Origin of the sequence: Roseibium sp. (assembly GCF_048261595.1) — a bacterium.
Taxonomy (GTDB): Bacteria; Pseudomonadota; Alphaproteobacteria; order Rhizobiales; family Stappiaceae; genus Roseibium.
Genome location: NZ_JBLXFW010000002.1, coordinates 648320 through 705990 on the forward strand (window position 1 = coordinate 648320; position 57671 = coordinate 705990).

A 57671-nucleotide genomic window follows, 5' to 3' on the forward strand; every position below is an offset into this window, starting at 1 on the left:
GATCTTGGCGAGGAAGGAATCGACCTCGGCAAACTGTACGACTATGACATCATTATGCTGGATCTGAACCTGCCGGATATGTCCGGTTACGAGGTTCTCCGCACTCTGCGCGTCTCGAAGGTAAAGACGCCGATCCTGATCCTGTCCGGCAATGCCGGTATCGAGGACAAGGTTCGCGGCCTCGGCTTCGGCGCAGACGACTACATGACCAAGCCCTTCCACAAGGATGAGCTGGTCGCCCGCATCCACGCCATCGTTCGACGCTCCAAGGGCCATGCCCAGTCCGTCATCGTCACCGGCGACCTCAAGGTCAATCTGGACACCAAGACCGTCGAAGTTGGCGGCCAGCGCGTCCATCTGACCGGCAAGGAATACCAGATGCTCGAGCTGCTCTCCCTGCGCAAGGGAACGACGCTCACCAAGGAGATGTTCCTCAACCACCTCTATGGTGGCATGGACGAACCTGAGCTCAAGATCATCGACGTCTTCATCTGCAAGCTGCGCAAGAAGCTCGCAGCAGCGACGTCCGGAAAGAACTACATCGAAACTGTCTGGGGCCGCGGCTATGTGCTTCGCGAGCCGGAGGTGGAACAGGCTGCGTAAGCCTGATCCTGACAGCGTTCCAGTTCAAAAACCTCGCAAGATCGCTCTTGCGAGGTTTTTTGTCGAGCAGCGCGATGCATGCATGAAAACGGCCGGAACCCAAGGTTCCGGCCGTAGAAGACTTCGAACGGGTTGCGTGAAGCGTCAGAGATCGAGCTGATAACTCTCCGGGACGTACCGGAACCCGTTGTCATTCGCCTCGACATAGCCCACCGACGGGAATGGCATGTGGTAGCCGGCGAACGGGATCTTGTCGCTGGCGAGCATGCCCAGGATCTTGCGCCGAGCAGCGGCTGCAGCTTCCTTGTCCATGTCAAAGCGAACTTCCCAGTCGGGATAGGCAAGAGACCAGACGTAGTGGTTCGCCGTGTCAGCGGCAAGGAGCATCTGGGCGCCATTGCTTTCCAGCATATAGGTCATGTGGCCCGGAGTGTGGCCATGTGCCGATACCGCGGTGATGCCCGATACGACAGAACCACCGTCATCGAGGAAGGTCATCTTCTCGGCCAGCGGCTTGACGTTCTTGGCCATCAGCTTGGTCACGCCGTTGGCTTCCGGATCCATCTTCGACCAGAAGTCATATTCCGTCGTACCCGTAACGTAGCGCGCGTTGGCAAAGGCCGGCGCATCGCCTTCCATCAGGCCACCTATGTGATCGGGATGCATGTGCGTCAAAACCACGACGTCCACCTGCTCGGGCGTATAGCCCGCGCTCTCGATTGCCGCACGCATGTTGCCGCGGGCAGGCCGTCCACCCTCGCCGACCCCCGTATCGAAGAGAACCAGCTCGTTGCCGGTGTTCACCAGCGTCGGAGTAAAGAACATGCGGACCTTGTCGGCCGGAATGAAATTCTGGCTCGAAGCCTCACCGAACTCTTCGGCGCCCACATTCATGCCGAATGTCTTCTGCGGCTCTTCCATCGTCACCGCGCCATCGAGCAGCGTGTTGACCTCGAAGCCGCCCAGTGTGTAGCGGGCAACAGGGTTTGACAGCGCACCCTGCTTTTCGGCACCTGCGATAGCCGGCGTGATGGTTGATACGGCAGCCCCTGCCAACGCGCCGCCAGTTCCCAAAAGGGCCGCACGTCGCGAGATCTTCAAACCCAAATCGCTCATGTCACTCTCCAAGTCGATTACCCACTCCGCTGCGAGCCCAGGCCGGCCAAACCGTCACTCTTCCAATAGCGTACCAGAGAGGATCTTTCGGCCTCTGTATGCTCGCGCGGGATCATGCGGACGTCTGACCGCACTGCATAGAGAGTGGTGCAGAACGCTCTTTAGGAAAGTGACAAAGTGAATTTCTTCATGAGCGGAAACAGTGAGATCGTCTCGAATTCGGTATCTCCCGTGAAAACAAATAGTTATTTGCCTGGCGCCATTCATGCGTCTTTAATGGCAGAAGGAATGGAATGGGAGGAACATCGCGTGAGCAGCTTGCCATTGAAGCCGATGGTCCTGCTTGCAGGCTTGGCAGCAGCACTGATTGCCGCGACCCAGACACCGATTCCGCCCGGCTGGAGTGTTGCCGCGGTCTATGCCTACTGGTTCGTTCGTATTGCGATCGAAGCGGCAGTCATTATCGCCGGCCTCCACCTGATCGCGTCCAGCGCCGCGCATCCGTGGAAGCGAGCACTGGCGGCCCTGGGGGTTGCGCTCGCGACCCTCGTTCCCTTCGTGCTCGCCGTTACCGCCATGGATATTATCCTCGGCCTGCCGGAACTGGAACAACTGGAAATCTCTTCAACCCAGGGCGGCTTGGACGTCGCCTTAGCGCCGGACCCGTCAGCGGTGGGAGACCGACTGACAGTGTTCCTCTTCGAGTTGTTCTATCTTCTCGACAATCACCTTGTCCTCACGTGCATTGTCGCCGTTCCATGGATAATGCAAGCCGCTCCTCAGGCAAGCGCAGAAACGCCTGCGAACGACCATGAGCGCGCCCCCATTGTACAAGGCCAGCTTGCGGCTGACCCCGCCATGCACTCCGCCCCTGCCGCGGTTCTCACTCTTCTGGAACCCCCATTCGATGACACCTTGCTGCGTGCCGAAGCGCAGGAGCACTACGTGCGCCTTGTCGGCGCCAGCCAGACGCGAATGGTACTCCTTCGTTTCAACGACCTGGTACGGCAATTGCCCGAGACCATGGGAATGCGTGTCCATCGCAGTCACTGGGTGTCGACCGACGCAGTTGAGCAGCTCTATCGGGACGGCAACAACCTCCGCCTCAGGTTGAAGGACGGAACGTCGGTCCCGGTCAGCAGGCGAAACGCGCGCAAGGCTGAAGCCCTTTTCCAGATCAAAGCCTGATCGGAATCGCAGGCGCAAAGACGAAACGGCGACCCATTGGCCGCCGTCTTGTACATTCTGACAATGATCGATCGACTAGGCTGCCGCCTCAACGATGCAGGCTGCCTCCGGCTCCCGCGACCAGACGCGGTGCGGATGAACCGATCTTGGCCGCCGTCTGCTTGCGCTGGAACAGTCCGCGCTTGCCGGCAACGGGCTTGAACGCGTCGGTCAGCCCGACGACCGTCTCGGCTGCACCCAGAACAAGATATCCGTCTTCCGGAACCATCTTCGCAAGGCGATCCAGAATTTCCGTCTTGGTCGGTTGGTCGAAGTAGATCAGCACGTTGCGACAGAAAAGGACATCGAACTCGCCGAGGTGCGAGAAGTTGTCCAGCAGGTTGAGCTTGCGCCATTCGATCATGGCACGCAGATCCGGGTTGATCTGCCACATGTCGCCCTTCTGATCGAAGTACTTCAGCAGCATCTGGATCGGAAGACCGCGCTGAACTTCGAATTGGCTGTAGAGACCGGCCTTTGCCTTCTCCAGAACCTCCATCGAGAGGTCGGTACCGATGATGCGGGTACGCCATCCTGCCAGCTTCGAAGCCGCTTCCTTGATGCAGATACCCAGGGAATAGGGTTCCTGACCGGAGGAAGCCGCCGCACACCAGATCTTGAGCGTCTTCGTGCGGGACCGGGCCTCTAGCAGCGCGGGCAGCATCGTGTCGTTGAAGTGATCGAACGGCGTCTTGTCACGGAAGAAGAACGACTCGTTCGTGGTCATGGCCTCGACAACATCATTCTCGAGCTTCGCGTTGCCACCGCGCTGCAGGTGCCCGATGAGCGTGCTCAGCGTCTCATACTTGGCTATCTTTGCGATCGGAAGCAGACGGCTTTCGACGAGGTACTGCTTGTCGTTTGAAAGGACCAGACCCGACCGGTCCTTCAAGAACTTCTTCAGGAAGTCGAATTCAGTCGGGGTCATCGAGCGCCGCCCCCCTTCAAGATACGAGCGACTTTCGGGCCGATTTCAGGCAGCGGAAGAATGTCACTGCACATTCCCGTGTTGGCTGCAGCTCCGGGCATACCCCAAACAACGCTCGTTGCTTCATCCTGTGTAATGACACTACCCCCTCCGGCCGAGATCGTTTTCACGCCGGCAGCGCCGTCATGTCCCATACCGGTCAAAATGAGGCCGAGGGTCGCGGAACCATAGATCTTGGCGACGCTGTCAAACAGCGGGTCCACGGCCGGTTTACAGAAATTGACGGGCTCTCCGTCCGTCAAACGGATTTTCACGGACCCGGCGTCCTTTTCGAGGATCATGTGCTTGCCGCCCGGAGCAACGTAGATGTTGCCCGGCTTGATGACTTCTCCGTCCTCGCCTTCCTTGGAAGGACGCAAGGCAGCCTTGCCAACATGTTCGGCGAGGATGGCTGTGAAGGTCGGCGGCATGTGCTGTGTGATGACCACGGGAACGTCGTGCATCGCCGTCCCGATTTCCTTCATGACCTGCTGCAGAGCCTGCGGGCCACCGGTCGAAGATCCGATTGCAAGGATCCTGGGCTTGACCGCGGAATAAGGCTTCGTCTTGAGGGCCGAAGGAGCCGCAGCTCCTGCTCCCGGCCGAAGGCTTGTTGCGGGCCGCGCAGGGGTTGTCAAACGACCGACAGGTGCCTGCGAAGCGGTCCGCCCGGCATTCGTTTCCGCGCGCATCGTTCGCGCAGGACCACGCATGCGTCGGGCACGCGCACCCAAGGCCTTGACCTTGTCGATCAGCTCTCGCCTGAAATCGACTGAAGTCGTGACTTCAGAAGTGGATTCCGGTTTGGGAACATAGTCGGAGGCGCCCAGTGAAAGCGCCTTGAGACTGATCTCGGCATTTCTGCGGGTAAGCGTCGAGGCCATGATCACGACGAGATCGCGCTTCTTGGCCAGCATAAGCGGAAGTGCCGTCATGCCGTCCATTTCCGGCATCTCGATATCGAGGACAACCACGTCCGGATTGCTCTTCTCGATATCATCGACCGCGAGCTTTCCGTTGCGGTGCGACCCAACGACAGACAGCCCTGGATCGGCGTCCAGCCAACGGCTGAGGAGGCCGCGGATGACAACTGCATCGTCAACGACCATGACGCGGATGGGGTCCGTGCCCGGGTTGGCCCCGGTACTAATGTTTTGTTGTGCAAAGGCCATTCAATGGGTCCAACGCTAAACTAGATAAGCCCGACTTCCTGGAACTTCGCTTCTACGATTTCCCGGTCAAACGGCTTCATGATGTATTCGTTGGCACCAGCGCGGATCGCCCGGGCAATGTGAGCCACATCATTCTCGGTGGTGCAGAACACCACGACGGGCTTTTCGCCGCCTTCCTCGCCGCGCAAGCTCGTGAGGAATTCCAAGCCATCCATGACCGGCATGTTCCAGTCGAGCAAGATCGCATCCGGCATGTTCTGCCGGCATGCATCGAGTGCCTGCTGACCATCTTCCGCTTCGGTGATGGTAAAGTTCATGTCTTCCAGAATGCGGCGTGCCACCTTCCGGATAACGCTCGAGTCATCGACAACAAGACATTGCTTCATAAGGGTAGTCTCCGTTGAACGGCCGGTTGCTTCCGGTCAAATAATCAGGCCGCTGCCATCGGCTCCGGGAACATCGTGCCAAGCAGGCGCGCGACGTCGAGGATCACCATCAGTCTCCCATCCAGACGGTGAACGCCGCCTGAAATCTCTGCCCAGCGCTTGTCAAGGTTGGACGGATTGGGTTCGGAAGAGCTGCTCGGAAGGGTCAGAACCTCGCCGACGGAGTCGATCACGAGACCATAGCTTTCCTGCTTGTATTCGATACCGACCGCCATCATCTGACCTTCCTTCTGCGGCGGCAGATGGAGGCGGCGACGCATGTCGATTGCCGTGACGATGCGTCCGCGAAGGTTCAGCACGCCTTTGACTTCCGGAGCTGAAAGCGGCACGCGCGTGACGCTTTCCGGCACGAAGACATCGTGGACCTGGCTGATGGGCAGTCCGAACAGCTGCCCACCGATGACCACCGTTACGTATTGGATCATGTCAGCGCCAGCGGCGACGTTGTTCTCCAGCACGCTCATGCGGCAACTCCCATTTCACCAGAGAAGACATCCTTGAGGGCCGCAATCAGGCCGGGACGGTCAAACTTTGCGACATAGTCATCGAAGCCTGCCTGGCGTCCGCGTTCGATCGATGCCGGTGTCACCATGGCGGACAGGGCAAGGATCGGAATGTTGCGGAAACGCGGATCGCGGCGCAGTGCTTCACAGAACTCGAAGCCGTTGATATCCGGCATTTCGATGTCGCTGACGACGGCGTGGAACTTTGCACCGTTCTCCAGAAGCTCCAGAGCTTCCTTCGGGTTGTTGCAAGTCGTCACATCGTAGCCGGCGGCCTTGAGAACCGGGGTCAACATGTTGCGGAAGAAGGACGAGTCATCCACGAAGAGCACCTTCTTGGTGAGCATCGCGATGTCCATTTCCTTGCGCATGAACCAATCTTCGAATGCCTGCGGCAGGTAATAGCCGAGGTCGATGATTTCGGTCGCGCGTTCCTTGACAACTGCAGAGCCGAGGATACCCGGACGCTCCGAGCCGACCTCGATGTTCATGCGATCCTCGACAATGTCGACGATCTCGTCGACCACGAGGCCCATCGAGCGGCCGCTGTCGGAGAACACGAGCATCGGCTGCGTGCCTTCCATCTTGTGCTGGTCGCCGTCGTTGATATAGACGAGCGGCATGAGAGCACCGCGGTACTGCACGAGATCGCGGCCGTTCGAACGCTCGATCTTGGAGACCTCGAACTCTTCCAGGCGCGTGACGAGTGAGAGCGGCACAGCCTTCGGCTCCGGTGCTCCGGCGCGGAAAAGCAGCAGCGAGATCGACGACTGACTGGTCTGAGCCTTGCGATGCATGTCTTCCGACTCGTCCTCGCTCTGCTCGGCCACCGCGCTGGAAGCATGGCTTGCCATTGCACTCGCGACACCGTTCGGATCGATGATCATGATCACGGAGCCATCGCCGAGGATGGTATTGCCCGAGAACATGGTCAGGTTGCGGAGCATCGTGGACATTGGCTTGACCACGATTTCCTCCGTATGGAAGACACCGTCGACAACAACGCCGAAGGTCTGGCTACCGACCTGCATGACCACGATGAAGCCATTGTCATCGTCGATCGCGTTCTCGATGTCCTCGCCTTCATAGATACCAAGCAGCTGCGACATGTGGACCAGCGGCAACAGCTTGTTGCGCAGGCGCAGGACCGGCGTGTCCTTGATCCGCTCGATGCGGTGCTCGGAATTGTTCTGAACACGAACCAGCTCGACAACCGAGAGCTGCGGGATCGCGAAGCGATCGCCACCGGCTTCCACGATCAGGGTGGAAACGATTGCCAGGGTCAGCGGGATCTTGATGATGAAGCTGGTGCCCTTGCCCGGTACGGAGCGAAGGTCGACCGTGCCACCGATCAGCTCGATGTTGTTGCGCACAACATCCATGCCGACGCCGCGGCCCGATACGCTCGTCACCGCTGCTGCGGTCGAGAAGCCTGCAGCAAAGATGAACTTGTGAATCTGCGCGTCGGACATCTTGTCCACTTCGGCCTCGCTCGCGAGACCTCGCTCAATCACCTTGTCCTTGATGCGCTGAACGTCGAGACCCTTACCGTCGTCACGGACCTCGATGATGATGTGACCACCTTCATGGTAAGCGGCAAGGGTGATCGTACCCTTGTCCGGCTTACCGGACTCGCGGCGCTGAGCCGGCATTTCAAGGCCGTGGTCGGCGGAGTTGCGAACCATGTGGGTCAGCGGATCCTTGATCATTTCAAGGACCTGACGGTCAAGTTCGGTATCGGCGCCGATCATTTCCAGTTCGATCGGCTTGTCGAGTTCCTGGCTCAGGTCGCGGACGATACGCGGCAGCTTCTGCCATGCGTTGCCGATCGGCTGCATGCGGGTCGCCATGACGCCTTCCTGCAGCTCTGCGGTGACATTGGACAGGCGCTGTAGCGGAACCTTGAACTCACTGTCTTCATGACGGCGAACGATTTCAAGAAGCTGGTTACGGGTCAACACCAGCTCGGAAACCATCGTCATCAGATGTTCCAGCGTATCCACGGCGACGCGGATGGACTGGTTCGAGACGGACGGGCCACCGGCCTTCTTGTCGTCGGCCTTCGCGGCTTCCGGCTGCTTTTCCGCGGCCTTTTTGGCTGCGGCAGGCTTCGGCGCTTCTGCTACCGGGGCTGCAACGGCCTCGGGGGCAGGAGCTTCCAGTTCGGCCGGGGCTTCCTCGACTTCAGCTTCGGCGACTTCCACTTCGACTTCGGTCTCGCGGAATGCGCGCTCCAGTTCGTCGAGGGAGACTTCACCCGGACGCAGTTCACGCTCGAGGCTCTGGTCCGGAACCTCGATTGCCGGCTCCGGCTCAGGTTCGGCTGCCTTGGCAGAGGCGCCACCCGCTTCGGCACTCATCGACATGCGCTCGAGTTCGGAAATCAGATCGCTGTCGTCACCAGCCGGCTCTTCACCTTCGGCAGCCTCAAGATCACCAAGGATGTCCTTGATGCGATCGATAGAGCTAAGGATCAGGGAAACGGCATCGGGCGTCACGGGAACGCCTTCGCGGAACTTGCCCATCAGCGTCTCTGCTGCGTGCGCAATCCCTTCCAGGCGAGGTAGGCCCAAGAACCCGCACGTACCCTTGATGGTATGTACGAGACGGAAAATGTTATCAAGGATCGTTGCGTTGTTGGGTTCCTGCTCGAACTTAACGAGCTCTACGTCAACAACATCGAGACTTTCATTGGTCTCGGTAATAAATTCCCTGAGGAGGTCGTCCATGGCCTGCTCTCACCCGACTTGGTTACTGGTTCCGCGCCTACGAGAGGCGGCTGGACCGGGATGTCCATGTCAGTGAGGTTGGGCCGAAACAGTTAAGATACGCTGAAACAGTCGAAGACTTTTATTCAACCAGTCTAGACTGCCTTTGTAGCACTGAGGCGAACCGTGTCTTCTTCCTTGGTTATTGCCAAAGTCATTCCGCACTCCCTTGCAAGAAGTACTGTATAAATTGGCTGCACCGAATGGGCATCGACACGCTCGGGCTCTTCTCCCGAGAGGATTTCCTGCATGCCAAGAGGAATGCGCGGGTTCAGCCCTTTCGCGGAAAGGATAAACTCCGGGGAAGCTGGCTCGCCATCCATCACGACGGTGATCTCGCCACCACGCGGTACGCACTGGTTTGCGATCAAAATGAGGTTGAGCAGAAGCTTGACCAGGTTCTTCGGCATCAGGTGCCGTTCAACCTGCCAGTTCAGGTCCGATTTCTCATTCTCCATGAAGCCGGTCGCGACGACCTGCGCGTCACCCATATCGATCTCGGCCCCGGCAGAACCTGCGGCGCCGAAAGCAAGACGGGCGAACTGCAGCTTGGCAGAGGCCTGGCGGGCACTCTTGCGGATCAGGTCCATGGCGAACTCGCGCATGTCCTCGGACCCTTCCTCGTCGAGCACTTCGAGCCCGTTCGTGATCGCGCCGACTGGGCTGATGATGTCATGACAGACGCGGCTGGCCACGAGTGCGGACAGGTCGAGCGAGGAAAGTTCCTTGAGTGCGGTCATAGCGGATCAATGCCCTTCGAAGCGCTGCAGAGAATGATTCGGTTAACTAAACTTCAGGGATACACACGATGTGCTGGCCTGCCAAGCTGCCAGCAGGTCTCAAAGCTGTGGTTTACAACCGGTTTTCTCGGCCTGCACGGCTGCATCGGCCATCAGTTGCTGTGAATTGACCAGAAACAGGAAGCGGTTGACGATCGAGTGAAAGAAAACGAGCTTGCCATCCACGATCGCAAAGATGAAAGGATTGCCCGCCGTGGCATATCCCTCGGCCAAAGCAAACCCGCCGCATCCGGCAAAAAGCGGTGCATAGACCTCAGGTGCCTTCCTGAATGCCTCCAGGTTTCCCTGGTTGACAAAGATCCATTCCGCGCCGCCCCACCTGAATTCGAATTTCTTGCTACCAGGACGCGGCTTCCGGTCAACGAAATAGGCAACAGGATCGTGACCGCCCAGCGCATAGCCGGCGATGGGATCCGGGACAAAGGTTTCCGGCCGCGCGGTGGCTTGCTGCAAGAGAAGGCAGAGGAAAAGGATCGCAGCGGGCAAAAGCCACACCCTTGTCCTATTTGCACTACACTCTGGCATCGATTCGCATCCAAGTTCTTCGGCAGCCATGACGAATCATCTGCCGCAGGCAATATTCTAGCACTACGCCCGCCATCCGGCGCGAGCCGTCGGGCGTGTCAACGGGAGACAATCTGAATGAACCGGCTTACCACTTCCTTCTCCAAGGGGCTGGCCATGCTCATGCTTGTCTGCGGCATGACGTCATTCGCAAACGATGCGGCGAACGCTGATCAGGGCAGCACGCTTCCGCCCCAAACCTATCAGGAAGATGAAATCGTCAAGGCAGGCCACCAGTTCTTCGGCTCCGTGTCCGGCGGACTGGCTTCCGTGGTCGAACGCGCCTTCAGCCAATATGGCGAACCCAACGGTTACATCCTCGGCGAGGAAGGCTCGGGAGCTTTCGTTGCAGGGGCACGCTATGGCGAGGGCCACCTCTACACGCGCAACGCCGGCACCCACAAGATCTTCTGGCAGGGCCCGTCGGTCGGATGGGATTTCGGCGGCGACGGAGCTCGCGTCATGATGCTGATCTACAATCTTCCGTCACTGGAGGCGATGTACAACCGCTTTCTCGGCGTGAACGGGTCGGCCTATCTGGTCGGCGGCGTCGGCATGACCGTCCTGAAGAATTATGACGTGGTCGTGGTTCCCGTACGCTCGGGCGTAGGCGCCCGTCTCGGCGTAAACATGGGCTACCTCAAGTTTACCGACAAACCGACCTGGAATCCTTTCTGATCGACCCTTGCCGGTAGCCGGGGCTGCGGCAAATGCTACCGGCGTCCACCGTAAATCCTTGGCGGATTTGACCGGCTCGGGTAATGATGGGATGGTTTTAATGTCTTTGGATCGTTCACGGAGCCGGTCTTGATTGAAGCGGCAATGTATATTGCACTCGGCTTTGCGCTTGCCACGCTGCTGGCCGCCGCGATTTTTCCGGCTATCTACAGACGCGCCGTGCGCCTGACCAAGGAAGCCATACTCGCCGTGAATCCGGGCACATATGCGGAAGTTCGCGCTGCTCAGGACTTTGAACGAGCCACTCATGCCATCGAAATGCGCCAGGTTGAAGAGGCCATGGAGCGCGAACGCCAGACCGGCGCCCGCCACCGCCTCGAGGCCGGCCGTTTGACCGCTGAGACCATCAGGCTAAAGGCCGCTCACAAGAAAGAGATCGAAGCTCTTGTGAAAGCCCTTGATGAGGCGCAGACAACATCTGGCGGCAGAAAGGCAAAGACGAAAGCTCTCGCCCAGGAGCTTGCCCAGGCCAAGGCACGACTTTCCGACGCCGAACAGGAACTTGCAGGGTTCAAGACCGAAAGCGAAACCACCTCCGCGCAGGATCCCGCCGAAGACCCGCGCGACCCGCTGGTTCAGACTACGATTGCGGGCCTCGAACTTCAGGTCGCGACCCTGAAGGCGCAGCTGGAGAAAGACGGAAGCAAGGCGGTCGTCACCGATCCGTTGCTGTTGACCGATTCGAACGACCTTCGAAAGATCATCACCAGCCTTGAAGCCGAACTGGTAGACGCCGAAACGCGGTTCATATCCGCCCAGGCCGAGGTCGCCCGGTTGTCGGCGGCCATGGACCCTGAAACGCCAAAGGGTGACGACCGGATTTCCCAGCTGGAACGTGATCTGAAGTGGGCCCAGGATGAAAAAGCCCGGCTTGCCGCGCTTCTCAAGGATCGAGACAGAACGCTCAAGCGCGCCAGGGATCAGGTCTCTGATCTCAGAAGCGACCTCGCCGCTACATTGCAGGCGAGCCCTGCACCGGCGCAAAGCGAAGGAAGAACGTCAGAGGGTCCGTCCGCAAAGCCGGATGTAAAAACGACCTCGACCAACTCGGATGACACCGCGGCCAAGGCCGGGAACGGAACCGCAAGCGCCAACAATCCGGCTGTTCTGGATGCATCCGCCCTGGTCAACCGGATCATGCGCTCCGGCAGCGCAGCCCCAAAAAAGACAACCGCAGCGCAGGATGGCGAGACCTCTCAAGCATCCCAGCGACAAAAGGCGTCTGCAAAAAGCGAAAAGACTGTATCCGCAGCCACCGGATCCCCGCGCACCAAGAGCAGCCGCGCCAAAAATCGCGATGTCGCCTGATGTCGCCCCATCAAGCATCTCCCGCCACGCAAGGCGGACAGGGAACCACCAGTCACAATGCTGATTGCACGCCACAACGCCATTCTTGAAATCGCCCGCCAGTCAGGCAGGGTAAGTGTCGATGACTTGGCCAAGCGGTTTGATGTCAGCCCCCAGACGATCCGCAAGGACCTGAACGAACTCTGCGAACGACGCCTGCTTGCAAGAACCCACGGCGGAGCATTGCTTTCATCGGGCATCGAGAACGTCGGCTATGAAGCGCGGCGGATCATATCGAGCAAGGAAAAGGCCGACATTGGCGCCAAGGTTGCGGAAATCATTCCCGACAATGCTTCGCTGTTCATCAATATCGGCACGACGACGGAATCCGTGGCACAGGCGCTTCTGCAGCATCGCGGCCTGATGGCGATCACGAACAACATCAACGTTGCAAGCCTGATGCGCGGCTACACCCAGATCGAGGTCGTCATCGCAGGTGGTGTCCTGCGCCATTCCGACGGCGGCATCGTCGGAGAGGCCGCCGTCGACTTCATGCGTCAGTTCAAGGTCGATTTCGCGATCGTCGGGGCTTCTGCGATCGATCCGGACGGATCGCTGCTCGACTACGATTACCGGGAAGTGCGCGTGACCCAGACAATCATGGAAAACGCCCGGCATGTCATCCTCGTTGCTGACAGCACCAAGTTCGAAAGAACCGCTCCGGTGCGGGTCGGGCACCTGTCCCAGGTCGACACCTTTGTTACAGATCAATGCCCTTCAGAGCGGATCAAGCAGATTGCCAGGGACGAAGAAGTGCTGCTGGTTGAAACCGGCAAGAATGAGACTGATTAACCTCCCGCCGGAACGGGCACATGTCATCACCCTCGCCCGAAACCAAGACCGAAACAAACGCCTGGCACGAGCTGCCCTTTGAAGCCGCGCTTCGGCATTTCAACTCGAACCAGAAAGGCTTGAGCGAATCCGAAGCGGCTCGCGCGCTGGAAAGGTTCGGTCCCAATGCGCTGCCCGCTCCCCGTCCCAAAAGCCTGCTCAGGCGTTTTGTCGGCCAGTTTCACAACCTCCTGATCTATGCGCTCATCGCGTCTGCAGCCGTGGCGTTTGCCCTTGACCACCTGGCCGATAGCCTCGTCATCATGGCGGTCGTCATCGCGAATGCAGTGATCGGCGTCATTCAGGAAGGCAAGGCCGAGAACGCCATGGCTTCGATCCGCAAGATCATAGCGCCTCGCGCCACGGCCATACGCGAAGGTCTGCGTCACTCCATTCCGGGAAAGGACGTCGTTCCCGGCGATATCCTGGTCCTGGAGGCAGGTGAACTCGTACCGGCGGACATGCGCCTGATCGAAGCCAGCGACCTTCAGGTTCAGGAAGCCATCCTGACCGGAGAATCTGTTCCGGTTTCCAAAAGGGTTGAACGCTCCGCCAGGGAGAGCGTTCTCGCAGAACGGTCCTGCATGGCCTATAGCGGAACGCTGGTCACACGCGGTCAGGGCCTCGGAGTTGCGGTTGCCACCGGCAGTGAAAGCGAGATCGGCAAGATAAGCGGTCTCGTCGGGCGCGTTCAGGAACTTCAGACCCCGCTCATCGCGCAGATGAACATATTCGCGCGATGGCTGACGTTCCTCATTCTCATTTTCGGAGCATTGCTGTTCGCTTATGGCTACTGGGTCCGGCACATGGATCCGCAGCCGCTCTTCATGGCAATCGTTGGCCTGTCCGTGGCGGCGATCCCGGAAGGCCTCCCGGCAGTTCTGACCGTAACCCTTGCCATCGGAGTTCAGGCGATGGCCAGAAGAAATGCAATCGTCCGCCGCCTTCCCGCCATAGAGACGCTCGGCAGCGTCTCGGTCATCTGCACCGACAAGACCGGCACCCTCACCTTCAACGAGATGGCTGTCACATCGGTGGTGGTTGCAGACCACGACTACTCGATCACCGGCCAGGGATATGCTCCAGACGGTGAGGTGATTGAGGTCGCGACCGGTCAGAAGCTTGACCGGCCGAACCACGACCCTGTTCTGGGAGAGCTGGCAACCGCCGCACGGTTATGCAACGACGCTCGGCTCATTCGCGATGAAGACGACTGGTCAGTTGCAGGAGATCCGATGGAAGGGGCCTTGCTGGTTCTGGCGGAAAAGACGGGCTGGCGTGAGGAGACCGCCCAGTGGCAGCGCTCGTCAGTACTCCCTTTCGACGCACGTCATCGATACATGGCAGTTCTGAATTTCTCCGATGATCCCGGGAATGCGCAGGGACTGATTTCGGTCAAGGGAGCGCCGGAAAGACTGTTGTCCATGTGCACCCATGTTCTGAAAGAGGATGGAACACACTGCCCTCTGGACCAGCGTTTCTGGCACCAGAAAGCAGAGGCCCTCGCAAGGGAAGGACAGCGCGTTCTGGCGTTCGCAACAAAGTCCGTTTCTCGCGAAACTGGCCAACTGCGACAGGCCGATATCGAAGAAGGCCTTGTCTTTCTGGGGCTCGTTGGCCTGATGGACCCCCCACGTCCGGAAGCAGTGGCATCCGTTGCCGCCTGCCTTTCCGCCGGGATCCGCGTGAAGATGATCACAGGCGATCACGCCGGAACCGCCGCGGCAATCGGCAGGCAGATCGGCCTTCTGCAGCCCGACAGTGTCCTGACCGGTGCCGATATGGACCTCATGCGTGACGTCGAACTTCGGCAGGCCGTGCTTGATACGGATGTCTTTGCCCGCACAAGCCCGGAACACAAGCTCAGGCTCGTGGAAGCGTTGCAAGCCCAACACCTGACGGTTGCCATGACCGGCGACGGCGTCAACGATTCACCTGCGCTGAAGCGGGCCGATGCAGGCATTGCCATGGGCCTGAAGGGTAGCGAGGCCGCACGTGAAAGCGCTGACCTCATCCTCGCCGACGACAATTTTCGCTCAATCGCCGACGCGGTTCGGGAAGGCCGGACCGTCTACGACAACATCGTCAAGGTGATTGCAGTTACGCTGCCCACGAGCACCGGAGAGGCCCTGACGATCGTTGCAGCACTCTTGCTGGGCCTGACACTGCCCATGACAGCAGCGCAGGTCCTCTGGATCAACCTTGTGACAGCATCGACCCTTGGCATGGCGCTCGCCTTCGAACCCAGCGAAGCGCAAACCATGACCCGACCACCGCGGTCACGCGCTCATCCGCTGCTGACCGGGCAGCTCGCCTGGTACATCGCTCTCGTTTCAGGGCTCTTCATGATGGCCGTCTTCGCGCTTTTCGTGTACGCGACAGAGCAGGGCCATTCGGTCGCTTATGCTCGCACAATGTCGGTCAACGCGCTCGCCGTACTCGAGATCTTCCAGCTTCTGTTCGTTCGCAACATGCATGAAGACCGTTTGAGTCTTCGTTCTTTCAGAGGAACCAGGGCTGTCTGGACGACGATATCGGTCGTGCTGATCGCACAAGCAGCCTTTACCTACCTCCACCCGTTCCAACAGCTTTTCGATACCGAAGCCCTGGACTATCGGGATGTGGCGCTGCTCTTCGGCCTCGGAGCCATACTGTATGGAATTCTGGAGATCGAGAAGCGCATGCGCTCTGCGCTGGGAGCCATCTGATCAGATGAACACCGTTCGATCCGGCGTTGGTACGCCAAACCGAAAAATATTAAATGGTGCCGGGAGAAAATGGCACGCCCAAGGGGAATCGAACCCCTGTTTTCGCCGTGAAAGGGCGACGTCCTGACCGCTAGACGATGGGCGCGCGGTGGGCCTAAGACTGTGTCTCGGGCCGTGGTTTGCGCGTATAAGACCCTCGAAGGCTTCGCGCAACCCCCTTTTCGAATTTTGTGGCAAGCCACCTGTTCATAACTTTTCAGCGGGCGACGAAATCACTTCTGCCGATCTGGCGACCGCTGGCGGGATCGATATGCAGCAGCGCCCGGCTCTCGCCTTCGCGGACCAGAACGATCAGACGGCCACCTGCCAGTTCCATGTCTTCAACAACCGCATTGGGCCCAATCACGATCGTTGACGGGATGGCATCGGCGTCCAATCCGGAATCTGAGGAGTTGATCTTGTAGAAAATAGCTGCGAAGACAGCCACAAATCCCGCGAACATCACAAGGGAAGAGCCGGCCAGCAGGCGCTTCAGCTTTGCCTGGATCTTCAGGGTCGCCGGATCAAGCGGTTGATCGTCGCGGCCCTGACCGTCTTGGCCATTGAGCTCAGGTTGATTCATGAATGACATTACTCCGGAAGATCCGGCCGAACTGGACGCGGACTTCACCTATCAGGTTGATGCAGAAGACACCGGCAAGCGCCTGGATGCCGTCCTGGCGGGGCAACTGGACAGCTTGAGCCGCAACCGCGTGCAGGCGCTGATCCGTGCCGGCGAGGTCACCGTGGACGGCGCCAAGATAGTTGAGCCTAAATTCCGGGTCAACGAAGGCCAGTTGCTTGCCTTGAGCGTCCCTGAGGCCGAGGATCCTGATCCGCAGGGAGAGGATATCCCGCTTACCATTGTCTATGAAGATGATCACGTCATCGTCGTCGACAAGCCAGCCGGTCTCGTCGTGCATCCCGGAGCTGGCAACTGGACCGGGACGCTGGTCAATGCCCTCATCCACCACTGCGGTGACAGCCTTTCGGGCATCGGAGGCGTCAAGCGGCCGGGCATCGTTCACCGCATCGACAAGGACACCTCTGGCCTGCTCGTGGTCGCCAAGACCGACGTCGCCCATCAGGGCCTTTCCGCCCAGTTCGCGGATCATGGCAAGACCGGCCCTCTGGAACGCGCATACTCCGCATTGGTGTGGGGAGCACCCTCGAGCCTCAAGGGAACTATCGACGCGAACCTCGCCCGCTCAAATGCCAATCGGCAAAAAATAGCCGTGGTGAAGACAAATGGCCGTCATGCAGTGACGCACTGGCAGGTCAAGGAGCGTTTCGGACCGGAGGACCAGCCGGCACTTGCATCACTGATGGAATGCCGCCTGGAGACCGGAAGAACCCACCAGATCCGCGTTCACATGGCCCATATCGGCCACCCGCTGATCGGCGACCATGACTACGGCGCAGGCTTCAAGACGAAGGCGAACCGTCTGGAAGAGCCGCTGAAATCCGTTGTCGCCAATTTCCCCAGGCAAGCACTGCACGCAGGCTTGCTTGCGTTCGCGCATCCTGTGACAGGGGAGACCTTGCGCTTCGAAAGCCCATATCCTGCTGATTTCGATGAGCTTTTGCGCGTATTACGAAAATTTTAGAATAGGCTTTCACTGGAAAGCCATGCAATGGGCGCATTCATACCTATATTGAGAAAAGCAGCGGGCCGGGAACGGGCGCTGCATGAACGTGTTTGCCTTGCATGCAGGACAGCGTTCGCGCGGGGGATCTGCGGAGCGTAGCCGTCTGAAAGGGAGCACATTTCGGGAGAAAGGGGGCGCATTTCATGGCCCAGAATGTACCGATGTTGACTGCCGGGGAAGGCGGATTGAGCCGCTACCTCGACGAAATTCGCAAGTTTCCGATGCTCCAGCCGCAGGAAGAGTACATGCTCGCCAAGCGGTACAAGGAGCATGACGACCCAGAGGCCGCCGAGCGGCTGGTCAATTCTCACCTTCGCCTCGTTGCCAAGATCGCAATGGGATACCGCGGCTATGGCCTTCCGATCGGTGAAGTGGTTTCCGAAGGCAATGTCGGCCTGATGCAGGCCGTCAAGCGCTTCGAGCCCGACAAGGGCTTCCGTCTTGCGACCTACGCCATGTGGTGGATCAAGGCCGCGATCCAGGAGTATATCCTGCGGTCCTGGTCGCTCGTAAAAATGGGCACCACCGCAAACCAGAAGCGCCTGTTCTTCAACCTGCGTCGCCTCAAGGGCAAGATCCAGGCTCTCGATGAGGGTGACCTGAAGCCTGAGCAGGTCAACCAGATCGCTACAACCCTTGGCGTCAGCGAAGAGGAAGTGATCTCCATGAACCGCCGTCTCGGCGGTGATGCGAGCCTGAACGCACCGGTTCGCGCAGAAGCAGACGCGGGTGAATGGCAGGATTGGCTGGTCGACGAGAGCGAAAGCCAGGAGACGATGCTCGCCAACCAGGAAGAACTGGATGTGCGCCGCAAGCTTCTGACAAATGCCATGGACGTTCTGAACGACCGTGAGCGGCGTATTTTTGAAGCCCGGCGGCTGTCAGAGGATCCAATGACCCTGGAAGACCTTTCCGGAGAGTTCGGTGTTAGCCGCGAACGTGTGCGCCAGATCGAAGTGCGCGCTTTCGAAAAGGTCCAGAAGGCCGTACGCAACAGCGCGCGCGACATGGAACGGCCAACGGCCTGAAGGCGCAAGCCCTCGCATGATTTTCAAAAAACCGGGCATTTGACCCGGTTTTTTCTTTGCGCCTCATCGCACACGTTTTGAAGGACTTGTTCCCGCGTATGTCCCCGCCTAGTCTCGCTATCGGCACGGGGGACAAAGATGCGAAAGGTTCTGAAGCAGCTGGGGAGCAAGCGCGTAGTTGTTGCCGCGACCTCTGTGATTGCGCTTTCAATCCTCACCGTCATTCGTGCAGCAGATCCCGCGCTGCTGACGGCCGTGCGCGAGCTTACCTTCGACAACTACCAGCGGCTAAGCCCTCGGAACTATGAACCTGCTCCCGTTCGTATCGTTGACATCGATGAAGCTTCGATTGCCGAATTCGGCCAATGGCCATGGCCTCGCAGCCGTCTGGCAGAGCTCACCAATGCTCTGAACGAGATGGGCGCGGCGGTCATCGCCTATGACGTCATCTTTTCCGAGCCCGACCGCACATCGCCACAGGCGGTGCTTTCCCAGCTTCCCGAACCGCTGCAGCAACAACAAAACATCCGTCAGGCATTCGAACGTCTTCCCGACAACGACACCATCTTCGCCGCAGCGCTTGCCCAGGCGCCTTCGGTCGTCGGCTTTGCACTTGTTCCCACAGCACAAGGCAGAACTCCCCAGGTAAAGACCGGGTTTGCTTTTGGCGGGCGCAATCCGTCGGAATTCCTGCCTCCGTTCAAGTCGACACTCCTGAGCCTGCCGGCACTGGAAACCGCCGCGGCGGGTTCCGGTGGAGTATCCCTCTCGGTCAATGACCGGGGCGGTGTCGTACGCCGCGTGCCACTCATCTTCACTGATGGCACGTCGCTCTATCCCAGCCTCTCCACCGAGGCCTTGCGGGTCGCCCAGGGAGCCGGGACGCTGCTGGTCAGATCCACCGGCGCCAGCAACGAGGTGAATACCGGGCGAGCGGCCGTAACGGATGTAAAGATTGGCGCATTTTCCGTACCGACGAATACGGCGGGTGAAATGTGGGTCCATTTCACACCGGAAATCCGCGAACGCTATGTCTCGGTGAAGGATGTCCTCGACCCGGCAAAACGCGATGTAGTGCTTCCCCTGATCGAGAGTCAGATCATTTTCGTCGGGACTTCGGCTGCCGGCCTCCTTGATCTTCGAGCGACGCCGTTGATGGACCTCACGCCGGGGGTATCGATCCATGCTCAGGCAATCGAGCAGATCCTGTCCGGTGACTTTCTCACTCGTCCCGACTGGACCTATGGCGCCGAGATCATTCTCACGTTCCTGGTCGGGTCCGCAATAATTCTGGCTTTTCCGGCAATCGGTAGCATTGGTACAGGCGTTTTCGGCGGCATGCTGGCAGCAGGTCTTGTCGGTGGTTCGTTCTATATGTTCAAGCAGGACGGGCTTCTGATTGACCCCGTCTATCCGAGTTTGGCCTCATTGCTTGTCTTTGCGGTAGCGACCTCGCTTCTGTATTTCATGACCGAGCGTGAAAAGCGTTTTGTCCGCCAGGCCTTCAGCCAATATTTGTCGCCTGAACTTGTTCATCAGCTCGAAGATGCTCCAGAGCAACTTGTTCTGGGCGGCGAGATGAGGCCCATGACGATCCTCTTCATGGACGTGCGCGGCTTCACTCCGATTTCCGAGCAGTTGACACCAACCGAACTTGTTTCGTTTCTCAACACCCTGCTCTCGCCTCTATCCGACATTATTCAGGCCGAAGGCGGCACCATCGACAAATACATTGGCGACAGCATCATGGCGTTCTGGAATGCCCCGGTGACAATCGAGAACCATGCAAGCCATGCCTGCCGGGCGGCACTTGCCATGATCGAACGTGTCGAAGAACTCAATCGCGCAGACGCCTTCGGCTTCAAGGCAAGAGGCCTGAAGACACAGAACGTCCAGATCGGGATCGGTCTGAATACCGGGGAAGCATGCGTGGGCAACATGGGATCCGACCGGCGCTTCAACTACTCGGTCATCGGCGACGCGGTCAACGTGGCGTCCCGGATCGAGTCCAGCTGCAAGGCCGTCGGGGCAGAGCTGCTTGTCTCGGAACATACCCGGCAAGCAGCGCACGAATTTGCCTATCTGGAGGCAGGGGAGATTCCACTGAAAGGCAAGTCCGAACCAGTCAAGCTGTTCGCGCTCGTCGGTGGAGAAAGCCTGACCAACACCGGGCGATTTTCGGCGCTCTCAAGTTACCATTCGGCCATGATCAACGCACTAAAGGACGGCGACCCCAATGTGGCGCGGGAACGCCTTCTCGACTGCAAGCATCATACTCCAGAAGGCCTTGGCCCTTTCTATGCGGTGTTTGAAACGCGCGTCGCTGCCCTGGAGGGCGCTACGGACCAGGTAGACGCGGCCGTCTGAGCAGCCGCGCCTCCCGTAAACTCAGCGGATTTCTTCCGCGTAGGTCGAGACCGGCACGACCTCGCCAATAAGTTCGTTCGCCGCCATGAATTCGGCAAACCGCTGGTAGCGACCCGTGTCCAGGCTGGACGGACGCTTCGCGAACCGCGGCAGCGTGTCCGCCCACGCACGGCGATTCAGCTCGTCATCGAGATTCGGATAGGCCTCGACAAAGGCGTTCCATGCTTCATCCGGATGGTTGGTCAGGTAGATCGTGGCAGCCTCCACAGCGGCCAGGAACTTGGCGTAACGCGGGTCACCGGTCTTGTCCTTGTGAACGACATAGATCAGTTCGTCGAAGATCGGCACGCCGTTTTCTTCCGGATAGAAGGCAACGCCCTTCTTGCCTTCAATCTCGAGCTGGGTCAGTTCGAAGTTGCGGTAGGCACCGATGACGGCATCGACCTGTCCCGACATCAGCGCGGGCGACAGGGCGAAGTTGACGTTGATGAGTTCGACATCGTCAAAGCCAAGACCAACGGACTTCAGCATCTGACCAAGCATCGCGTCTTCGAAGCCGGACACGGAGAAGCCGACCTTCTTGCCCTTGAGGTCCTCGAGTTTCTGGATGGGCCCCTCTTCCAGAACGATCAGCGAGTTCAGCGGCGTTTCGACCAGCGTACCGATCCACTTCAACGGCAAGCCCTCATGGATCTGGGCGTGTAGTGTCGGCTGGTACGAAATCGCGATATCGCCCTGCCCGGCGGCAACGAGCTTCGGCGGCATGGCCGGATCGGCCGGCTCGATCAACTCGACATCAAGACCTTCCGCCTCAAAGAAGCCCTTGGCCTTCGCGACGATGACCGGAGCATGGTCGGGATTGGTGAACCAGTCCATTAGGACCGTGAGCTTTTCAGCGGCATGCACGGGCGTGGCCATCAGCACTGCTGCGGCAATCGCCATCCGAACGATATTTTTCATGGACAGTCTCCACATGATCGGCAACGTCAGTCTTCGAGTTGCCAGGGAACAAGGCGGCGGGTGAGCCCGTCGACGGTGAACCGCAACGTCAGCACCATGACCGCAAGAAGAATGAGGGCGGCAAACATCACATCGGTCTGCATCCGGGCGTTCGACTGCAGCATGATGAAAGCCAGACCACCTTTCGCACCGACCCATTCCCCCACGATCGCACCAATGGGAGCGAACACGGCGGCGATGCGAATGCCGGAAGCAAGGCCGGGCAGTCCGGCAGGAATGCGGAAGTAGATGAGTTCTTTCCAACGGCCAAGGCGATAGAGGCGAGCCAGATCCGCAAGGCCCTGGTCGGACCGCCGCAGGCCGTCAAAGAAGGACGACGTGACCGCAAAGAAAATCACCAGGACCGCCATCACGATCTTGGACGCGAGGCCAAAGCCGAGCCAGAGGACCAGGATCGGTGCGATCGCAAAGACCGGTAGAGCCTGCGTGACCAACACCACCGGCAAGACCGCGCGGCGCGCCATCGGCGACAGCCACATGACGATTGCCAGCAGGCTTCCGGCAATGACGCCGAAGAAGAAGCCGATAAGTGTCTCATAGGCGGTCAGCAGGGCGTGTTCGAGCAGGAAGTCCCAACGGTCAGCGAACGCTTCTGCAACGCGGACCGGACTCGGCAGCATATAGGGCGGGATGTCGAATGCACGGACCAGAAACTCCCAGCCCAGTGCAAATCCGACGACGCCTGCCAGAATGCGTGTGAGGCGCCAGAAAACAGCCGTCATGCTGCCTCCCCGGCTGCGCACCGCAAGCAGGTGACGGCATTCTCTCCGCAATATTCGGAAAGACCGGCTATCTGACCGGTCCGACATATCAACACAGCAGGATCTCCCGTCTTCGGACAAACCGAAAGCGACATTGGAGATCCGGGATAAGGCTAAAGGCTTCCGTCCCTTCGCCGGCATTACCCGGATCAGGTTCTAAGGGTTCGGCTTTGCCATCTCAGTTCTTTTTCAAGAACACCCCTCGGACCGGAAACGAAAATGCACCGGCTCGTGGGAAAACACAAGCCGGTGCATTGGGGATTTTCGATTGTTTCGGAACTTATCCGGCCAGCCAGGCAGCCAGAGCCTGCTCAACGGCGGCGGAACCGGTCTCGCCCTTTTCGAGGGTCAGAATGCCCCTCTTGCCGTTCTCGTAGAGCATCGGAATATCGATCCAGCCGCGTTCACGCAGCAGCCCGATATTCCGCTCCGTCTCACTGTTGATGTTGGAAAGCGCAATCCAGAAATAGCCCGGAGACACCTTGACCGAGGCACCGATCAGCGCATCACCGCGGGCTTCTTCCGTCGGCTTCATCACGAGGCCCGGAACATTGACAACATCGCCGGCCGCAAACGTTTCCGGGAAGTTGTACTTGATCTCGACAAGGTGGCTGGCAGGAAGCGAAGCATCCGAATTCGGCTTGATCCGGATGTCAACCGACACGTCACGCTCCGGAATATCGACACTCATACTCAGAACACTCTGCGCCTGACCGTCCAAAGTCGTCTCTTCCTCGACGGCCCAGACGACCTGTCCCTGCGAGGCCGTACCTGCGCCGGCGGAGTTTTCGCCTTCCTCGTATAGGATCGAGCGCTGCGCCTCTCCATCTCCGGTAAGGGCAGCTTCCGAAGTTTGTGGATCCACCGACGAGATGAGGTTTTCTTGCGACGGCGCGGCGGTGTCGGCCTGCGGCTCGGCAGCAACAGGGGCCGTCGGTTCGGCCGGAGCGGGCGGTGACGTAGGCGTGATCAGCGTGGTTGTCACACTGCGAGCGTCGGATGCTGCGGCCGGGTCGCCATTCTCGTTGAGCAACCGGTCTTCGATCTTGCTGCTTTCGTCTTCTGCAGGCGCAATAGCCTCGGCAGGTGCCTCGGCAACCTCCGGAGCTGCGGGCTCGGACGTTTCAACGGCTGGCGGAGTAGTTTGCTCATCAGAGACGATCTCGGCGACCATGTCTCTCTGCGAATAGATCACCGCGGCGATACCCACCGCGATCACGACAAGAAGACCCACAAGTGCAAACGGTAACTTGCTGTCGCGCTGGCGGAGGGCGGCAGACGCGCTCTTTCGGCCGCGCGCACGTCCTGCCGGTCGTGCCTCAACCGCTTCGTCTTCATCTTCGGATGCGAAGATATCCTCGTTGTCATCCCCCGAATCCATGCCGGATCCGAACGAGGGTTCCATGCGCGAGCTATCGCTTTCCGCCATCGCATCGCGGGTCGACTGAACAGCCTTGTGAGAAGCCTCCCCAAGCCCGTCCGCCTCTTCGACCGCCTTTTTCAAGGGCGAGGACGGCTCTGAAACGGGCGCTTTCGGCTCGATCCTGCCTGCCGCAGCAGGCGTCAATTGCCCGCTCGCTGAACCCGATGAAGTAACCTTCGGTTCGTGGGCAGCCGGCGGCGCGCCTTCAGGTGCCGTGTCTGGCTCATCGGCAACGACCGTTTGCGCCGGTTCGGCCGGTTTTGGTTCGGACGGCTTGGATTGCGCCGGCTTGTTCTGAGGTGCAAGCCCCAGGCTTTCGCGCGCAGCTTCTGCCTCGACCTTGCGGATCGCCTCTTCAAGGCGAAGCTGTTCGGCTGTGATCTCCGACGGCGAGAGCGGTGGCTCGTAGGCTTTCAGCTGATTGACGATGGCGTTGCGCGCACGGCTGTAAACGCTGCGCCGGGCAGCACCGTTGTTTTCCGGCAGCGATCCAATCGTCTTTTTCAGAATGGAATAGTAGTCAGCCATCTTCCTGCCCATCGGCTGTGCGCCGGTTCAAAGATCTTCCTTAATAAAGGCTTATACCAAAGTCCCGCGCAGGCGAAGCCCAAGATCCTTCACGACTGCCCCCTGAGCGCCGCTGGGGACACTCCCTCCTCGAATAGAAGCTGCCGCTCAACCGGTGCGCATGGGAAACAGGTAGCGTGACACATACGAAAGCCGGCGCCGGGTTCCGTGAACACCGCTTCAGCCGGCTTTCGCAAGACATTGCAATTATGTCTCTTTTAACCCTGGAACGGGTTCTGCACCAGGATCGTGTCTTCGCGTTCGGGGCTGGTCGACAACAAGGCGACCGGAGCGCCGATCAGTTCTTCCACGTGGCGAACGTATTTGACGGCCTGTGCAGGAAGGTCTGCCCAGGTGCGTGCACCTTCTGTGGATTCTTTCCAGCCCGGCAGAGTTTCGTAAATCGGGACGACCCGTTCCTGGGCACCCTGGGAGGCGGGCAGATAGTCGATTCGCTCACCATCCAGTTCATAGCCGACACAAATCTTGATCTCGTCGAGACCATCCAGAACGTCGAGCTTCGTCAGCGCAATGCCGCTGATGCCCGACGTGCAGACCGTCTGGCGAACCAGAACGGCGTCGAACCAGCCGCAGCGGCGGCGACGACCAGTCACCGTGCCGAACTCATGGCCGCGTGTCCCGAGGAATTCGCCGACTTCATTCTGCTGTTCGGTCGGGAACGGGCCCTCACCAACACGGGTCGTGTAGGCTTTCGTGATGCCCAGAACGTAATTGATGGCATTGGGGCCAAGGCCGCATCCGGTTGCAGCCTGCCCGGCCACTGTGTTTGACGACGTCACGAATGGATAGGTTCCGTGATCGATATCCAGAAGGGCTCCTTGAGCGCCCTCGAACAGAATTCGCTTACCTTCGCGGCGCTGCTTGTCGAGCAGGTTCCAGACCGAATCCATGAACGGCAAAACCTTGTCCGCAACGGACGCCAACTCGTCGTAGATAGCCTGTGCAGAGATCTCGTCCTGGCCCAGACCACGACGCAAGGCATTGTGGTGGGTCAGCAGACGGTCGATCTTGGCGGGCAGCGTCGCCAGATTCTTCAGGTCCATCAAACGGATGGCCCGGCGTCCTACCTTGTCTTCATAAGCCGGACCAATGCCACGCTTCGTGGTGCCGATGCGAGTTCCCGTGTTGGAGTTCTCGCGCAGCGCATCAAGTTCGCGGTGGATCGACAAGATAAGCGAGACGTTCTCGGCGACGCGCAGGTTTTCCGGGGTCACCGAAATGCCCTGATCCTGAAGGCGCTTCATTTCATCGACAAGCGCATGAGGGTCGAGCACGACGCCATTGCCGATGACCGAGAGCTTGCCACGGACAACACCGGACGGCAGCAAGGACAGCTTGTAGCTGACACCGTCGATGACAAGCGTGTGGCCCGCGTTGTGGCCGCCCTGGAAGCGAACGATCACATCGGCCTGCTCGGACAGCCAATCGACGATCTTGCCCTTGCCTTCATCACCCCACTGCGATCCGACGACAACCACATTGGCCATGGATAAAACGCCCTCCTGAAGCGGCATTACAGGCGCCTTTCGCAAAAGGCGCAAACAGATCGAACCCCAGGCAGGTACCCGGGGCAAACGCGGCGGACTATAGCCACTTGAGTCCCAACTTGCGAGCCCCGCAGGAGCTTTTTCGCAGCGCAGAAAAAAATGTCTGTTTTTCAGGGATTTCAACGCCGCATGCGGAAAAGCTGCCGGGCACGGAGAGCTCAACGCGCGCCGGTCGAGCAGGTTCACGGAGCGCACTCGCTTTTCGGGTATTCAAACCGGAGGATCACTGCTACGCGTCCGGACGCCACACATTCTCGAGCGGGATGAGAACCAGATGAGCTTTCGAAACTGGATACTTCTTTGTCTCCTCGGCGCGATCTGGGGCGGCTCCTTCATTTTCGCGAAGGTCGCTGTTGCCGAAATCCCACCTCTGACCCTGGTATTCCTGCGCGTCTTCCTCGCTGCTGTCTGCCTTCATCTGGTATTGAGGTGGCGCGGCATTGCATTTCCGCTCACTCCGGGTCTGCTCGCTGCATTTCTGCTGATGGGTCTGCTGAACAATGCTATTCCGTTTTCGCTTCTGTTCTGGGGGCAGACAGCAATTTCGGCCGCACTCGCGTCGATACTGAATGCCACGACACCGATCTTCACATTCCTGATCGCAGCTGTCGCTCTGGGGCAGGAAGAGGTTCGCATCCACCGTCTGGTTGGGGTGCTCACAGGCTTTGCTGGGGTGGTGATCATGCTTGCCCCGTCGCTTGGCTCGGCCGAGACACCGCTGTGGGCGCAGATTGCCTGTTTGGGCGCTGCCATTTCTTATGGGTTCGCGGCTGCCTTTGCTCGCAGGTTCAAGGGCATTCCGGCAATTGTTTCTGCCGCCGGGCAGCTCACCGGCTCGAGCCTGATCATGCTGCCTCTGGCAGCCATTTCCCTTGCAAACTGGGAGCCACTGGCGACTTCGGCAATTGCCTGGGGCAACGTGATTGCCCTAGGGCTCCTCGCCACGGCTGCCGCCTACCTGATCTACTTCCGGCTCCTGTCGGAGGCCGGCGCCACAAATGCATCTCTCGTGACGCTGATCGTACCGGCCTCCGCGATCCTTTTCGGAACGATGCTGCTTGGAGAGAGTCTGCAGCCTCCACAGATTGCCGGTTTTGCCTTGCTCCTGCTTGGCCTTTTGATCCTCGACGGACGGGTTATCAAACGCGTCATGCGTCAGATATGAAAAAAGGCGGCCGTAGCCGCCTTCCCTGATATCCGCTCCCGAAGCTCAGAACCTCAGCCTCTTCACCTGCTTGACGTGCGACACTTCGGACAGGCGATCCATGACCTCCTGAGGCACCTCTCCGTCGACCTCGACGAGACAGATTGCATCCTGGCCCGCAGCAATACGCCCGAGATTGAACGTCGCGATGTTGACCCCGGCATCTCCGAGCACCATTCCGAGGTGACCGATGAAGCCTGGCTTGTCCTCATTGGTGATGTAGAGCATGTGGGCGCCGAGTTCGGCTTCCATGTTGATGCCCTTCACCTGGATGATCCGTGGCTTCCCATCGGCAAAAACGGTTCCCGCGACGGATCTCTCCTGATGCTCGGTGACCAGCGTCAGGCGGATATAGTTCTCGTAAGCGCCCTTCTGCTCGCGCCGGACTTCTTCGACGGAAATTCCACGTTCCCGGGCGACCACCGGAGCAGAGACCATGTTCACCGTCTGCAGCAAGGGTGTTAGAACCCCCGCGAGCGCGGCCGATGTCAGTGCCTTGGTGTTGAGATCGGAAACAGCTCCCGCATATTCCAGGCGAACGGTCTTGATGCCGCTTTCCGTCAACTGACCGGCAAAGGAGCCCAGCTGTTCGGCAAGACGAACGAACGGCACCAGTTTTGGCGCTTCCTCGGCAGAGATGGACGGCATGTTCAGAGCGTTTGAAACAGCCCCTTCCAAGAGGTAATCGCACATCTGCTCGGCGACCTGCAAAGCGACATTCTCCTGCGCTTCGCTGGTCGAGGCTCCAAGATGAGGGGTGGAGACGAAGTTCGGTGCTCCGAAGAGGATATTCTCCTTGGCCGGCTCCTCAACGAACACGTCGAAAGCCGCACCGCCAAGCTTGCCGCTATCCAGCGCCGCACGAACGGCTGCCTCGTCGACCAGCCCCCCTCGGGCACAGTTGATCAGGTAGGCACCGTCCTTCATCTTCTCGATGGCCGCCGCATCGATGATGTTGCGGGTCTTGTCCGTCAGCGGAGTGTGGAGCGTCAGGAAGTCGGCCCGGCGCAGCAGCTCCTCAAGCTCGACCTTTTCAACGCCAAGAGAGATCGCGCGATCGGGAGTGAGGAACGGATCGAAGGCTATGACCTTCATCTTTAGACCGATTGCACGCTCTGCGACAATCGACCCGATGTTGCCGCAACCGATAAGACCGAGCACCTTGGCCGTGATTTCGGTTCCCATGAACCGGGTCTTTTCCCACTTGCCTGCCTGGGTGGAGACGTCAGCCGCCGGAATCTGACGGGCGACAGAGAACATCATCGCAATGGCGTGTTCGGCAGTCGTGATGGCATTGCCGAACGGCGTATTCATCACGATGATGCCGCGCGCACTCGCCTTTGGAATATCGACGTTGTCGACACCAATGCCGGCTCGGGCGATCACCTTCAGATTGTCCGCGGCAGCGATGATTTTCTCGGTCACCTTGGTGGCGGATCGAATCGCAAGGCCATCGTAGTTGCCGATGATTTCAAGCAGCTTTTCCTTGTCCTTGCCAACGTCGGGCAGAAAATCTGCATCAATGCCCCGGTCCTTGAAAATTTGGACAGCCGCCGGGGAAAGCTTGTCGGAAATAAGTACTTTCGGAGCCATTTTGACCACTCCTCAATTTCGATGAAGAGGCCCGGCCACAGGAGCGGCCGGGGATTCTGGCGTAGATAATCTGATGAAAATTCAGCCCTTGAGCTGTGCCTTCTGTGACGCGAACGCCCAATCGAGCCACCCGAGAAGTGCCTCGACGTCCGACCGCTCGACAGTAGCGCCGGTCCAGATGCGCAGGCCCGAGGGAGCATCGCGATAGGCGCCGATGTCATAGGCAACGCCCTCAGAATCGAGCGCCGTTACCATGCCCTTTGCGAACGCCGCCTGTGCGTCGTCAGGCAGTGCGGCGACTTCCGGGTCGACGACCCTCAGGCAGACGGACGTATTGGAACATGTCGCAGGGTCGACGGCGAGGAACGCGACCCAATCGGTCTTTTCCACCCAGTCGGCAAGAACCTTGAGATTGGCGTCGGCACGCCCGACGAGACCGTTGAGCCCACCGATGGACTGCGCCCACTTCAGTGCATCCAGATAGTCCTCGACGCAGAGCATGGACGGCGTATTGATGGTTTCGCCCTTGAAGATGCCTTCGATCAGCTTGCCGCCCTTGGTCATGCGGAAGATCTTCGGCAGCGGCCAGGACGGTGTGTAGCTTTCCAGGCGCTCGACAGCGCGCGGGCTGAGGATCAGGACACCGTGGGCTGCTTCGCCGCCGAGGGCCTTCTGCCAGGAGAAGGTGACGACATCGAGCTTGGCGAAATCCAGGTTCTGGGCAAAGGCAGCGGAAGTGGCATCACAGATGGTCAGGCCTTCGCGGTCCGCCGGTATCCAGTCCGCATTCGGAACCCGCACGCCAGACGTGGTGCCATTCCAGGTGAAGACCACATCGTGGGAGAAGTCGACGCTCGAAAGGTCGGGCAGCTCTCCGTAGGGCGCCTCGATCTTGCGGGCGTCTGCCAGCTTGAGCTGCTTGATCACGTCGGTGACCCAGCCAGAACCGAAGCTTTCCCACGCAAGCATGTCGACCGGACGGGCACCAAGCAGCGACCACATAGCCATCTCGACGGCACCGGTATCGGATGCCGGAACGATGCCGATACGGTAATCGGCGGGAACCTGCAGGACTTCGCGCGTCAGGTCGATGGCTTCGGCGAGTTTTGCCTTGCCGACCTTTGCACGGTGGGAACGGCCAAGCGGCGCATCCGCGAGCCCTTCGAGGGACCAGCCGGGACGCTTGGAGCAGGGACCGGATGAAAAATTGGGATTTGCCGGACGCAGGTCCGGCTTGGCGAGACTTCCACTCATGTAGTCTACCCTCACAGATAGTAGCCCCTCGTTGGGGAGGGGTGGCCCACCGACGGGGTTAGACTGCTTCCGGGCTGACGTCAATTTATTTCGCGATGGCACCGCTTCACGAAATAAAAAACCGGCCCGAAGGCCGGTTTTCAAAGTCTCGAGACCTGCCAGCTTAGAAGTTGCTGGTGATCGGCTGGGCCGGATAGTAGACCGGCGTCGGCGCTGCTGCGTAGTTGTCGAAGCTGTAGCGAACACCGAGACGGAACTCGTGCGCGGTCAGATCTTCGTTCTTTGCGCGAGTTTGACCTGAACCGACACCTGCATAGCGAACCGTCTTCGCAGTGCCGAGATCCTTGTAGCTGTAACCTGCGTCGATACTCCAGTTCGGAGTAACAGCGTATTCGGCACCTGCATGGAGAGCCCAGGCGAAGTTCCATGTGCTGTAAGAGCCGCCATAGCTCTGGCTCGAACCATCCGGGTTCACGAAGTTGGCACCGCTAGCGGTGACGTAGGATGCACCGACACCAGCGCCGACGTAAGGCGTGATGTTGTACCAGGTACCAATGTCGACATAGCCGTTCAGCATTACCGTCCAGATGTCGATGTCAGCCTTCTCGACCGAGAAGCCCGGACCACCGGCACAGGCCGTACAAGGAGCGTAACCGGTGATCTCGGCCTTGGTTTCATAGTCGAGTGTCAGGTCACCACGGAAGTAGTCCGTGAACTGGTAGCCGACGCCAACGCCAATCATCCACGCGTCGTCAATCGTTTCACGTTCGAAGCGAATATCGCCAATGACAGGGTCATTGAAGCTACCTGTTGGGTCGCCATAGACCTTGTAGCCAATGTCGCCGCGCAGATACCATCCGCCGGATACGGGCACTTCCGGAATATGTTCAATAACCGGTGCCGGGAGATCGGCCGCAAGAGCAGCAGTCGACATCGCGGCTGCAGCACCGGCCAAAGACAATCGCTTAAAAAAACTGATCATGTCCTCGTCCTTTACGTCAAGCGTCCGCATATCCCATTTGCGGGTCGCACTTGAATCATCATGGTGAGGATCGCGAAAAATGATTAAGTTGAACTTAACCCTGTTCTTTAACCGCGTTTTTTTACCTTAATTTTTCCTTAACGGCGAAAGTAGTGATTAACAAATAATAAATAAAAAGCGCCGCAGGTGCGGCGCTCTCAATTTCTACATCTAAGGAAATTCAGTCAGGCAGCCGATTTCGCAACAACGTCGGCGATGTCATTGACGACCTGCTTGACCAGGAACTCATCGTCTCCTTCGGCCATGACGCGGATAAGCGGTTCCGTTCCCGAGGCGCGGATCACAAGGCGGCCGGAAGTGCCGAGCCGCTGTTCACCATCGAGAATCGCAGCCTTGACCGCATCCTGCTCCAGCGGCTTGCCACCAGAGTACCGGACGTTCTTGAGAAGCTGCGGCACCGGATCAAAACGGCGACAGACTTCGGAGACGGTACGCCCCTGATCCTTGACGCAGGCCATGATCTGCAATGCGGCGATAAGGCCGTCACCCGTCGTCGCGAAGTCGGACAGAACGATGTGCCCGGACTGCTCGCCGCCGACGTTGTAGCCCTTGGATCGCATATGCTCGACCACGTAGCGGTCACCGACCTTGGTTCGCGCGAGTGACAGACCGAGACTGTCGAGATAACGTTCGAGCCCAAGGTTGGACATGACCGTGGCGACGATACCCGGCTGGGTCAGGCGGTTGTTGGCGTGCCACGACTGGGCCACCACGGCCATCAGCTGGTCGCCATCGATCACCTGGCCATTCTCATCGACAATGATCACACGATCAGCGTCACCGTCCAGGGCAATGCCGATGTCTGCGCGGACTTCATGGACCTTCTTCGCCAGAGCGTCAGTTGAAGTCGAGCCGCAGTCCTTGTTGATATTGTAACCGTCGGGGGTCACGCCAAGAGACACTACGTCTGCGCCTAGTTCCCAAAGAGCTTCGGGAGCGACCTTGTAGGCAGCGCCATTTGCGCAGTCGACGACGACCCGCAGGCCCTCGAGACTCATTTCACGCGGCAACGTGCGCTTGGCGAACTCTACGTAGCGCTGCTGGGCGCCTTCGATCCGCTTGGCTCGGCCAAGCTCCATCGAGCCGGCCAGCCGCGGGGTCATGTCACTCTCGGCGACACGCTCGATTTCCATCTCGATCTCATCGGAGAGCTTGAAGCCGTCGGGGCCAAAGAACTTGATACCGTTGTCATGGAACGGATTATGGGAGGCCGAGATCATCACCCCGAGATCGGCGCGAAGCGAACGCGTCAACATGGCGACGGACGGCGTCGGCATCGGACCGAGCAGGAACACGTCCATTCCAACTGACGTAAATCCGGCAACCAGCGCGTTTTCCAGCATGTAGCCGGACAGGCGTGTGTCCTTGCCGATGACGACCCTGTGCCGGTGCCCGCCATTCTTGAAGGCGAGCCCTGCCGCCATCCCGACTTTCAATGCCATTTCGGCGGTCATCGGAAATGTGTTCGCACGGCCTCGGATGCCGTCCGTCCCGAAGAACTTGCGCATGACGTAATTCAACCTTCCCGGAATCTTCTCGGATGTCTTTTAGCGCAGAATAATGCGCCTCAAGTTCAAAAATTATGAGCAAATGTTACGAGGGGACGAAAAAATGCCCGGCCGAAGCCGGGCATTTCATTGTCATTTGTCGAAGCCTGCGATCAGGCTTGAGGCTGCGGCTCCATGCCACCGCTGGGCTCATCGCCGCCACGCTTGATGCCGGTCGGCGGCACTGCGGACGAGCGCCCAACCGGCTGGTCATCATCCGTCTCGCGCACCGGCGGCTTGCCGTCCAGCAGGTTCTTGATCTCGTCACCCGAAAGGGTTTCGTATTCAAGCAGACCCTTGGCAATCGTGTGCAGCTGGTCTTCGTGATCGCCAAGGATCTTCTTGGCAGTCTCGTAGCCCTGGTTGACGAACGACTTGATTTCAGCGTCGACAACCTTCTGCGTCTCGTCGGAGACATGCTGGTTCTTGGCGACGGAATGACCGAGGAAGACCTCTTCCTGGTTCTCGCCATAGAGCAGCGGGCCGAGCTTGTCGGACATGCCGAACTGGGTCGCCATGGCACGTGCGAGCTTGGTCGCCATCTGGATGTCGCCGGACGCGCCGGAGGTGACCTTCTCGTAGCCGAAGATCATTTCTTCCGCGACACGGCCACCCATGGCAACCGCAAGGTCTGCCTTGCACTTGGCCCGGGTCAGCGACACCTGGTCCTTTTCCGGCAGGCGCATAACCATGCCCAGCGCACGACCGCGCGGAATGATAGTCGCCTTGTGGATCGGGTCGGACGCTTCCTGGTGAAGAGCAACAAGTGCGTGGCCAGCTTCGTGATAGGCCGTAAGTTTCTTCTCTTCCTCGGTCATGACCAGCGTGCGGCGTTCCGCACCCATCATGACCTTGTCCTTGGCATCCTCGAACTCAGCCATGGTCACCAGGCGCTTGGAACGGCGAGCGGCAAGCAGGGCGGCCTCGTTGACGAGGTTCATCAGATCCGCGCCGGAGAACCCGGGAGTGCCGCGGGCAAGCGTCTTGACGTCGACATCCGGTGCCAGCGGCACCTTGCGCATGTGAACCTTTAGGATCTTCTCGCGGCCCGTGATGTCCGGGTTCGGAACCACGATCTGACGGTCAAAACGGCCAGGGCGCAGAAGTGCCGGGTCAAGAACGTCCGGACGGTTGGTCGCCGCGATGATGATGATGCCTTCATTGGGCTCAAAACCATCCATTTCGACCAGCAGCTGGTTCAGCGTCTGCTCGCGCTCGTCATTGCCGCCGCCAAGACCGGCACCGCGATGACGGCCAACGGCGTCGATTTCATCGATGAAGATGATGCAGGGCGCATTCTTCTTGGCCTGCTCGAACATGTCGCGGACACGGCTCGCACCGACACCGACGAACATTTCGACGAAGTCCGAGCCGGAGATGGTGAAGAACGGTACATTCGCTTCACCGGCAACGGCACGTGCGGTCAGGGTCTTACCCGTACCCGGAGGGCCCACGAGCAGAACGCCGCGCGGGATCCGGCCGCCAAGGCGCTGGAACTTCTGCGGGTCGCGCAGAAACTCAACGATCTCCTGAAGATCTTCCTTAGCCTCATCGATACCGGCAACGTCTTCGAAGGTCACGCGGCCATGCGCTTCGGTCAGGAGCTTGGCCTTGGACTTGCCGAAGCCCATCGCCTTGCCACCAGAACCTTGCATCTGGCGCATGACGAAGATCCAGATGCCGAGAATGATCAGCATCGGCAGCCACGAGATCAGCGCACCGATCAGGGAGAAATTCTCCGACGGCGGGCGAGCATTGATCAAGACGCCCTTGGAACGAAGCAGGTCAACGTACTGCGCATTGTCCGGGGCATAGGTCTGGAACGACCCGCCGCTGCTGTAGTGACCGGATATCTGCTGCTCCTGGATGGTGACATCCCTGATCTCACCCCTCTCGGCCTGATTCAGGAACTGCGAGAAGGCGACTTCATTTGTCACGCCTCGCTGACCTGGGCTCTGGAAGAGCTGGAAGAGAGCAATCAGCAGAAGCGCAATGATCACCCAGAGTGCGAAGTTACGAAAATTTGCGTTCATTTCGATCCCTTTGCCGCCGGACACGGCAATGTGCGCGGGTTTGTACTTGTTAGCCCAAGATAGGTCGCGAAGGACGCTCTGCCAAGGCGGTGCGCCATTCTTGCGCAGCTGCACTGACTTTTTTCTTAAAAGATGAAACCAAACAGCTGCTTTTTCGCTTTTCCCCGAATATACCGGCATCAAGATGGCGGAAGCAAAGCGCTATACGGCAACCGCAATGGGCGAAACGGCGGCGGCTCAGATCTTTTCGACGCAGCAAGACCGTTCAAGCTCTCCGCCACACCCTTCCAAACCGGGAACATGGATCTCCCCGTCGTTCCAAACAGCCGGAGACGCGGCAAAGGCAGCCTTTGGCCAGTCCCCGAAAGCCAACGTCGTGCGAATGGCGGAGGGAGCCTTGGCAAGCGGGCCAACGAAAATCTCGGCAAATGGCGCCCCGTTTTTTCTGAGACCAACCCGATATCTTTGGCTCAAGACGATGGCTTCGCCGGCAACCAGCAGCCGGACCTCAGACGGCTCGCGCCCGACTTCCGCCCACATGACAATGCCGCTGCCCTTTCGGCAGAGCACCGCTCCGCCAACGGTCAGCTTCGCTTCGCTCCGTGAAGCCAACAGCGCGTCGGCATTTTCGAGAGCGGACATTCTGGGTGAATAGGGTCGCGGACTGACCTCCGCGATCATTCTCGCCAGCAATCTCAGGCGTACCTCTTCCGGCAGTGCTTCGAAGGCATTCACTGTCATTCGCAACGGACCCGCGGGATGGACTTCCACCTCTCGCTCGAAAACACCATTGACCCAGTGGTCGATGGCATCCGCCGTTCGCTGCATGCGCCTTGCGGTCTCCAGCAACCGGGAGGCTTCGAAGCCCTCTTTTGCCAGCGCACCTGCAAGATGGCGCAGCCGGGCACGCTTGTAACTTGTCTTGTGGTTGGACGGATCTTCACACCATCTCTGGCCACGCCGCTCAAGCGTGGCGACAAGATCGCTCTTCGGTATTGCGAGCAGCGGCCGCAAGATTCTGATCCCTGCAGGTCCATCCGGCTGGTCGGCGCGCATTGCGCCCAGCCCATAGGCCCCGCTGCCTCGTGTAAGCCTGTCCAGGAAGGTCTCGACTTGATCATCCTGATGATGAGCAAGGACGAGGGCTTGGGCCCCGATGGAGACCATCGCCTCTCGCATCAGCGAATATCGCGCGACCCGTGCCGCCGCTTGAATGTTGGACAAAGGTTTCGGTCCGTTCCAGACCAGTGTCTGGTGGCTCATGCCGAAACGTTCCGAAAGATCGGCAACGAACCTTGCTTCGACAGCACTCTCAGGCCGCAAACCGTGATCGACTGTCAGGACTTGAAACTCTCCGCTCCATCGCGACCGAAGTTGCCAGTCATGGAGCAAGCGCAACAAGGCGACGGAATCGGAACCGCCTGAAACGCCAATCGCCAGGGATTTGAATGGGAACAGAACGGCGAAGAGGCTATCTGCCTGATCCTCGCTCAGGCCCTCTGCCGGCACTGCCTGGTCAGGAGCATCTGCCACGGCTGCGCTCTTCCCGCGCCTGGCTGAGCACAGCGGGAGGTGCGCTCGGATATTTGGTCAACAACTCGGCGAAGGTCGCACAGGCTGCATCGGTCTCACCCAGTCCGTTGAGGGAAACACCGAGCTTCAGCAGGCTATCAGGGCTTTTGTCGTTCCCGGGGTGATCAGTGTATGTTTTCAGGAAGGCATCAGCGGCCGCCCGGTAGTTTCCCTGGGCCAACAAACTTTCCCCCAGCCAATACTGGGCATTGGCTGCAAGCCGGTGCTCCGGGTAAGTCTCCACGAACGAGCGGAAGCTTTCCTCGGCAGCGCCATATTGTCCATTTACAGCGAGACCGTATGCCCGGTCGTACTCGACCATCGGGTCGCCGCCGGCGGCAAGTCCCGCAAGCGCATCACCCGACTGCGCCGTACCAGCATCCTGCGGGATGGACAGCCCCGCCGGAGCATTGCCGTTCGCGGAAAAATCCGGCTGTCCAACGCCGCCCGCCAACGCAGAAAGGTCGATCGGGCCGTTGCCCGGCAAGGCTCCGTTTGTCTGGTCTTCATAACCTCCCGATGCCGACCACTCCCCGTCCCCGGATCCACCCGGCACGGTCAATGTGCCGAGCGTCTGGGAGGAAGCGGACGGGTCGACCGCTTCCCCGGACGGAGTTGCATCGGACCGCTTTCCAGGCGCAGTTCCGCCTTCGAGTTGCTGGAAGCGATACTCATTGTCTTCCTGCATCCTGCGCATCTGGTCCTGCAGTTCGCGCAGCTGGAAGGACAGCTGTTCGATTTGTCCTGTCAGGCTCCGGACCCTTTCCTCCAGTTCATTCACGCGAACCGAAGAATCATCCTTCTTGCGCCCGAACAGCTGCGCCTCGGCCGGCAGGGCCACCAGCACAGCAAGTCCCAGCACCGACAAGAGGACCGCGATCCCTCGTCTTCTTACCATTCCACCCTCCAAATCGCTTTTGCCGTGCCTGTATGACAGCGCGGCAGACTTGAAATAGCACAGGGCGCGTGGACTTCGGCCAAAATTTGACCACGCCGGCGATAAATCGATTTCAGGGTCCGCAAATGAAAAAGGCCGGGGCGGACCCCGGCCTTGAATGACCAAACGATATTGATCGCGATCAGTTGGTCGCGTTGTTCAGCACCGTCACCGCGCGACGGTTCTGCGACCAGCAGCTGTTGTCGTTACAAACAGCGACAGGGCGCTCCTTGCCGTAGGAAATCGTCTTGATGCGCGATGCATCGACGCCGCGCGACACAAGGTAGTCACGGGCAGAGGCAGCACGACGTGCTCCGAGGGCGATGTTGTACTGGCGCGTGCCACGCTCATCCGCATGACCTTCGACCGTCACGGTATATTTCGAGTAGCGAGCCAGCCACTGAGCCTGCTTGTCCAGGGTCGCCTGGCCTTGGGAATTCAGCGTCGACTTGTCTTCTTCGAAGAAGACGCGATCACCAACGTTGACCACAAAGTCCTGCCCTGTTCCCGGAGCGACGTTTCCACCGCTCCCGGGACCATCGGGCTGGGTCTGGGCACAGGCGGCCACGAAAAGGAGGCCGGCGATGGCCGCGAACATTCTTGCGCCGCGCGCAAACTTCCCCAATTCCAACATTTACATTCTCCTATCCCCACCAGCCCCGACAGGGTGAACGATCCCTATCGAAAGATGGTTAAGGCGATCTTCTCAAACATGGTTAGCGGTATATTAACACCAGTTGCAACCAATCAGTTAATTAGCGGCGACCAGGACGGATCCGAGGCAAAGGACGGCGTCACAACCCGTTGTTCGTTGTAGCCTGTCAGATCCACGGTCCAGACCTGCGGACCGCCGTTCTCGCCCGGCGTATCGCGGAAGAATACCAGAACACGGCCGTTGGGCGACCACGCGGGTCCTTCGTTGTGGTAACCCTCGGTCAGGATGCGTTCCCCCTTCCCGTCCGGACGCATGACGCCGATCATGAAGCGGCCCTGATGCTGCTTCGTAAAGGCGATCAAATCTCCGCGAGGCGACCACACGGGTGTCGAGTAGCGGCCGGGGCCAAAGGAGATACGCTGCGCTTCGCCGCCGTTTGCGCTCATGACGTAAAGCTGCTGTGACCCGCCCCGGTCGGATTCAAACACGACCTGCGACCCGTCCGGCGCAAACGACGGGCTTGTGTCGATAGCCGCCGAGTTCGTGAGGCGAGTTGTCCGGCGCGTCCGTAGATCCATCGTGAAGATGTTTGCGTTCGCTCCCTGCTGAAGGCTCATGATCACCTGCTGGCCGTTCGGCGAAAACCGCGGAGCGAAGGTCATTCCCGGAAAATTGCCAACGATCTCGCGCTGCCCGGTCTCGATATTCAGCAGATAGACGCTTGGATCCGCTCCATCGTAGGACATGTAGGTGATCTCCTGGCTCGTCGGAGAAAACCGCGGCGTCAGCACAAGGTCTTCGCCCCTTGTCAGGTAGCGAACATTGGCACCATCCTGATCCATGAGTGCCAGGCGCTTCACGCGTTTGTCCTTCGGACCGGTTTCGTCGACGAAGACGATCCGTGTGTCGAAGTAACCCTTTTCGCCTGTGAGCCGCTCGTAGATCGCGTCGGAGATGATGTGCGCCAGCCGGCGCCAGTTTTCCGGGGTGGTGTAGAATTGCTGACCAAGCATCTGCTCGGAAGCGAAAACGTCCCAGAGCCGGAACTCGGCGCGCAAGCGGCCATCTGACTGCTTCGTAACCGAGCCGCTGACCAGGGCCTGCGCGCCAATCGTGCGCCAGTCGCCGAAGCGTGGCGTCGTGTTGGCACTCATGTTCTTCTGGATGAAGCTGGCTGGGTCGAGCGGTTTGAACAGACCCGATCGCTTCAGATCACCTGCAATCACCGCAGCCATATCCTGCGACAGCTTTGGATCTCCGCCTTCGGCGCTGAAAGACGGCAACGCGATCGGCATGGGTTCGATATTGCCCTGGGTGACATCGATCTCGATCAACGCCAATGCGGGCGAAACGGAAAATACTGTCGCGATTGCCAGCAGGCTGGCGGCTGCCGCCGTTTTGATACGGGACAGGAAACGGGCAACACCGGGCACGTCACACATCTTGGACAAGGCTCCTTGTTTCCTCTTCAAACGTCCTAACCGCCAATGAGTTCGCGGGGATCGAAATTTATGATGACCTCCTGCCAGGCATCGTACTTGTCTGCCGGCAACGAGGAATAGGGTGCGCAGCGCATGATCGCACGGACGGCACTGCTCGCCGCGGCGCGGAATGCGGGGCTTGAGCCTGAATTCAACACTTCCGGGCTTGCAGAAACCTGGCCGGAACGGTCCAGTTCGAATTTCACCTTCACGGCGAGCGTCTCTGCACCGACCGCTCCAACCGGAGGGTTCCAGCACTGTGCAACCTGCGAGCGGAGCGCATCAAGCTCCGACTGGCTCATGCGGACATCTTCCGCTCCGCGCCGGCTTCCCAGCGATGCCGGGTCCTGGGAGGTAGAGGTGCTGCCACCCGACGGCTCCACCTTGTTCAGGAGTGCCGAAATCTGGTTCGGGTTGAAATTGTCTCTCGGCGTTTCAGCGGTCTGCCGCGGGCGCGGTGGTGTTGGCTTGGTCCTCGGCGTCACGTTGGTAACGACGGGCTGAGCGGCCTCCGCCTGCTGCGGTTCAGGCTCTGGCGCAGGTTCTGCTGCAGGCGCAGGTTCCGGGGCCGGTTCGGGTTCTGCCGCGGCTGCGGGCTCGGCGGCAGGCGCAGGCTCCGGTTCGGGCGTTGGCGCGGGTTCCGGTGCCGGCGTCGGCTCGGGAGCTGGCTGCGGGCTTGGCGGGGTAGGTTGCTCCACCTTGCTTTCGCCTGGCTTTTCTGCAGGCTGCGGCGCTTCTACCGGCGGCGTTTCGCTCGGTTGGACGGCTGCAACGTCCCGGATCTCCGTTTCGGTCTTCTCGCCCTTCCTGAGGCGCGTCAGGTCCTCGATCGGAACAAGATCGACGGGCAAGGACTCCACAGGCTGAGTGTTAAAGGTCTCCGCGTCCGGGAGCGCGATAAGCCCCCAGAGCAAGACGGCCGCATGACCGGCCACTGACGCGATGAGACCTGCACGCATGGCGGTCTATGAATCCCGTTCTTCGAGCGTAACCAGTCCGAGACGCTTGAAACCGGCGGCGTTGATCCGGCCCATGAGTTTCATCATGGTGCCGTAGTCCGCGTCCTGGTCCCCGCGCACATAGATACGTTCCTCGTAGCCGTTGGCAGCGATGGCCTCCAGCTTCGCGACGATTTCATCCATCGCGATTTCGGTTTCCTGAATGAAGATCTGACCCTGCGAGTTGACCGAAATCGTTATCGGCTCAGTGTCGCCCTCGAGGGCCTTGGCCCGGGTTTCTGGCAGATCAATCGGCACGCCGACGGTGAGCAGAGGCGCTGCGACCATGAAAATGATCAAAAGCACCAGCATGACGTCGACAAACGGCGTGACGTTGATTTCGCTGACGGGCTGATGTCTGCGGCGACGGCGGCGACGGCGCCCGCCGCTCTCGCCACCACCTGCGGCCTGCATGCCCATGGCTTACGACCTTTCGTCGATCTGACGGGACAGGATCGCCGAGAACTCGTCCGCGAACCCTTCCATCCGCGCGACGGCCTGCCCGGCATCGGCAATCAGCTTGTTGTAGGCGATAACCGCCGGGATAGCCGCGAGAAGGCCAAGGGCAGTTGCAAAGAGTGCCTCCGCGATACCCGGAGCAACGACGGCCAGATTGGTGCTTTCCGACGCAGCAATCGCCTGGAAAGCCGTCATGATCCCCCAAACCGTACCGAAAAGACCGATAAACGGTGCAGCAGAGCCCACAGTTGCCAGAATGAGCAGCTTGCGTTCCAGACGCTCCGCCTCGCGCTGGATCGTGAGGTCCATGACGCGGTCGATGCGCTGCTGCAAACTTCCAATCGCGGGACGCGGGCCTTCGTGACTACGCTTCCATTCGCGCATGGCGGCAACGAACAATGCAGCCATCGCATGGTTCGCGCGGCTTTGCAGGGTGCCATAGAGTTCTTCCAGCGATTTTCCGGACCAGAACACGGTTTCGAAGCGGTTTATCTGCCGCCGCGTCCTTGCGAACAGCAGCGTCTTGTCGACGATGATCGCCCAGCACCAAATGGAGGCGCCAATCAAGCCAAGCATCACGATCTTGACGACGATATGCGCTTCCCAAAACAGCGCGAAGAACGAGATGTCGCCCTCCTGGGCTGCCAACGTCGTCTGGACGAGTTCATTCATGAAACAAAGAACCTCTTAGGCATGTCTGGATGCCGGGAAAACTGGCCGACGGCCTCTCCGCGCCTGCTTTCCAGCCGGTTGAGACATTCGCCTCTGTGCTTGGCGATTTTGGCAAAACTAGGGTTTTCGCGCATTTAGATCGCCAAGGTGCAAATCAGCCGGAGCGGACGTCAGATCCAGCGTACAACAGAATCAATTATGGTTACCCAAGCCTTAAGAAACGGTCTCCAGGCGCCGAGTAATTGAAAATTCTGTCGTCGTGATCGTGACAGTAGTCGCCCTACCCGGCGTTGCCGGGCCGGCATAGGCCGGCGAGACGGTCCTGATGTACAGCCGGAAGGCGTGTCGGCCGGCCGTCGGCCGTAATCACGGCAACCATGACGTCCGCCTCTACCAGAAGCTCGCCTTGGCGCGCGATGGTTTGCAGCAGTTCGATCCGGGCCCCTCTCTGGGACACAAGCCTCGTGCGCACTTCCAGAAGATCGTCGATTGTAGCCGGACGGTGAAACTCGAGCCCCATTCGACGTACCGCAAAGGCCAGCGAAGAACCGTCATTCCCCGCCTTCAGCTGTGCATGATGAATGCCCGCGAGACGAAGAAAATCGGAGCGACCGCGCTCAAAGAAACGCACGTAGCTGCCGTGGTACACGATCCCTGTAAAGTCGGTATCCTCGTAATAAACGCGTACCGGAAGAACGTGTTCGCCATCGGTCATGCGACCGGAAAGATCGGGCCAGTCGGTCACTGCCAGTTTCCTGAATTCATCGCTGTCGGCATCAAATAGCAGGAGGCCCCACCGCATGACAAATGCAATGGGGCCTCCCTTGTCTTCCGTGAAATCCTATCAGGCCGCAGCGACCTGCGAGAGGAAGCTCTCGACCGAGTTCCGCAGGATTTCCGCCTGTTTCTTCATTTCAAGCGTAGCTTCACGCATGTGCTTCGCTGAAGTCGAATTCTCGACAACGTCGCTGTTCAGCGATGCAACAGCCGAGGAAACGTTCAACGTACCCTGAGCTGCCTCTGCGACGTTCCTCGAGATCTCGTTGGTCGCGGAGCCCTGCTGCTGAACCGCATCCGCGATCGTTGCAGTGTAGTTGTTGACCTCATCCATCGACGTCGACACCAGCGCGATCTCTTCAACAGCTTCTGAAGTCGATGCCTGAATAGCGGCAATCTGCGTGGAGATTTCCTCGGTCGCCTTTGCCGTCTGACCAGCGAGCGACTTGACCTCGGAGGCCACAACCGCAAACCCGCGGCCGGCTTCGCCCGCTCGCGCGGCTTCGATAGTCGCGTTCAATGCCAGCAGGTTGGTCTGTTCGGCAATCTCGGAAATCAGCGATACGACATCCCCGATCCGGTTGGCAGCTTCGGCAAGGCCGGCGATCTTCTGGTTCGAAGACTGAGTATTCGTCGTGGTGCGCAGAACGATTTCGGCGGTGGTTTCAACCTGACGAGAGATTTCGGAGATCGATGCATTCAGTTCTTCTGTCGCCGACGCAACCGCCTGCACGTTGGAAGAAGCGTTCTCCGAGTCGCCAACGGCTTCCGATCCACGCGTTGCCGCGGATATCGAGCGCTCGTTCAGCATGGACGACAGCTCCTCGACGCGGTGGATATTGTCCTCCACCGCAGAAAGGACGGTCTGGGCCTCTGCGCGGAAGCTGCTGATCAACGCATCGATCTGCTTCTCGCGTTTTTCGCGGGCAATGTGTCCAACCTTGCGATCGGCAGCCAGACGTTCGCGCTCAATCGAGTTCGCCTTGAAGATATCGATGCAGCGTGCCATCTCGCCGATCTCGTCCTTGCGATCCGTCGCATGGATAGCAACATCGACGTCCCCGTCTGCAACCTGTCGGGCAACTTCAGACAGTGTCTTGAGCGGGGCAAACATCCGTACGGTGAGCCACCAGATCACGCCGACGACCGGCAGCATGCACAGGATGCCGGAAATGATCGCACCGATGGTGATCTTGTTAGCGGCACTGCTCAATTCGCCTTGTTCCACCGCTTCGATAACACCGAAGGGGTGATCCATGACGGTTCCGTTCGCACGCGAATACCGGAACTCGACATCGTCGATTGTCATCAGACCGCTTGATGCTGCCGCAGTACCGGCATCAAAGGTCCGGGCGGCTTTGCCATCTTCTCCGACCTGCACAATCGAACCCGACGAATCCGCGAGGAAGATGCGTTCGCTCTCTCCCTGACCGCTGCTGTCGTTGAGCAGAACCGCCATGCGCTCCATGTTGACCTCAAGGCCAACGGCACCAAAGAAACGATCCAGGTAGAAAACGGGAGCTGCAAGAACGAGACTGATCTTGCCGTCTGCGCCCGTAATGATGCCCGAAGAATACAGCTGTCCACCCTGCAGCGTCCCTGCATTGTTCGCAGCGATGACCGGCGCCATGGCCTTGGCAAACGGATTGCCGGATATTTGCGGATCGCTCACCGGTCGGGCGAACTCATCGCCCTTGCTGTATGAATAGGTGATATTTCCGTCAGGATCCGCAATCGCAACATCCGAGAACTGTCCCTGGGCTATGAGCGCCGTGTAGGCCTCATGAACGATCTTGTGGTTGTTCACGTAGTAGTTCTTGGCATCCGGTTCGACCAGAAGATGGCGCTGACCAGCGGGATGAGGGTTATCCTCGACGAAGATCTTGCGAAGCGTATCGGTCTGACCTTCCTTCAGGTTTTTCCAGCCGACCGTCGTCTTCATCAAGCTATCCTTGGCATCTGCCAGGGATGCGAAGAACCTCGCACTTTCGCTAACCTGGGCAAACGCCAGTTCAAGTGTCTTGCGCTTTCCGAGCGTCGCGCCCTTCAATGCCGTATCGGCCTGTTGGTTTGCGACACCGCTTGCCAGATTGGACGTAACCGCCACGATGGCGACACACATCGTGAGCGTTCCAGCCAGGAACATAAGCGCCAACTTCGTTGATAGGCGTTTGCGAATCATGCTTCCCCCCAAAGAGTTTGGAATAGCAATGACTCCGCTTCACAAATTTTTGCTTAATTTGCGTGCATACAATTTGAAATTATCAAGTCGGCTCAGTCATCTGGCTGAAATAGTCCCAATTGTGGCGCATCCGGGCCGGAGGGAACAGCAAGGCCCAGGTGCTCGAAGGCGAGCGGTGTCAGCACCCGGCCCCGTGGTGTCCGCTGTAAAAATCCGTTCTGGATCAGGTACGGTTCGACGATCTCTTCAATGGCATCACGCGGCTCGGAGAGGGCTGCCGCAATGGTTTCGATCCCAACCGGCCCGCCGCCGAAATTCAGCGCAATCTGATTGAGATATCGACGATCTAGGCTGTCGAGACCTGCTCCGTCCACTTCAAGCTGGGAGAGCGCGCGGTCCGCAAGTTCCCTGTCGACGCGGTCGACACCCGCAACCACAGCAAAGTCACGAACCCGCCTCAAAAGCCGGCCCGCGATGCGTGGTGTACCGCGCGAGCGCTTGGCAATTTCATGGGCGCCGTCCGCGGCCATGCCAACACCGAGAATCTGTGCGCCGCGCTTCACGATGTGTTCCAGTTCCGGGATCGTATAGAACTGGAGGCGAACCGGAATACCGAAGCGGTCGCGCAAAGGCGTGGTCAGAAGCCCAAGCCGGGTCGTCGCTGCGACGAGCGTGAATTTCGCCAGGTCGATCTTCACGGAGCGCGCAGCTGGGCCTTCTCCGATGATGAGATCGAGCTGGTAGTCCTCCATTGCCGGGTAGAGAACCTCTTCCACCGCCGGGTTCAGACGGTGAATTTCATCGATGAACAGGACATCGCGCTCTTCGAGATTGGTCAGCAGAGCGGCAAGGTCCCCGGCCTTGGCGATCACGGGCCCGGACGTCGCGCGAAAATTCACACCCAGCTCACGCGCCATGATCTGCGCCAGCGTTGTCTTTCCCAGACCTGGAGGGCCTACGAACAGGACATGATCAAGCGCTTCACCTCGCGCCTTGGCCGCCTCGATGAAGATTTTCAGGTTTGCCCGCGCCTGAGCCTGACCGACAAAGTCATCGAGCGCCTGCGGCCGCATCGTACTGTCAATCTCGTCGCCGCGGATCTCCGGCGTCACTATGCGCGTGTCATCCGACATGGCTTACGACCACCAGCAACAGGACGAGAAGAAAAACGGAATAAGCGACGCGGAACGCGAAGAACTTACGGAACTGCTTGCGAACATAGGGATCGTCGGTCTCTACCTTCCGGCCCTTCACCGCGTAGTTCCGGCCATCAACGGCAAGCGCAAACTGGTGATCGATATACATGATCCCGCCCATGCCGAGCACGAAGAACACGACGGCAATGAGGATGAACGTAACGGCGGTCATTGTGCGAGTTCCTTGAGGCCAAGCCGGATGAGTGTTTCAGTGCTGGCATCTTCGCCGGCCGATTGGATGGCTCGCGCAACAGCCGCACTCGCCTGTGGCTGGCCATAGCCCAGATTGGTCAGAGCCGAAACGGCTTCCGCCACCGGGCGGACAGCAACGTTATCCTTCACCGTCTGCGACACGGAGATCGTTTCCGCGTCAACGCTGGCATAGCTTGGAGCCTTGTCCTTGAGCTCAGAGATGATGCGCTCTGCCACCCGCTTGCCGACACCCGGAGCACGGGAAATCGTGGCCTTGTCGCCCAGCGCAATGGCGTTGGCGATTTCGCTCGCCTTGAGAATACCAAGGATTGCCAGAGCCACCTTCGCACCAACACCCTGAACTGTCATCAGCAGGCGGAACCACTCGCGGCCGGTATCATCGGAGAAGCCGTAGAGGCGAATCAGATCTTCGCGAACCAGCGTCTCGATGGAAAGGACAGCCGCTTCCCCGGCACGTGGCAGCGACTGCAGAACACGCGAGGGACAATGCACCTGGTAGCCGACACCATGTACGTCGAGGATAACGTAGTCCTCGCCGTAGCTGTCGATCGTCCCCTTGAGCTTACCGATCATGCTGCCCCCACCTGAGCCAGTCTGCCTGTTGTCGTTCCGCGATGATGCGCATGGCAGATGGCTATGGCCAGCGCATCGGCCGCATCATCCGTATCGAAGGTCGCGCGCGGCATCAGGATCTTGACCATGGCCCTGATCTGTTCTTTCTCCGCGTGCCCCGTCCCGACGACGGTCTTCTTGACAAGGTTGGGTGCATATTCCGCGACGGCCAGCCCGGCAAGCGCGGGAACAAGCAGCGCAATGCCTCTCGCCTGTCCGAGTTTCAAGGTCGCACCTGCATCCTTGTTGACGAATGTATGCTCGACAGCTGCTTCCATCGGCGCCTGCAGCTCGACCACGCGCGCAAGCCCGTTGTGAAGCTCGACAAGGCGCTCGGCAAGGGAACCCTTGTTGTTGGACGTCACCGTACCGGAAGCAATGAAGGTCAGCCGGTTGCCGATCGCCTCGATCACGCCCCAGCCCGTACGCCGCAACCCCGGATCAATTCCGAGAACTCGAATCGCATGTGTCATGGAACAAACCGGTAACAAAACTTGAGCGTTGACGCCAGCGAATGAGGCCTTTACCGAAGCTGCCTTGTTCTTTTCCCACGCCTTGCGACCTCAGGCACGTCATGTTCGACATTTTTGCATCCTACACGCCCCAACTCATGACGCTTCTCTGCGTCATCCTTTTTGTGGCGGGTGTCGTGCGAGGCTTTGCCGGTTTCGGAGCCGGGATGATTTTCATGCCGATTGCGACCAGCCTGATCTTCCCGCCGACCGCGGCAGCAAGCTTCCTGTTCCTCGACTTCGTGATCGCCATGCCGCTGGTCGTGCGCGCCGTGCGAATTTGTGATTGGGGTACGATCCTGCCCGCCGTTGCTGCATCGGTGATCTTCGTACACGCAGGGACCTGGTTTCTGGCGAATGGCGATGTCCTTATGCTGCGCTGGATCATCTTTTTCATCGTGACCGGCTTGCTACTGCTGCTGGCCTCAGGCTGGAGGTATCACAGCCGACCGACGAGACCGGTCTCATTTGGCGTCGGAGCCGTCGCAGGCGTTCTGGGTGGCATCAGCCAGGTTTCCGGCCCGCCAGTTGTTGCCTTCTGGCTGGCGAGCGCGAAGGAACCGATGATCGTCAGGGCCAATCTGATTGTCTTTTTTGCGCTGGCCAGCGTCGGCACGATCGTGGCCTACCTCATCAATGGCTTCTTTACGATAGAAGTTGTCCATCTGCTTCTGCCTGCGATCCCGGCCTACGGCATCGGTCTGTACCTGGGCTCGAAAGGTTTCGGCAAGGCAGATCCGAAGCTTTATCGCAGGATCGCCTATTCGCTGATCGCGCTGGCGGCGATCTCCAGCATGCCGGCTCTTGACCCCTGGCTGCGTTAGGGGTCAACCGCCAGTGTAGCCTGCCACTTTTGGCATTTCTGTAGGATCAGACGCTCGAACTCGGCCTCGAAGAAGTCGCGGCTGTCTGACGCCTGGGCAAGAACGGCCATGGCCACGATGATTGTGTCGACTGCTTCCTCGCGTACATCGGCAACTGAAAGCCCCTTGTAGGCGGTACCCGGGGCTCCGGTTGCCGAAAGGACGGCCTGAGCCACCTCACCTGCTTCCTCGCACAGCTTGAGGGCACGTTCCTGTAAAGTCTTTGGATCTGCTGCAGTCAGATCGAAAATCTCGCTCAGCACGTTTCTGTCTCCCAACAAAAAACCCCGGCCTGAGCCGGGGTCTTGATCATTCTGCCTTATCGATCAGGCAAGAGCCGCCATGGTCTCGTCGTCGATGTCGAAGTTGGCGTAGACGTTCTGCACGTCGTCGTCATCTTCCAGCATGTCGATGAGTTTCATGATGGTCTGCGCCTTGTCGGCGTCGACGGGCGTCAGGTTCTGCGGCTTCCAGATGATCTTGGTCGAGTCAGCTTCACCCAGAGCGCTTTCCAGTGCAGCAGACACTTCGTTGAGGTCTTCGAACGCCGTATAGATCGTGTGGCCGCCTTCATCGGACTGGACGTCCTCTGCACCAGCCTCGATCGCGGCTTCCAGAACCGCATCAGCTTCACCGGCTTCCGGCTTGTAAACGATCTCGCCGACGCGGTCGAACATGAAGGAAACCGAGCCGGTTTCACCGAGGGAACCGCCGCACTTGGTGAAATAGGAGCGGATGTTGGACGCCGAACGATTGCGGTTGTCTGTCAGTGCCTCGACAACAACGGCAACGCCAGCCGGACCGTAACCCTCGTAGCGGATTTCCTCATATGTGTCGGCGTCACCGGCCTGCGACTTGTTGATCGCACGCTGGATGTTGTCCTTCGGCATGGACTGAGCCTTGGCGTTCTGGACGGCCAGACGCAGGCGCGGGTTGGATGCCGGATCCGGATCGCCCATCTTGGCGGCGACGGTGATTTCCTTGGACAGCTTGGAGAACATCTTGGACCGGACCGCATCCTGACGGCCTTTGCGGTGCATGATGTTTTTGAATTTTGAATGTCCTGCCATGGGTCTTCTCGGCTTGGTGCGGATGTCTCTTGAAAAATCTGCGACGCTTATAGGCAAAGCCGCCAGCAAAATCCAGCGGCTCGCGTCGCACTTGTGAGGTAGGTCAAAGGTTCCAGAACGGCGGAATAACCGGTTCGAGGTGCCCGCCGATGCGCACCGGCGCGACGCGCTCCGCGAGTCCCGTCCGGTCATTGGTCTCGAAGGCAACGCCGGAAATGGTGGCTTCGCCTTCGGCGGGGGTAAACCGGCCGCCCGGAATCTTGCGCTGGAAACGGTTGACCGGCTCTTCCTTGTCCATACCCAGTACGCTGTCGTAGCAACCGCACATGCCCGCATCGGTCATGTACGCGGTTCCGCCGGGCAGGATCTGGTGATCGGCCGTCGGGACATGCGTATGCGTTCCCACAACGAGGCTGACGCGACCGTCGAGAAAATGGCCCATTGCCTGTTTCTCGCTGGTGGCCTCCGCATGCACGTCGATAATGATTGCATCTGCAACGGCACCAAGGGGACAGTCGTCGACGACACGTTCGATGGCTGCGAATGGGTCATCAAGCGCATCCATGTAGACGCGGCCCATCACATTGGCGACCATCACTTGAGCCCCATTGCGGGCGGTGAAGAGATGCGCTCCTCGACCGGGCGTACCTGACGGAAAATTGACCGGACGAAGCAGCCGGTCCTGACGCTCGATGTAAACCAGAGTGTCGCGCTGATCCCAGACGTGGTTGCCCGTGGTGACCACGTCGGCACCCGCATCCAGCACGTCCTGAAGGATCTGCTCGGTAATGCCGAACCCAGCCGCGGCGTTCTCGCCATTGACCACAACGAAGTCGAGCTGCTGATCCTCGACAATTGCCGGAAGCTGTTCGATCACAGCCGTTCGACCGGTGCGCCCGACCAGGTCGCCGAGAAATAAGAGCTTCATGACCGTCCTTGAGATTCAAACCGGCGGAACCCCGCCTCCGTCAATATGCCGTCAAGCCGCTTGTCGTGGGGTTCAGCAGGTATAGGACCAACTTCCTGAACACAATAGGCAAGGCCAATGCAGGTTATGCCGCCCTGCTGCTCGAGCGCTGCAATGGTGATGTCGTAATGTCCCTTGCCATAGCCGATCCGGTTCCCGCGATCATCGAACGCTGCCAATGGCATCAGGAGAACATCCGGCCGGACCTCTGGTGAAGCCGGGCCGGGACCAAAGGTACCGAACCCCGCAGACTCCATTTCACTGTCACGGTTGAGTTCCCGAAAGATGAGATGCGGGTCGGAGACGATGGGCAGACAAAGGCGCAGCCCTCTCCGGCGCAGGGCGTCCATAAGCGGCCTAGGGTCGATCTCGTCACGGATGGGCCAGAAACCCGCAACCATCGCGCCAGCTGGCAGATCGAGGTCGTCGGCAAAATCGGCAAGCGCCAGAGACGCCTCGACGCGGATAACAGGATCAAGCTCACCGCGGCGCTTCAGCACATCCCGGCGAAGCTTGTCTTTCTGCGCAGCAAGGGATGTGTCCTCAACCGTCATGGCAACTCGCTTCTGCTGTGTCTGCCGGAAACAATGACGGCCGCCCGACCGTTGGAATTGGCAATCCCGGGAAACCTACAGTGTAGGTGGGCGCCGTGTGCAACAGACCACGGTCCGAAGCAGGGACAGCTCCCAAAGGAATGCGTAAGGCCCCGGGGATAGTGGTTCCTGACGTATCGCGCAGCCGCGACACTCATATAGCCTCAGTCAAACGGGATTGCCAGTGTGGGGCGGCACAAGACGAGGCCGTCGCAAGAGATCAGTTGGATTTCAGGCTCTTGCTCAGGCCCTGCGCCAGAGCCTCGATCTTGGCGGCCGCTTCATCGACCGCGGCAACAACCGATTTTTCGGCCCGGCTCTGCCCTTCCTGAAGCACTGCCTGCGCTTCTTGAGCCGATGCCAATTCTTCTTCGGCCCGCGCGAGTCGGCGCTCCATTTCAGTTAGCTGATCGGTCGCCATGATGCCTGCCATCACGGTCAGGCGCTGGTCACCGATCTCGCCAAACGCCCCGCGCAGTTCATCGATCCAACCGTTGAACCGGGCAGCAAGCTTCTCCAGACGCTCTTCCTCGCCATCGTCACACGCCATGCGGAAGGAACGGCCGTTGATCGTTACATTCACTTGAGCCATGAGCCGTCAGCCCCCGTGCGCATCAAGAACATTGCGGATGGTCTCCATTGCTGAAACCAGGCGCCGCGACACATCCTTGTTCGCGCTCTCGAGCCTGTTGGCACGTGCTTCAACCTTGTCCAGATCATTGGCAAGTCTGGAGCGATCCTCGCCCAATCGCTGCAAGTCCTGCTGAAGGTCATTCAAGCTGCGGTCCGCGTGAATGCGCCGTTCCACGGAAACTTCGAGACTTCCGACAGCCTTGGTCAGTCGAAGCAAGGCAGCATCCAGGTCGCTTGAAGTCTCCGTCATCTACTCTTGCATCCCATCCGAACGCTCCGGCCTCGGCACGAAGTCATCAAGCCTTTTACATTCAGGACCGTCCCGTAGCCAATATCCGCTTTATGAGCCTGGCGCCCTTGAAGGACGGATCATCAAAGCGCCGCTCTTCAGTTGAAGCAGCTTGAAAGCAAGACGACAGAAGCCCTTGGGGGAGTTCGTTCCCAATCACTCGAAATAGACTGATTTCCTCAAGAGTAGGCAACCGGCATTCCACCCGTCAATGCCAGCATTGACAGAATCCTCAGTTCGATTTCCGCGGAATGTGACGAGAAACCTCAGTCCCGCTTTATTGACTCGTACAATGTTCCTGATATTTGTCGGGCGCCTTCCGGACCGACGAAAGTTCAAGTCCTGCCGCGCCGCAAGACAAACGACTGCAAACACAAGTAGTTGCTGTCCGGATCAGGTCAAAGGGATTCATCAGGCGAGCCGCCGAAGCAAGCTACGGGACAAATATGACCGACCTTGAAAAACACCAGCGCATGGCAAATGCGATCCGCTTCCTTGCCATCGATGCAGTGGAAAAAGCCAAGTCCGGCCATCCCGGCCTGCCCATGGGCGCCGCCGATATCGCCACGGTCCTGTTCACCGAATTCCTGAAATTCGACCCGACCGCCCCGAACTGGTCGGACCGCGACCGCTTCGTGCTTTCGGCCGGTCACGGCTCGATGCTCCTCTACAGCCTGCTCTACCTTCTCGGCTACGAGGACTTCAGCCTCGACGAGCTGAAGAATTTCCGCCAGATCGGCGCACGTACAGCCGGCCACCCGGAATACGGCCACGGCGCGGGCATCGAAACCACCACGGGCCCGCTCGGCCAGGGGCTGGGCAATGCCGTCGGCATGGCGATCGCAGAGCGTCTGCAGGCAGACCGCTTCGGCACCGACATTGTCGACCATTTCACCTATGTGCTTGCCGGTGACGGCTGCCTGATGGAGGGCATCAGCCAGGAAGCCCTTTCCCTCGCCGGTCACCTGAAGCTGAACAAGCTTATCGTCATCTGGGACGACAACGGCATCTCGATCGACGGCGCCGTGTCGATCACCGACAGCACCGACCAGATCGCCCGCTTTGCAGCATCCGGCTGGAACACCATCTCGATCGACGGCCATGACCCGGCAGCTATCGCAAGCGCAATCCGCCAGGCCCAGGCCAGCGACAGCCCGACACTGATTGCGGCGAAGACCACGATCGGCTTCGGTTCGCCGAAGAAGGCCGGCACCAACGGCGTTCACGGCTCCCCGCTCGGCGCCGATGAAGTGGCAGCAACGCGCGTGGCTCTGAACTGGTCGCACGAGCCATTCGAAGTCCCGAGCGACATCCTCGATGCATGGCGTATTGCAGGCCTTCGTTCTGCCCACGCTCACAAGGATTGGGAAAAGCGGTTTGCCGCCAAGGACGCAGAGACCCGCGCCGAGTTCGAACGCCGCAATCGCGGCGACCTGCCGGCTGGTTTCGAGGCAGCCGTTCAGGCCTACAAGAAGCAGCTCGCCGAAGACAAGCCGACCATGGCGACCCGCAAGGCCTCCGAAGCGGTTCTGGGCGTCATCAACGAGGTGATCCCCGAAACCATCGGCGGCTCTGCTGACCTCACCGGTTCGAACAATACCAAGACCAAACAGACCCTTCCGGTCACCCCGGAGGACTTCTCTGGTCGTTACATTCACTGGGGCATCCGCGAACACGGCATGGCGGCAGCCATGAACGGCATGGCGCTCCATGGCGGCCTGATTCCCTATTCCGGCGGCTTCCTGATCTTCTCCGATTACTGCCGTCCGTCCATCCGTCTGGCTGCCCTCATGAACCAGCGCGTCATTCATGTGATGACACACGATTCGATTGGCCTCGGCGAAGATGGTCCGACCCACCAGCCGGTTGAGCATTTCGCGGCCCTGCGGGCGATCCCGAACCTCAACTTCTTCCGTCCGGCTGACGTCACCGAGACGCTGGAGTGTTGGCAGCTTGCTCTCGAGGCCAAGGACACACCATCGGTCCTCGCACTTACGCGCCAGAACCTGGCAGCACAGCGCACCTCCTACGAAGAGGAAAACCGCTGCGCCTATGGCGCCTATGTCCTGATCGACAGTGACGATGACGCTGCTGTGACCATTTTTGCTTCCGGCTCGGAAGTCGAGATCGCGGCAGCGGCCCACAAGGCCCTGAGCGAAGCCGGCATCGCCGCGCGTGTGATCTCCGTCCCGAGTTTCGAACTCTTCGAAACGCAGTCGGACGACTACAAGGCCTCCGTCATCGGAAACAGCCCGGTCAAGATCGCCGTTGAAGCCGGAATCCGCATGGGTTGGGACCGCTTCATTGGCAACGACGGCATCTTTGTTGGCATGACCGGTTTCGGCGCCAGCGGCCCCTACCAGGAGCTCTACGAGCATTTCGGCATCACCTCCGATGCCATCGTCGCCGCCGCCAAGGCCAAGCTCGACGCCTAAGCTACTACGACAAAGCCGCTTGCGCCTTCCCGCAAGCGGCTACCGCGGAAAGTCCCCTAAAGACTTTCCATCCCGGCCACCGAACGTGGCCCTTGACCCGGCGCTTATGGGATGCGCCGCAAAATGCGGGAGTGGAATATGGTGACCAAGGTAGCAATCAACGGATTTGGCCGAATTGGCCGCAACGTTCTGCGTGCCATCATCGAGTCCGGTCGGACCGACATCGAAGTTGTCGGTATCAACGACCTGGGCCCGGTCGAGACCAACGCCCACCTGCTGCGCTATGACAGCGTCCATGGCCGTTTTCCGGCCGAAGTCACTGTGAACGGCGACACAATCTCGATCAACGGCGGCAACCCGATCAAGGTCACCGCGGTCCGCGACCCCAAGGAACTGCCGTGGGGAGAACTCGGCGTCGACGTTGCCATGGAATGCACCGGCATCTTCGCCGACAAGGAGAAGGCTTCCGCTCACCTCACGGCTGGCGCGAAGCGCGTGCTCGTGTCTGCCCCGGCAACCGGCGCCGACAAGACCATCGTTTATGGCGTCAACCACGACAGCCTCACCAAGGAAGACCTCGTCGTCTCCAACGCTTCCTGCACCACAAACTGCCTCTCCCCGGTCGCCAAGGTCCTGCATGAGACTGTCGGTATCGAGAAGGGCATGATGACGACGATCCACTCCTACACCGGCGACCAGCCGACGCTGGATACCATGCACAAGGACCTGTACCGCGGCCGTGCTGCAGCCATGTCCATGATCCCGACGTCCACCGGCGCAGCAAAGGCCGTCGGCCTTGTTCTCCCGGAACTCAACGGCAAGCTGGATGGCTTCGCAATGCGCGTTCCGACCCCGAACGTTTCGGTCGTAGACCTGAAGTTCATCGCCAAGCGTGCGACCTCCGTCGACGAGATCAACTCCGCCATCAAGGCTGCCGCTCACGGCGCACTGAAGGGCGTACTTGGCTACACCGAGGACAAGAACGTCTCGATCGACTTCAACCACGACCCGCACTCGTCCATCTTCCACATGGACCAGACCAAGGTGATGGACGGCACTCTTGTTTCGGTTCTGTCCTGGTACGACAACGAATGGGGCTTCTCCAACCGCATGTCCGACACGGCCATCGCGATGGCAAAGCTCATCTAACATGATGGCCGGATGATCCATCATCCCTGACTGTCAGGCGGATGCGGATTTCCCGCATCCGCCTTTTTAGTGCCCTTCGCAGCAGGAAGACCAATTTGCTCGAACTTCTTACCGTCATTTCACTGACCGTCGTCGTTGCGGTCGTACCCGGCCCCGACTTCGCGGTGGTCCTGCGCAACTCTCTTGTCGGAGGACGCATGGCCGGCCTCATGACCGCCCTGGGAATTGCCCTCGCGCTTGGCGTTCACGTCACTTACGCCTTGGCAGGAATCGGGCTGATCGTCTCCCAGTCGATCCTGCTCTTCAATGCACTGAAACTGATCGGCGCGGCCTATCTCGTCTTCCTTGGCGTGACGATGTACGGAACCGCCTCTCGCGATTTGCCTGCGGAAGGCACGACGAGCACCATCTCGCCGCTCAAGGCCCTGCGCTGGGGCTTCTTCACCAACGTGACCAACCCGAAGGCGACCATGTTCGCGATGAGCGTGTTCCTGCAGGTCACTTCGCCGCAGACGCCGCTCTGGACCCAGATCGGTTACGGCGTGATCATGGCCGGTGGGGTCTTCCTCTGGTTCGTACTGGTGACCATGGTCTCCACCCTCGCACCGGTCCGGCAGGCCTTCATGCGCATGAAACTCTGGATGGAGCGTACCTTTGGCGTGCTCCTGACCCTGATTGGAATCGGAATCGCCGCCACCACAAGTTCCTCACGTCCCTGAAGGAAGGATTGTCTGACCCATGTCGTTTAAAACTCTCGACGACCTTGCAAACATCGCCGGCCAACGTACCCTCGTCCGCGTTGACTTGAACGTTCCGATGGATGGCACCACGGTCACCGACACCACGCGTATCGAGCGCGTTCTCCCGACGATCCGTGAACTGAGCGAAAAAGGCGCGAAGGTCATCCTCCTCGCCCACTTCGGCCGTCCGAAGGGCGAGCGCGTCGAGAGCATGTCGCTTGCACCGGTTGCACCGGCTGTCGCAAAATTGCTCGGCAAGCCTGTCGCATTTGCGGACGATTGCATCGGCGAAACCGCGGCCTCGGCCATCGCGGCTTTATCCGATGGCGACGTGCTTCTCCTAGAAAACACCCGCTACCACAAAGGCGAGGAAAAGAACGATCCTGAATTCGCCAAAGCCCTTGCCGCCAATGGCGATGTCTACGTCAATGACGCCTTCTCTGCGGCGCACCGTGCCCACGGCTCGACCGAAGGCATTGCCAATCTGCTTCCGTCCTATGCCGGCCGGACGATGCAGGCAGAGCTGGAGGCCCTTGGCTCGGCACTCGGCGAGCCCAAGCGGCCGGTCCTTGCGGTTGTCGGCGGCGCCAAGGTGTCCTCGAAAATCGACCTGCTCGACAATCTTGTCGGCAAGGTCGATATGCTTGTGATCGGTGGCGGCATGGCCAACACCTTCCTCGCCGCAAAGGGTGTCAATGTCGGCAAGTCGCTGTGCGAGCATGACCTGGCCGACACTGCCCGCAAAATCATGGCAACTGCAGAGAAGGCCGGTTGCGAAATCGTGCTGCCCCTCGACGCCGTTGTCGCGCGCGAATTCAAGGCCGGCGCCGATAATGAAACCGTCGGCCTCGATGCAATCCCCGCAGACGCCATGATGCTGGACGTAGGCGCAGCGTCCATCGACGTCGTTAAGGAAAAGATCGACGCTGCGAATACGCTCGTCTGGAACGGACCACTCGGCGCCTTCGAGATCGATCCCTTCGACAAGGCGACAGTCGCTGCTGCCCGTCACGCGGCACAAAGGACAAAGGCAGGTGAGCTCAACTCCGTTGCAGGTGGTGGCGACACCGTCGCCGCTCTGAACCACGCCGGCGTGGCCGATGATTTCTCCTATGTCTCGACCGCAGGAGGAGCTTTCCTGGAGTGGCTGGAAGGCAAGGAGCTTCCTGGCGTCAAGGCACTCGAAGCCTGATAGAGTATTGACCTGCGCCGCGAGTGGGCATTTGCTCAGCGGCGCAGGTTACCCGGAAAATTTAATTTGACGTCCAAATTAAAGATAGCTCGATTTTCCCGGAACTATTTGGAATTTAATTGATTTAACTCCTGGCTCCCCGCCTTCCAAAAGCATCACTATTTGATAGAACACGGGCAACTTGATGCAGTGCAGGATCGAAAGGGCCCCGTAGGCCCGTCGACGCCTCGAAGTCCGAACAACGGGAGATTTTCATGGCTCGCATTACCCTTCGCCAATTGCTCGACCATGCCGCTGAGCATGATTATGGCGTCCCCGCGTTCAACATCAACAACATGGAACAGGCTCTGGCCATCATGGCCGCGGCCGACAAGACCGACGCTCCAGTAATCATCCAGGCATCGCGCGGAGCGCGCTCATATGCCCACGACGTGATGCTGAAACACATGATGGATGCGGTCGTCGAAATCTATCCGCATATCCCGGTTTGCGTTCATCTTGACCACGGAAACGAGCCGGGCACCTGCATGACAGCGATCCAGGCCGGCTTTACGTCTGTCATGATGGACGGTTCCCTTGAGGCCGACGG

Annotated in this window: 53 protein-coding genes, 1 tRNA gene, 1 other RNA gene and 1 riboswitch (1 of these 56 cut by a window edge); of the genes, 16 read left to right on the plus strand and 39 right to left on the minus strand. The window is 59.4% G+C overall.

Annotated features, from left to right (window positions below; genetic code table 11):
• On the plus strand, positions 1–603 hold a 603-nt coding region (gene ctrA / locus ACN0SY_RS10270), incomplete at its 5' end, for a response regulator transcription factor CtrA (protein ID WP_417686951.1).
• Between the two features lie 144 nt (positions 604–747).
• On the opposite strand, the gene ACN0SY_RS10275 is transcribed toward ctrA, so the two are convergent.
• Complete coding sequence (locus ACN0SY_RS10275; protein WP_417686953.1) at positions 748–1719, minus strand: MBL fold metallo-hydrolase; 972 nt, start codon at positions 1717–1719, stop codon at positions 748–750.
• A 309-nt stretch (positions 1720–2028) separates the two neighbouring features.
• Here ACN0SY_RS10275 and ACN0SY_RS10280 point away from each other — a divergent pair, with 309 nt between their 5' ends.
• The gene (locus ACN0SY_RS10280; RefSeq protein WP_417686955.1) at positions 2029–2907 is read left to right on the plus strand and encodes a LytTR family DNA-binding domain-containing protein; all 879 of its coding nucleotides are present in this window, start codon (positions 2029–2031) and stop codon (positions 2905–2907) included.
• A gap of 88 nt (positions 2908–2995) precedes the next feature.
• Here the strand turns inward: ACN0SY_RS10280 and ACN0SY_RS10285 are convergent, their stop codons facing one another.
• From ACN0SY_RS10285 to ACN0SY_RS10315, 7 genes are all read right to left on the minus strand, one after another.
• Positions 2996–3874, minus strand: a complete 879-nt coding sequence (locus ACN0SY_RS10285; protein WP_417686957.1) for a CheR family methyltransferase — start codon at positions 3872–3874, stop codon at positions 2996–2998.
• On the minus strand, positions 3871–5085 hold the full coding sequence (locus ACN0SY_RS10290; RefSeq protein WP_417686959.1) for a protein-glutamate methylesterase/protein-glutamine glutaminase: 1215 nt from the start codon (positions 5083–5085) through the stop codon (positions 3871–3873). Before ACN0SY_RS10290 ends, ACN0SY_RS10285 begins: the two co-directional genes overlap by 4 nt.
• A 20-nt stretch (positions 5086–5105) precedes the next feature.
• Positions 5106–5471 carry a response regulator gene (locus tag ACN0SY_RS10295; protein ID WP_417686961.1) on the minus strand — a complete coding sequence of 122 codons (366 nt, stop codon included), beginning with the start codon at positions 5469–5471 and terminating at the stop codon, positions 5106–5108.
• Between the two features lie 44 nt (positions 5472–5515).
• Positions 5516–5995, minus strand: coding sequence for a chemotaxis protein CheW (locus ACN0SY_RS10300; RefSeq protein ID WP_417686963.1), 480 nt, complete (start codon positions 5993–5995; stop codon positions 5516–5518).
• On the minus strand, positions 5992–8763 hold the full coding sequence (locus tag ACN0SY_RS10305; protein ID WP_417686965.1) for a hybrid sensor histidine kinase/response regulator: 2772 nt from the start codon (positions 8761–8763) through the stop codon (positions 5992–5994). The genes ACN0SY_RS10300 and ACN0SY_RS10305 overlap by 4 nt, the downstream gene beginning before the upstream one ends.
• A 134-nt stretch (positions 8764–8897) precedes the next feature.
• Positions 8898–9542, minus strand: coding sequence for a histidine phosphotransferase ChpT (chpT, locus tag ACN0SY_RS10310; RefSeq protein ID WP_417686967.1), 645 nt, complete (start codon positions 9540–9542; stop codon positions 8898–8900).
• Positions 9543–9641: 99 nt separating this feature from the next.
• A complete protein-coding gene (locus tag ACN0SY_RS10315; protein WP_417686969.1) occupies positions 9642–10088 on the minus strand; it encodes a YHS domain-containing (seleno)protein in 447 nt (148 codons plus the stop codon).
• A 156-nt stretch (positions 10089–10244) separates the two neighbouring features.
• Between ACN0SY_RS10315 and ACN0SY_RS10320 the strand changes: the two genes are divergently transcribed.
• From ACN0SY_RS10320 to ACN0SY_RS10335, 4 genes are all read left to right on the plus strand, one after another.
• On the plus strand, positions 10245–10844 hold the full coding sequence (locus ACN0SY_RS10320; RefSeq protein ID WP_417686971.1) for a DUF1134 domain-containing protein: 600 nt from the start codon (positions 10245–10247) through the stop codon (positions 10842–10844).
• Positions 10845–10988: 144 nt separating this feature from the next.
• A complete protein-coding gene (locus ACN0SY_RS10325) occupies positions 10989–12212 on the plus strand; it encodes a hypothetical protein (RefSeq protein ID WP_417686973.1) in 1224 nt (407 codons plus the stop codon).
• Between the two features lie 57 nt (positions 12213–12269).
• Entirely contained in the window at positions 12270–13043 is a 774-nt protein-coding gene (locus tag ACN0SY_RS10330; RefSeq protein WP_417686974.1) for a DeoR/GlpR family DNA-binding transcription regulator, read from the plus strand.
• Between the two features lie 20 nt (positions 13044–13063).
• Positions 13064–15790: an HAD-IC family P-type ATPase gene (locus ACN0SY_RS10335; protein ID WP_417686976.1), complete on the plus strand. Its 2727-nt coding sequence runs from the start codon at positions 13064–13066 to the stop codon at positions 15788–15790.
• 70 nt (positions 15791–15860) lie between these two features.
• On the opposite strand, the gene ACN0SY_RS10340 is transcribed toward ACN0SY_RS10335, so the two are convergent.
• Positions 15861–15935, minus strand: a tRNA-Glu gene (locus tag ACN0SY_RS10340).
• Between the two features lie 111 nt (positions 15936–16046).
• Positions 16047–16412: a hypothetical protein gene (locus ACN0SY_RS10345; protein ID WP_417686978.1), complete on the minus strand. Its 366-nt coding sequence runs from the start codon at positions 16410–16412 to the stop codon at positions 16047–16049.
• Here ACN0SY_RS10345 and ACN0SY_RS10350 point away from each other — a divergent pair.
• The 3 genes from ACN0SY_RS10350 (at position 16411) to ACN0SY_RS10360 (ending at position 20873) form a co-directional block, all read left to right on the plus strand.
• A complete protein-coding gene (locus tag ACN0SY_RS10350) occupies positions 16411–17436 on the plus strand; it encodes an RluA family pseudouridine synthase (RefSeq protein ID WP_417686980.1) in 1026 nt (341 codons plus the stop codon). The genes ACN0SY_RS10345 and ACN0SY_RS10350 overlap by 2 nt on opposite strands.
• 185 nt (positions 17437–17621) lie before the next feature.
• A complete protein-coding gene (gene rpoH, locus ACN0SY_RS10355) occupies positions 17622–18506 on the plus strand; it encodes an RNA polymerase sigma factor RpoH (RefSeq protein ID WP_417686982.1) in 885 nt (294 codons plus the stop codon).
• Between the two features lie 138 nt (positions 18507–18644).
• Entirely contained in the window at positions 18645–20873 is a 2229-nt protein-coding gene (locus tag ACN0SY_RS10360; RefSeq protein ID WP_417686984.1) for a CHASE2 domain-containing protein, read from the plus strand.
• Between the two features lie 21 nt (positions 20874–20894).
• Here the strand turns inward: ACN0SY_RS10360 and ACN0SY_RS10365 are convergent, their stop codons facing one another.
• From ACN0SY_RS10365 to ACN0SY_RS10380, 4 genes are all read right to left on the minus strand, one after another.
• Positions 20895–21833 carry an ABC transporter substrate-binding protein gene (locus tag ACN0SY_RS10365; RefSeq protein ID WP_417686986.1) on the minus strand — a complete coding sequence of 313 codons (939 nt, stop codon included), beginning with the start codon at positions 21831–21833 and terminating at the stop codon, positions 20895–20897.
• A gap of 26 nt (positions 21834–21859) precedes the next feature.
• Positions 21860–22615 (minus strand): ABC transporter permease, encoded by a 756-nt coding sequence (locus ACN0SY_RS10370; RefSeq protein ID WP_417686988.1) that lies wholly within the window; start codon positions 22613–22615, stop codon positions 21860–21862.
• Positions 22616–22763: 148 nt separating this feature from the next.
• Positions 22764–22867, minus strand: a riboswitch (TPP riboswitch).
• Between the two features lie 67 nt (positions 22868–22934).
• Positions 22935–24605: a hypothetical protein gene (locus ACN0SY_RS10375; protein ID WP_417686990.1), complete on the minus strand. Its 1671-nt coding sequence runs from the start codon at positions 24603–24605 to the stop codon at positions 22935–22937.
• 257 nt (positions 24606–24862) lie between these two features.
• Positions 24863–26152 (minus strand): adenylosuccinate synthase, encoded by a 1290-nt coding sequence (locus ACN0SY_RS10380; RefSeq protein WP_417686992.1) that lies wholly within the window; start codon positions 26150–26152, stop codon positions 24863–24865.
• A gap of 334 nt (positions 26153–26486) precedes the next feature.
• On the opposite strand from ACN0SY_RS10380, the gene ACN0SY_RS10385 reads away from it, so the two are divergent.
• Positions 26487–27377 (plus strand): DMT family transporter, encoded by an 891-nt coding sequence (locus ACN0SY_RS10385; protein ID WP_417686994.1) that lies wholly within the window; start codon positions 26487–26489, stop codon positions 27375–27377.
• A 45-nt stretch (positions 27378–27422) separates the two neighbouring features.
• Here ACN0SY_RS10385 and serA read toward each other — a convergent pair whose 3' ends face one another.
• From serA to ruvC, 18 genes are all read right to left on the minus strand, one after another.
• The gene (gene serA, locus ACN0SY_RS10390; protein WP_417686996.1) at positions 27423–29009 is read right to left on the minus strand and encodes a phosphoglycerate dehydrogenase; all 1587 of its coding nucleotides are present in this window, start codon (positions 29007–29009) and stop codon (positions 27423–27425) included.
• 81 nt (positions 29010–29090) lie between these two features.
• The gene (locus ACN0SY_RS10395) at positions 29091–30263 is read right to left on the minus strand and encodes a phosphoserine transaminase (protein ID WP_417686998.1); all 1173 of its coding nucleotides are present in this window, start codon (positions 30261–30263) and stop codon (positions 29091–29093) included.
• Between the two features lie 163 nt (positions 30264–30426).
• Positions 30427–31245: an outer membrane protein gene (locus tag ACN0SY_RS10400; RefSeq protein ID WP_417687000.1), complete on the minus strand. Its 819-nt coding sequence runs from the start codon at positions 31243–31245 to the stop codon at positions 30427–30429.
• Between the two features lie 224 nt (positions 31246–31469).
• Complete coding sequence (gene glmM / locus ACN0SY_RS10405; RefSeq protein WP_417687002.1) at positions 31470–32813, minus strand: phosphoglucosamine mutase; 1344 nt, start codon at positions 32811–32813, stop codon at positions 31470–31472.
• A 152-nt stretch (positions 32814–32965) separates the two neighbouring features.
• Positions 32966–34885: an ATP-dependent zinc metalloprotease FtsH gene (gene ftsH, locus ACN0SY_RS10410; protein WP_417687004.1), complete on the minus strand. Its 1920-nt coding sequence runs from the start codon at positions 34883–34885 to the stop codon at positions 32966–32968.
• Positions 34886–35122: 237 nt separating this feature from the next.
• Entirely contained in the window at positions 35123–36418 is a 1296-nt protein-coding gene (tilS, locus tag ACN0SY_RS10415; RefSeq protein WP_417687006.1) for a tRNA lysidine(34) synthetase TilS, read from the minus strand.
• Complete coding sequence (gene ybgF, locus ACN0SY_RS10420; RefSeq protein ID WP_417687008.1) at positions 36402–37355, minus strand: tol-pal system protein YbgF; 954 nt, start codon at positions 37353–37355, stop codon at positions 36402–36404. The genes tilS and ybgF overlap by 17 nt, the downstream gene beginning before the upstream one ends.
• A 181-nt stretch (positions 37356–37536) precedes the next feature.
• Complete coding sequence (pal, locus tag ACN0SY_RS10425) at positions 37537–38028, minus strand: peptidoglycan-associated lipoprotein Pal (RefSeq protein WP_417687010.1); 492 nt, start codon at positions 38026–38028, stop codon at positions 37537–37539.
• 113 nt (positions 38029–38141) lie between these two features.
• Positions 38142–39491, minus strand: coding sequence for a Tol-Pal system beta propeller repeat protein TolB (gene tolB / locus ACN0SY_RS10430; RefSeq protein ID WP_417687012.1), 1350 nt, complete (start codon positions 39489–39491; stop codon positions 38142–38144).
• Between the two features lie 35 nt (positions 39492–39526).
• Positions 39527–40489, minus strand: a complete 963-nt coding sequence (locus ACN0SY_RS10435; RefSeq protein WP_417687014.1) for a cell envelope biogenesis protein TolA — start codon at positions 40487–40489, stop codon at positions 39527–39529.
• A 6-nt stretch (positions 40490–40495) separates the two neighbouring features.
• A complete protein-coding gene (gene tolR, locus ACN0SY_RS10440; protein WP_417687016.1) occupies positions 40496–40948 on the minus strand; it encodes a protein TolR in 453 nt (150 codons plus the stop codon).
• A 3-nt stretch (positions 40949–40951) separates the two neighbouring features.
• The gene (gene tolQ / locus ACN0SY_RS10445) at positions 40952–41659 is read right to left on the minus strand and encodes a protein TolQ (RefSeq protein WP_417687018.1); all 708 of its coding nucleotides are present in this window, start codon (positions 41657–41659) and stop codon (positions 40952–40954) included.
• A gap of 280 nt (positions 41660–41939) precedes the next feature.
• Entirely contained in the window at positions 41940–42404 is a 465-nt protein-coding gene (ybgC, locus tag ACN0SY_RS10450) for a tol-pal system-associated acyl-CoA thioesterase (protein WP_417687019.1), read from the minus strand.
• A 99-nt stretch (positions 42405–42503) separates the two neighbouring features.
• Positions 42504–44618 (minus strand): methyl-accepting chemotaxis protein, encoded by a 2115-nt coding sequence (locus ACN0SY_RS10455; protein ID WP_417687021.1) that lies wholly within the window; start codon positions 44616–44618, stop codon positions 42504–42506.
• 92 nt (positions 44619–44710) lie between these two features.
• Positions 44711–45751, minus strand: a complete 1041-nt coding sequence (ruvB, locus tag ACN0SY_RS10460; protein WP_417687023.1) for a Holliday junction branch migration DNA helicase RuvB — start codon at positions 45749–45751, stop codon at positions 44711–44713.
• Positions 45741–45986, minus strand: a complete 246-nt coding sequence (locus ACN0SY_RS10465) for an endonuclease (protein ID WP_417687025.1) — start codon at positions 45984–45986, stop codon at positions 45741–45743. Before ACN0SY_RS10465 ends, ruvB begins: the two co-directional genes overlap by 11 nt.
• A complete protein-coding gene (gene ruvA / locus ACN0SY_RS10470) occupies positions 45983–46600 on the minus strand; it encodes a Holliday junction branch migration protein RuvA (RefSeq protein ID WP_417687027.1) in 618 nt (205 codons plus the stop codon). The genes ACN0SY_RS10465 and ruvA overlap by 4 nt, the downstream gene beginning before the upstream one ends.
• A complete protein-coding gene (gene ruvC, locus ACN0SY_RS10475) occupies positions 46597–47112 on the minus strand; it encodes a crossover junction endodeoxyribonuclease RuvC (RefSeq protein WP_417687029.1) in 516 nt (171 codons plus the stop codon). The genes ruvA and ruvC overlap by 4 nt, the downstream gene beginning before the upstream one ends.
• 101 nt (positions 47113–47213) lie before the next feature.
• Between ruvC and ACN0SY_RS10480 the strand changes: the two genes are divergently transcribed.
• Positions 47214–47975, plus strand: a complete 762-nt coding sequence (locus tag ACN0SY_RS10480) for a sulfite exporter TauE/SafE family protein (RefSeq protein WP_417687031.1) — start codon at positions 47214–47216, stop codon at positions 47973–47975.
• Here ACN0SY_RS10480 and ACN0SY_RS10485 read toward each other — a convergent pair.
• The 7 genes from ACN0SY_RS10485 to ACN0SY_RS10515 form a co-directional block, all read right to left on the minus strand.
• On the minus strand, positions 47972–48277 hold the full coding sequence (locus ACN0SY_RS10485; protein WP_417687032.1) for a MazG-like family protein: 306 nt from the start codon (positions 48275–48277) through the stop codon (positions 47972–47974). The two genes, ACN0SY_RS10480 and ACN0SY_RS10485, sit on opposite strands and share 4 nt — an antisense overlap.
• 63 nt (positions 48278–48340) lie before the next feature.
• Entirely contained in the window at positions 48341–49084 is a 744-nt protein-coding gene (locus ACN0SY_RS10490; RefSeq protein ID WP_417687034.1) for a YebC/PmpR family DNA-binding transcriptional regulator, read from the minus strand.
• Positions 49085–49187: 103 nt separating this feature from the next.
• Positions 49188–50012, minus strand: a complete 825-nt coding sequence (locus ACN0SY_RS10495; RefSeq protein ID WP_417687035.1) for a TIGR00282 family metallophosphoesterase — start codon at positions 50010–50012, stop codon at positions 49188–49190.
• Entirely contained in the window at positions 50009–50605 is a 597-nt protein-coding gene (locus ACN0SY_RS10500; protein WP_417687037.1) for a 5-formyltetrahydrofolate cyclo-ligase, read from the minus strand. The genes ACN0SY_RS10495 and ACN0SY_RS10500 overlap by 4 nt, the downstream gene beginning before the upstream one ends.
• A gap of 33 nt (positions 50606–50638) precedes the next feature.
• Positions 50639–50795, minus strand: a non-coding RNA gene (gene ssrS / locus ACN0SY_RS10505) — 6S RNA.
• Between the two features lie 69 nt (positions 50796–50864).
• Positions 50865–51236: a cell division protein ZapA gene (locus tag ACN0SY_RS10510; RefSeq protein ID WP_417687039.1), complete on the minus strand. Its 372-nt coding sequence runs from the start codon at positions 51234–51236 to the stop codon at positions 50865–50867.
• A gap of 6 nt (positions 51237–51242) precedes the next feature.
• Positions 51243–51527: a DUF4164 domain-containing protein gene (locus tag ACN0SY_RS10515; protein ID WP_417687041.1), complete on the minus strand. Its 285-nt coding sequence runs from the start codon at positions 51525–51527 to the stop codon at positions 51243–51245.
• 485 nt (positions 51528–52012) lie between these two features.
• On the opposite strand from ACN0SY_RS10515, the gene tkt reads away from it, so the two are divergent.
• From tkt to fba, 5 genes are all read left to right on the plus strand, one after another.
• Positions 52013–54001 carry a transketolase gene (gene tkt / locus ACN0SY_RS10520; RefSeq protein WP_417687043.1) on the plus strand — a complete coding sequence of 663 codons (1989 nt, stop codon included), beginning with the start codon at positions 52013–52015 and terminating at the stop codon, positions 53999–54001.
• A gap of 138 nt (positions 54002–54139) precedes the next feature.
• Positions 54140–55150, plus strand: coding sequence for a type I glyceraldehyde-3-phosphate dehydrogenase (gap, locus tag ACN0SY_RS10525; protein WP_417687045.1), 1011 nt, complete (start codon positions 54140–54142; stop codon positions 55148–55150).
• Positions 55151–55245: 95 nt separating this feature from the next.
• Complete coding sequence (locus ACN0SY_RS10530) at positions 55246–55869, plus strand: LysE family translocator (RefSeq protein ID WP_417687047.1); 624 nt, start codon at positions 55246–55248, stop codon at positions 55867–55869.
• A 19-nt stretch (positions 55870–55888) separates the two neighbouring features.
• Positions 55889–57082, plus strand: coding sequence for a phosphoglycerate kinase (locus ACN0SY_RS10535; protein ID WP_417687049.1), 1194 nt, complete (start codon positions 55889–55891; stop codon positions 57080–57082).
• Positions 57083–57336: 254 nt separating this feature from the next.
• On the plus strand, positions 57337–57671 hold the start of the coding sequence (gene fba, locus ACN0SY_RS10540) for a class II fructose-bisphosphate aldolase (protein ID WP_417687051.1). It continues 733 nt past the right edge of the window; the window shows 335 of its 1068 coding nt (coding positions 1–335); it begins with the start codon at positions 57337–57339; the stop codon falls past the right edge of the window.

What these genes read in the sequence shown, in the direction of transcription:
- ACN0SY_RS10275 (WP_417686953.1), bottom strand. Translation starts at nt 1,719, where the DNA reads ATGAGCGATTTGGGTTTGAAGATCTCGCGACGTGCGGCCCTTTTGGGA.
- ACN0SY_RS10285 (WP_417686957.1), bottom strand. Translation starts at nt 3,874, where the DNA reads ATGACCCCGACTGAATTCGACTTCCTGAAGAAGTTCTTGAAGGACCGG.
- ACN0SY_RS10290 (WP_417686959.1), bottom strand. Translation starts at nt 5,085, where the DNA reads ATGGCCTTTGCACAACAAAACATTAGTACCGGGGCCAACCCGGGCACG.
- ACN0SY_RS10295 (WP_417686961.1), bottom strand. Translation starts at nt 5,471, where the DNA reads ATGAAGCAATGTCTTGTTGTCGATGACTCGAGCGTTATCCGGAAGGTG.
- ACN0SY_RS10300 (WP_417686963.1), bottom strand. Translation starts at nt 5,995, where the DNA reads ATGAGCGTGCTGGAGAACAACGTCGCCGCTGGCGCTGACATGATCCAA.
- ACN0SY_RS10305 (WP_417686965.1), bottom strand. Translation starts at nt 8,763, where the DNA reads ATGGACGACCTCCTCAGGGAATTTATTACCGAGACCAATGAAAGTCTC.
- chpT (WP_417686967.1), bottom strand. Translation starts at nt 9,542, where the DNA reads ATGACCGCACTCAAGGAACTTTCCTCGCTCGACCTGTCCGCACTCGTG.
- ACN0SY_RS10320 (WP_417686971.1), top strand. Translation starts at nt 10,245, where the DNA reads ATGAACCGGCTTACCACTTCCTTCTCCAAGGGGCTGGCCATGCTCATG.
- ACN0SY_RS10325 (WP_417686973.1), top strand. Translation starts at nt 10,989, where the DNA reads ATGTATATTGCACTCGGCTTTGCGCTTGCCACGCTGCTGGCCGCCGCG.
- ACN0SY_RS10330 (WP_417686974.1), top strand. Translation starts at nt 12,270, where the DNA reads ATGCTGATTGCACGCCACAACGCCATTCTTGAAATCGCCCGCCAGTCA.
- ACN0SY_RS10335 (WP_417686976.1), top strand. Translation starts at nt 13,064, where the DNA reads ATGTCATCACCCTCGCCCGAAACCAAGACCGAAACAAACGCCTGGCAC.
- ACN0SY_RS10350 (WP_417686980.1), top strand. Translation starts at nt 16,411, where the DNA reads ATGAATGACATTACTCCGGAAGATCCGGCCGAACTGGACGCGGACTTC.
- ACN0SY_RS10345 (WP_417686978.1), bottom strand. Translation starts at nt 16,412, where the DNA reads ATGAATCAACCTGAGCTCAATGGCCAAGACGGTCAGGGCCGCGACGAT.
- rpoH (WP_417686982.1), top strand. Translation starts at nt 17,622, where the DNA reads ATGGCCCAGAATGTACCGATGTTGACTGCCGGGGAAGGCGGATTGAGC.
- ACN0SY_RS10360 (WP_417686984.1), top strand. Translation starts at nt 18,645, where the DNA reads ATGCGAAAGGTTCTGAAGCAGCTGGGGAGCAAGCGCGTAGTTGTTGCC.
- ACN0SY_RS10365 (WP_417686986.1), bottom strand. Translation starts at nt 21,833, where the DNA reads ATGAAAAATATCGTTCGGATGGCGATTGCCGCAGCAGTGCTGATGGCC.
- ACN0SY_RS10370 (WP_417686988.1), bottom strand. Translation starts at nt 22,615, where the DNA reads ATGACGGCTGTTTTCTGGCGCCTCACACGCATTCTGGCAGGCGTCGTC.
- ACN0SY_RS10375 (WP_417686990.1), bottom strand. Translation starts at nt 24,605, where the DNA reads ATGGCTGACTACTATTCCATTCTGAAAAAGACGATTGGATCGCTGCCG.
- ACN0SY_RS10380 (WP_417686992.1), bottom strand. Translation starts at nt 26,152, where the DNA reads ATGGCCAATGTGGTTGTCGTCGGATCGCAGTGGGGTGATGAAGGCAAG.
- ACN0SY_RS10385 (WP_417686994.1), top strand. Translation starts at nt 26,487, where the DNA reads ATGAGCTTTCGAAACTGGATACTTCTTTGTCTCCTCGGCGCGATCTGG.
- serA (WP_417686996.1), bottom strand. Translation starts at nt 29,009, where the DNA reads ATGGCTCCGAAAGTACTTATTTCCGACAAGCTTTCCCCGGCGGCTGTC.
- ACN0SY_RS10395 (WP_417686998.1), bottom strand. Translation starts at nt 30,263, where the DNA reads ATGAGTGGAAGTCTCGCCAAGCCGGACCTGCGTCCGGCAAATCCCAAT.
- ACN0SY_RS10400 (WP_417687000.1), bottom strand. Translation starts at nt 31,245, where the DNA reads ATGATCAGTTTTTTTAAGCGATTGTCTTTGGCCGGTGCTGCAGCCGCG.
- glmM (WP_417687002.1), bottom strand. Translation starts at nt 32,813, where the DNA reads ATGCGCAAGTTCTTCGGGACGGACGGCATCCGAGGCCGTGCGAACACA.
- ftsH (WP_417687004.1), bottom strand. Translation starts at nt 34,885, where the DNA reads ATGAACGCAAATTTTCGTAACTTCGCACTCTGGGTGATCATTGCGCTT.
- ybgF (WP_417687008.1), bottom strand. Translation starts at nt 37,355, where the DNA reads ATGGTAAGAAGACGAGGGATCGCGGTCCTCTTGTCGGTGCTGGGACTT.
- pal (WP_417687010.1), bottom strand. Translation starts at nt 38,028, where the DNA reads ATGTTGGAATTGGGGAAGTTTGCGCGCGGCGCAAGAATGTTCGCGGCC.
- tolB (WP_417687012.1), bottom strand. Translation starts at nt 39,491, where the DNA reads ATGTGTGACGTGCCCGGTGTTGCCCGTTTCCTGTCCCGTATCAAAACG.
- ACN0SY_RS10435 (WP_417687014.1), bottom strand. Translation starts at nt 40,489, where the DNA reads ATGCGTGCAGGTCTCATCGCGTCAGTGGCCGGTCATGCGGCCGTCTTG.
- tolR (WP_417687016.1), bottom strand. Translation starts at nt 40,948, where the DNA reads ATGGGCATGCAGGCCGCAGGTGGTGGCGAGAGCGGCGGGCGCCGTCGC.
- tolQ (WP_417687018.1), bottom strand. Translation starts at nt 41,659, where the DNA reads ATGAATGAACTCGTCCAGACGACGTTGGCAGCCCAGGAGGGCGACATC.
- ACN0SY_RS10455 (WP_417687021.1), bottom strand. Translation starts at nt 44,618, where the DNA reads ATGATTCGCAAACGCCTATCAACGAAGTTGGCGCTTATGTTCCTGGCT.
- ruvB (WP_417687023.1), bottom strand. Translation starts at nt 45,751, where the DNA reads ATGTCGGATGACACGCGCATAGTGACGCCGGAGATCCGCGGCGACGAG.
- ACN0SY_RS10465 (WP_417687025.1), bottom strand. Translation starts at nt 45,986, where the DNA reads ATGACCGCCGTTACGTTCATCCTCATTGCCGTCGTGTTCTTCGTGCTC.
- ruvA (WP_417687027.1), bottom strand. Translation starts at nt 46,600, where the DNA reads ATGATCGGTAAGCTCAAGGGGACGATCGACAGCTACGGCGAGGACTAC.
- ruvC (WP_417687029.1), bottom strand. Translation starts at nt 47,112, where the DNA reads ATGACACATGCGATTCGAGTTCTCGGAATTGATCCGGGGTTGCGGCGT.
- ACN0SY_RS10480 (WP_417687031.1), top strand. Translation starts at nt 47,214, where the DNA reads ATGTTCGACATTTTTGCATCCTACACGCCCCAACTCATGACGCTTCTC.
- ACN0SY_RS10490 (WP_417687034.1), bottom strand. Translation starts at nt 49,084, where the DNA reads ATGGCAGGACATTCAAAATTCAAAAACATCATGCACCGCAAAGGCCGT.
- ACN0SY_RS10495 (WP_417687035.1), bottom strand. Translation starts at nt 50,012, where the DNA reads ATGAAGCTCTTATTTCTCGGCGACCTGGTCGGGCGCACCGGTCGAACG.
- ACN0SY_RS10500 (WP_417687037.1), bottom strand. Translation starts at nt 50,605, where the DNA reads ATGACGGTTGAGGACACATCCCTTGCTGCGCAGAAAGACAAGCTTCGC.
- ACN0SY_RS10510 (WP_417687039.1), bottom strand. Translation starts at nt 51,236, where the DNA reads ATGGCTCAAGTGAATGTAACGATCAACGGCCGTTCCTTCCGCATGGCG.
- ACN0SY_RS10515 (WP_417687041.1), bottom strand. Translation starts at nt 51,527, where the DNA reads ATGACGGAGACTTCAAGCGACCTGGATGCTGCCTTGCTTCGACTGACC.
- tkt (WP_417687043.1), top strand. Translation starts at nt 52,013, where the DNA reads ATGACCGACCTTGAAAAACACCAGCGCATGGCAAATGCGATCCGCTTC.
- gap (WP_417687045.1), top strand. Translation starts at nt 54,140, where the DNA reads ATGGTGACCAAGGTAGCAATCAACGGATTTGGCCGAATTGGCCGCAAC.
- ACN0SY_RS10535 (WP_417687049.1), top strand. Translation starts at nt 55,889, where the DNA reads ATGTCGTTTAAAACTCTCGACGACCTTGCAAACATCGCCGGCCAACGT.